Here is a 57,671-nt window from a genome sequence, read left to right on the forward strand (position 1 = left end):
GTAAATTCATACTTCTCTGCAAACCTCTTAACATCCTGATAATGAGCCCAACCTTTATCCATAAATTGGAACCTCTCATAATTGGTAAGATTACTAAATGATGTTCCTCCATTTGCAAAAATTTCACTTTGGCTCATTCCTTGAGTAAAATCACCATCATAAATGATAGCTTCTCCTTCCCAACCATATTCGTCAAAACCTCTAAAAGTACCATCAGAACCATAAATAGGATTTTCTTCTGTACTTCCACCATCTGGGTCAATAAGTCTAATTGGATTATTTCCCATTCCTAAATAAGGACTAGCAAATTCATGTTTAGGATCCGTAGTCAACCACCTACCAATTCTACTATCCCAAAGCCTTAATTGAAACGCCTCCTTCCCGGTCTCAGAGTCTTTTTCCTGCCCTTGAAAACTGTATCTGTACGAACTTAACACATTTTTAGAAGCAGTTTTGTCATTTTTACTATGAACTACTTTTAAAAAAATTGAGTTTTTATATGTAAGCTGTTTGCATCCCATTTGAACTTACAATATATAAACTTCTAATGAATTCCACGCTCCAAAAATCCAGTATTTTCGTATCTCAAAAACCTCTGTATTTTCTCCGCTTCCTTTTCCTCGATATTGTAACATAAAACGGGTTATAATACAGTCGCTTAAATCCTTACTTCGCCCAAACTGTAAGTTATAACCAGTTTTATGTTAAATACTCCCTTTCTCATTTCTTCCATCGCTTTTGCTTACTCGGACGAAGACTAACGCCTTTCAGTTGTTTCATTTTAAAACTTGTCGATTTTCCTCGCTCCAACATCCTCTAAATCGGCAAGTTTTAAAACGTTTTATTTTTGGTGGAAAAAGAGGTGGCTGATGCGTGGATTTTCCACCAAAAATAAAATGACTTGTTTTTCACACAGTTTGCGATAGCAAAAAATTAAATAGCATTCGTAGTGCGTGAGCGTTGGAAGTAGCGTAGGCATTGGCAGAAGTGGCTGCAAAAAGCGTGGGCGATGCTGGCTATTTTACATAATTTACATTATAACTACGGCTTTGGTTTTTCGAGCGTTGGCGGATGTTGGCAGTATTATAATGCCAATTATGTAACTTAGCTTGGGGTAATTTTTATGGCAGATTTTTTGTTTTTGAGCGTTGGCACAGCTTTTTGTGATTGTGAGGAACGAGCAACTTACAAAGTGCTGTTTGTGTGTTGGCTTACAAAAACTGTGACTTAAAAATTATTTTGGCGGTGGCGAGCGGAACAAAACAAAAAGCAGAGGATTTTGAGGAACGAAAAAACTGGATTTTGTTTTGTGGGGATTTTACTTTCTATCTTTTTTATAACCTATTTGAGTTCGTGGTTTTTCGTTTTCTTTCTTATCTGTTAATTCATCTAAATAATTAAAAACTAATTCAATATTCTTACTGTGATTTGTTAGCTTCTTTTTGATTTCTTCAATGTCAAGTTTTAAATTTAGATTGTCTATGATTGCTTCTCGCATTTCAATAAAAATCTCTATTATTTTAACACTCATTGTTGTTGCTCGTTCACTTCTTAAAACATTTGCAAGCATCATTACTCCGTGTTCTGTAAATACTTTTGGTAAAAATGACGAGAATTTTAAGTTTTTAAGGTGGTTGCAATTTGCAACCACCTCTTTTTTTTCTGCTTCTGTAAGTTCAAACATAAAGTTAGAAGGAAAACGATTTATATTTCTATTTACTTGCTGATTTAATCTTTTTGTAGTTACTCCATAAAGTTCTGCAATATCACTATCTATCATTACTTTATAATCTCTAATTAGTAATATTCTACTTGCTATTAATTCGTTTGGAACTAATGGTTTTCCGTTATTATTTTCGCTCATTTTATACTATAATTTCTGTTTGTAAAAATAGGTTTTTATTTGGAGGTCACAATTTGTGACCTCCAAAAGTGCGATACCTAAATCATAGGATGATATTTATCTATATCACTTTGTAAATCTTCTAATTTATTGACTAAATAAGTTTCTGTACTGCTTATATGTTTGTGTCCTGCCATATATTGAACTTGTCGTAAATTGTATATTCCCAACCAATGTGTTATTACTGAAGCACGTATTTGTCTAAAGTTTTGGAACTTTTTATTTTGCTTTCGTAATGTTTCTGCAAAACGTTTCCAGTTATCGTTTCCGAAGTTACTTTTTCCTTTGCTTATAAATAATTGATTACTTTCTTTATTGGATAGTTTTAAGAGTTCTAATCGTGTTTTTAGTTGGTATTCCATCAAGTCCATTATTTGATATGATTTTAATTCTAAACTTCTTTCTGCTCCTTTTTTATCGCCTTGTATATAGATTTTTCCTTCTCGTAATTGCAAACCTTTTAAAGTAAGTGTATCTATTTCTTTAGTGGTTAATCCTTGATAAATCAATAATCCTAATGCTACTTTATTTCGTTTTCGTGTGAGTAAATGTACTTGCCACCAATTTCTATTATTTCGCTTGTCATCTTCATTTGGGACTTGATAATCATTGTACAACTTTTCTAATGCTATTAGTGTAAATATATCGTGTAATTTCTTGGTGTGTGTTCCTCTTAATTTTATATGTTTTGCAGGATTGTTAATGCGTTTATTGTGTAATATTTGCCAATTAAAATAATGTTTTAGAGCAATTAAATTATGACTTCTTGTAGCATTACATAATCCTTTCTTTTGTAAATAATATAAGTATGCTGTGAGTTCTTTTGTAGTTGTATTTTCTACTTCTGTATTGTCTTTATCTAACCAACTTATAAAATTTAATACTTTGGTATTGTAGCGTTTAATAGTGGTACTGCTTAATTCTTTACTTTCTAAAAATTGTTTAAAGCTGTTCATTGTTTTGGTCTATTAAGTGCGTGTAAATCTGTGTACTTTCTAAACTACTATGTCCTAAAAAGCGACTGATTTTATTTAATGGCATTCCTGCTTGCAATAAATGAGTAGCAATACTATGGCGTAAATTATGAAGCGTTAAATGTTTGTTCTGTAATTCTATATTATCTACTTGTAATTGCAGTAATTTTAATCGTGTATATAAAGTTCCTCCAGTCATTGGTTTTGAAGTAACACCAATAAACAAACGACTTTCTTTTTTGCTTTTTGCCAATATTGGTCTGTAATCATAAATGTATTCTTCTAATATTTTTGCACTCTGTTTACTAAATGGTACAAAACGTTCTTTGTAGTTTTTACCTTTTCTAACGTGTAAAATACGTCTGTCTAAATTGATGTCATTTAGCTCCAAATGAGTTCCTTCATTTCTTCGTAATCCACAACCATAAAAAACGGTTAAAATGGCTCTATCTCTTGCTTGTAATATTTCTTGTCGTTGGTTCTCGGTATCTCTATAGGTTACTTTATAAAGTAGTTGTATATCTTCTTTTGATAGTACGGTGATGTCTTTGGTATTGAGTTTTAATAAAGGTATTCCAAGATTCGGAACATTACGAACGCCTTTATGATGTAAGTACTCTAAAAACTTTTCGATAGCCTGTAAATGCTTGTTGATGTAATTATTACTTAATCCGCCACCACGTCTTAAATTGCTTCTGTTATAGATGTAATTGTAATAGTTTTTAATATGTTGATGTTGTAAATTATGGATATGATTTATTCTGTTGTTTTCCAAGAAGTGTAAAAATTCTCTAACGATATTCGGCATATTGTAAACACTCATTGGGTTGTAACCTAAAATATCCAACCATTCTTTAAAACCGATTTCTAAATGTTGGTAACTGCTATTTTTTAAGATTAAATTTTTCATCCCTTATGTCCATTTTTTAGATTTCTTGCGATTTAGATTTAACTGATTGATTTTGTGTGTGATATTTCGCAAAAAAGACACTTGCGAGTTATTTGCGACTTGCGTTTTATTTCTTCTTTATTTTCTGTAAAGCCTTGTCTAATACGGTTTCTATATCTTTTTGTAGCTTATCGTAATCTTTAGTTATTAGCAATTCAAACGTATAACTTCTTGTCTTTTTATTAGTATTTCGCTTGATGTAACCTAACAGTTGTAATTGCTTATTGTAATTCCGTAATGTACTTTCTTTGATACGTAATTGTGTTCTTATTTCTAATCCTGTAAAGTCAGAGCCTGACACGCCTTTTTTTCTTTTTCTTTCTTTTAAATACGTTTTTAGCAACTCTAAATAGTTTCTCGTTGCTCCATTGAGTTCATCACTCTTTCGTAATAAGGTTTCTTTTAAAAGTTGGTTGGCTATTTCAATATCTTGTATAGTTACTTCTATATATTCTTCGCCTGTTTCTGTATCGTATTTCTTTTCTCTTTGTAGTTGATAATAATAGGTTACAGCTTCTATAAATTGTAAATAATGTGAGTTCGTTCTACGGGGTTTAAATACAGATTGTGGTAGTTTTAAATGCTCTGCAAACGGATTAATAATTCTAATGGGTTTTAAAAAGCGTTGTACATTTTGTAAAAATTCTTGTATTTCTCTTTGTTTGTGTGTATCTATTTTTCCAGCAGATACTCGACGTTGGTATTCCATTATGAGTTCGTCTTGTGCTTTACTTTCGTCCAAGTAGAGTAGGAAGCTCCTGTTTGCATTGTCCTCATAAATTTGCTCCTTTGTGGTGCATCCTGCTACACAAACAGGACCTTCAACAATTAAATGTATGGTTTTGGTTTTTCCGTTGCTGTCTTTTCTAACTATGGTTTTTACAATTCGCTTTTTAGTTTGTAGTTCTCGTAACGGATAAAGCGCATTTAATAATCCGTCTAAATCTTCAATAACAATGACTTTGTATTTTAAATCTGTTTTACCAAAATAATAAAAGGCATTATCACTTAAAGTGGTAATGTTTATAATATCTTCTTGTGGTATGCACTCACTTATTTTTTCTTGTAAATGGGTTTTTCCCGTTCCCGAAGCTCCAAAACTTATAACGTGTAAAGGTTGTTCTTGCTTACGTTTTGTCATTATTAAATACATTATTTGACGATTTACCACTTCGCCAATAACTCCAGATTGTTCTATTAGCTTGTCTGTATTTTCTAATAGGTTTGGGTCGAGTAAAAAATCTTTTACTGTTTTTTCCTCTTTTGTTGTAAGCTGTTTTACTTTGGGTTTTAAATTCTCTGTTTGTTCTTTTATCTTTTCAAGTCTGTATTTTTCCAGTTCTTCTGTAAGCTCTGATAATGAAGCTGCTATTATTGACGTGCCTATTTCTAACTTTTCTGCAATCCTTCTTATAAATTTCTCTAATTGTGTATCGTTGTATAAATCTAAATTATGTCTTACTGGTGGTCTGCTACTTTCTTGTAACTGTACTTTTATGGTTACTCGCATTCTGTCTAATCCCTCTAACTTTATACCTCCTAAAATTGTGAGTTGTAAAATATCATTCTCGTAAATTAATTGGTCTGGGTTGTCTGCGTTAAAGTTTGTAGCCATTGTTAATAATTTTATTTTCTGAATGATTATTCACAAAACTATATAATTATTCAGACACAAACAAGAACTAAACCATTTGTTTCTGATGTTTACTTCATATATATTTGTCCTTTATAGCTTTTACACCCTGTAAAACTGAACAATAATGGACTTTGGAAGTAAAATAACATTAGTACGTAAACAAAAAAAACTATCTCAAAGTGAGTTGGGTAAACTTGCTAATGTGTCTGGTGATATTGTAGGTAAGTACGAGCGTAACGAAATGAAGCCATCTATTGATACTGCACATAGATTAGCTAATGCTCTTAATGTTACGTTAGATTATTTGGTGGGCGATAGCGATACCGTTCTTTTTGATAAAGATATTACCAAACGCATGGAAGCTATTATTAATATGGAAAGTGAAGATAAAAAAGCACTCTTTAAAATTCTTGATGCTTATATTAGAGATACTAATGCTAAAAAAACTTATTCATAAAAAAAGAGCCGATTAAGGCTCTTTTAAATCTTTTATAAAAATATCTAATTCTTTACTTTCATACAAATCAATACATTTCGCTATTGTTAAATTAGCATTGACTTTACTTTTATATTTTGCTTTAGCTTTTTTCAAATATTCATCAATAAAATCAATTGCTTTTTCATAGTGTTCTATATCATAATTTCCCATTTGAACATACATTCCTGCACTTCCTTCTGCTCTCAAAAGGGAATCTTTAATAGGAACACCTTTATACATACATTGACATAGAACATATTTTTTAAAATTGCTTTTTTCTACATCAACAATTTTAATCTTATCTTGAGCCTTACAACTTAAGAGAACAAAACATAAAATAATAAATAATAAATGCTTCATAAGTTTATTTAGTTATCCATAATTTTCCAACACCATTTGATAAGTAAAAACTAGGCGAATAGTTTCCACCCAATCTATTACTACCATCCCATAAAGTTCCGTGTCCAGTAGCATCACTCCAAGTTCCTCTCGTGTCATAAATAATAACACCTGTATGTCCTTTAAAATGATTAGGGTCTGAACTAATAATACTAGGAGGACCGTATGTAGCTGTTAAATGTTTTTCTAAAGCCACAACCCTAAATATATACCAAGCTGTCTTACCTTCACTTGAAGATGTCTGTCCTTGAATATAAGGTATGCTTGCGCCTGATTTATTAAGTGTATGGCTCACTCTACAAGCACACGTATTGGAAAAATTCCAGCATCAATATTTTGCTCTACACGACCACCAACCATATCTCCAAATTGGTCATTTGTAATTCCCCCTCCAGGATAATCACTACCGTATTTAGGATAATTACTTTCTAAATCAGAAAAAGAAGGTAGAGTATTTGGTCTATTAATTGCAGTAGCTCCGTATTTATTAATGAATTGGTCATATTTCCCTATAACTGCACTAGAAGCCTGTAAACTAAGTATATTATTCCAATCACTTAAATCTGTAACTTTTACTAATTGGTCTTTACCATCATCCACGTGTACGCGAGTAGTATTCCCTTTGCTGTCAGTATATTCGTAATCTGTAAAGAATTTTCCGCCATCAGGGTCAACTCCATTAATTGGGTTATTACCCATTCCCAAATAAGGGGAACTATATTGTCCTGCTGGGTCAGTAGTTAGCCAACGACCTATACGACTATCCCACAGTCGTAACTCAAACGCTTCCTTCCCAGTTTCAGGGTCTTTTTCTTGTCCTTGATACGCATATCTATACGGTTCTCCATTTACAATTTGTCTATTCGGCATTGGCATACCAAAGGTATAATAACGGTAAATAACGCATTTTTTGAGAAAAGATACATATTCACTTTTTTGGCGCAAATGATGGAGAAGGGTTTAATGCATCTTTACTTATATCATGTGAACAAAATATCTAAACAAGTCATTTTTATGAGAAATTTTATAAAAAACGAGTAAAAATAGTTTAAAGATTATTTTCTTTTTCATAGATAAGAGAGCTGCTCTGTTATGGAGTGGCTCTCTATTTATATGCTAGTCGGGTTTTGGTATCACGTAATAAGTAGTCTATGAGCAAGTAGGTACTCTGGTTTTTAAATCTAATTTTTTACAATTTCATTTTGAGGTGCTAATCTTAGGGAGTTCAACACATTTAAAGCTTCATTTATATACATATCTTTTGTTAGGTTTTTATGCCATCGCTCTCTTTTTAGTTTTAAATCCTCATTACTGGACAGTAGCACTAATTCATATTTAGGAGAGTTAAAAGTCAAATTTGAACTAAATTCAAAAACAGCATCAAACTTTTTTGTGTCTGCTTCTTTAACAGTTACATCTTTTACATAATCTCTATAATTTAAAGAATAGCTGGTATCATCTTGTTCTTGCTTTAACCATTTGGCGTATTCGTTTATTAATTTAAAATTGATACTGCTCGCAATCCTTTCTTTACTTTCATTTACAACATCTGAAAAATTGTCGTAAGAATTCGTTTTTACATAACTGGCTTGTGGTACTTTGTCCCAAGGCAGTGCTCCTTCCATATCACGTTCTCCAAACTTCATATAACTGTAACGGCTTGGCATGGCAATGTCCGGATAAACACCTTCTACCTGTGTAGATCCCCCATTTATCCTGTAAAATTTTTGAATGGTCATTTTTAAAAAGCCAATGTCTTTTTTGTAGCTTGGATAAAATTGATTCATGGGAATTACCTGCTGTACAGTTCCTTTACCAAAGGTTTGGTTCCCTCCCAAAATAACGGCTCTGTTATAGTCCTGCATGGCGGCAGCTAAGATTTCCGATGCGGAAGCAGAAAGTTCATTTACTAAAATGACCAGTTTTCCGTCCCATTGTATTTTTGGATTTCTATCACTCCTGATAATTGGTTTTTCACCGCGGTATTTCACTTGAACAATGGGTCCTTTATTGATAAACAGTCCGGCGATCTCTACGGCCGTTTTTAGCGAACCACCGCCGTTATTCCTTAAATCGATGATAAGGCCATCTACATTTTCTGCTTTTAACCTTTCAATTTCTTTTTCCATGTCTTTGGCAGAATCTCTTGTAGTAATATCGGAAAAATCAATATAGAATTTCGGGAGGTCTATCACCCCATATTTTTTACCATTTTTTGTTACAACAGAAGATTTTACAAACGTTTCTTCCAGTTCTACAACATCTCTAATAATAGAAATTACCTTAGTAGAACCATCCAGCTTTTTTTTAACCGTTAACCTTACTTCCGTGCCTTTAGGGCCTTTTATAAATTTAATAGCATCGTCTAAACGCATTCCTACAATATCCAAGGGCTCTTTTTCTGCCTGCGCAACTTTCAGAATAATATCTCCGGGTTCTAAATCCCCTTGTTTCCACGCCGGCCCTCCGGAAACCAGTTCAACAATATGTGTGTAGATTCCTTTTTTTTGCAAGCGGGCACCAATCCCCTCCAGTTTTCCGGATATATTCTGGTCAAAACGATCTTTAATTCTCGGACTCATATAAGTAGTATGAGGATCAAAACCGCCAACAATACTATTTAAAAAAGTAGAAAACCAATCACTGTGTTCTAATTCTTCAATTCTTTGATAAAGTTCATCCATATTTTTTAGTACTTCGGCTCTGACCTCTTCTTCCAAAGTCTTAAATGATGCTTTTTTATAGTTGTTGTCCTTTTGGTATTTTTCTTCTTGTAATTTTTCTTTTTCCTGAATTTTACTTATGACCTGTAATTTTAACTGCTTTCTCCAATAGTCAATTAATTGGTTTTCATTTTCAGCATAAGGGAGTTGTTTAAAATCAACATTAATGGTCTCTTTCTTCTTATAGTTAAAAGGTGCGCCCAGAAGCTTCCCATAGTATTGTTTTGCAGATCTTACTTTTTCAATGAAACGATCATACACAAGGTGATAGAACGATAAATCAACATTTATGATTTGATTGTCTATTCGATACTTATACTTAGAGAATTTTCTAATATCTGCCTGTGTAAAATATCTTTTTGAAGGGTCTAATCCGTCAATAAAACTGTGAAAAACCAGCTCGGAAAAATCATCATCTAAATCCTTTTCTACAAAATGCCCACGTGTTAACATATTTTTTAATACATAGATAATGATCTTATCTTTTTCGGGATCACTAAGAGTAGTTGCATGACCGCTTATTACCACTGATAAGAAGAGTAGTAGAAAAAAGATACTGAGTTTTGTTTTCATAAGTGTCTTACTGATTTTAATGATTACATGTTAGGCCTTGCTAATATACTAAAATGATGCCAGGTTTTTTGAGAATCTGTCTTACTTCTTTTTATAAATACCTCTAAACAACTCCTTGACGATATTACCATCCGTACCAATATGTGTCCATATCTGATGCACAGAGCCATCTTTCTTTTTTGACCATGTTATTTGATGGTAATAAGTACCGTTTTTATTTTTTACAGGATCACTTTTTAAAACCATTTTCCCGTCGATAAAAACACCTTTGAGACGTAAAGAATAGCCCGAATTGTCTACCCATATTTGATTCCAGGTTTTGTCCGGCCTGTTATAGTAATTATAGCTGGTACCTTTGCTTGCACTTGTTTTGGACTCCCAGTTCTCTTGAAGAAGGCAATTATTTTGGAGTTTTACAACCCTGTTGGTACCAATTAATTTATCATCGGTATTATATACATTCCAGGAACCTGCCCAGAAGTTAAATTGAGCATATACCTCCGCATCACATGGGTTTTTGGTACTCTTCTGTGAAACTCCGTATAGCGAAAACAAAAAACATACATATAATGAAAATATTTTTAATAGTTTCATAGTAGGATTGATTAACCGTACAATGTTAACTAAAAAACCTTATAGATAATCTTTATAAAATGTTAAAATGATTTTAGTTTATTTGGCTTATTTTTGTGCTAAATAGTATGTAATAATGAGTAAAAAACCTTTGATTTTGGTTACTAATGACGACGGGATTACAGCTCCGGGGATTCGCTCTTTAATAAGAATTATGAATACTATCGGGGATGTGGTGGTAGTTGCACCTGATAATCCGCAAAGCGGTATGGGGCATGCAATTACAGTAGATAATGTATTACATTGCAATCCGATTACAATAGATGACGGGCCTCAAATAGAATATAGTTGTTCCGGTACTCCTGCAGACTGTGTAAAAATGGCAGTCAATGAAATTTTAAACAGAAAACCGGATTTGTGTGTTTCGGGAATCAATCACGGTTCTAATTCTTCAATTAGTGTCATTTATTCAGGTACTATGAGTGCTGCAGTAGAAGCAGGTATTGAAGGGGTTCCGGCAATTGGTTTTTCGTTATTAGATTTTAAATGGCACGCAGATTTTAAAGCATCTTCCGAGTTTATAAAAAAAATAACAAAAAAGGCTTTGGAGCATGGAATACCGGAAGCTACGGTTTTAAATGTGAACATCCCCAAATTAAAAAAGAAAGAGATTAAAGGGATAAAAATATGCCGACAGGCTAACGGATATTGGAAAGAAGATTTTGACAAGCGTACGAGTCCTTTCGGAAAAGAATATTACTGGTTATCAGGAGAATTTGTCAATAAGGATAAAGGAGAAGATACGGATATATGGGCTTTGGATAACGGATATATATCTGTTGTTCCGGTTCAGTTTGATTTAACGGCACACCATATGATTCAAAAATTAAACTCATGGGATTTATAAAAAAAGAAATAGGCATCGGATTTTTGGTTTCTTTGTTTTCTACGGCTTGCGGTATCTTTTTATATTTACAATATTTCTCTAAATACGGTTTTGAAGCTACATTAAATATGATTGAAGAGGGAAACCTGTATGGGCAGGTATTAGCTTTAGCTGCTTTGCCTAATATATTTGTGTTTTTTGTTTTTTTAAAAAAGAAACAAGACTACAGGGCCAGGGGAGTTCTGATAGCTTCTATTGTAACAGTTTTAACCACTTTTATTTTAAAGTTATTTTAACACGGGAGAATAAAGTTAACACAAATGGTGATGTGCTAAAAATAAAAGCACCACCTGACAATTTCAGGCTCATGAAATACTATATTATAGCTGGTGAGGCTTCCGGAGATTTACATGGTTCGAACCTGATAAAGGCACTGTATAAAAAGGATAAAAATGCCATCATCAGGTGTTGGGGTGGTGATTTAATGGGGGCTACCGGTGCAACTTTAGTAAAGCATTATAAGGAACTTGCTTTTATGGGGTTTTTGGAAGTACTGCTGAATATTTTTACCATTTTTAGAAATATTTCCTTTTGCAAAAAAGACATCATCGAGTTTAATCCCGATGTCATTATTTTTATAGATTATTCCGGGTTCAATTTACGCATTGCAAAATGGGCCAAAGCACAAAACTTCAGAACAAATTATTATATATCCCCGCAAGTTTGGGCATCCAGAGCCGGTAGGGTTCGGAGTATCCAAAGAGATATAAATGCCATGTATGTAATTCTCCCTTTTGAAAAAGAATTTTATCAAAAATACGGGTACCATGTACATTTTGTAGGACACCCGTTAGTAGATGCCGTAACAAACAGGAAGCAGGTAGATGAACAGCTATTTAGAAAAAAATATCAATTATCCGATAAGCCTGTTATTGCATTATTACCCGGTAGTAGAAAACAGGAAATTACTAAAATGCTTTCAGTAATGCTTTCCGTAACAGACATTTTTCAAGATTACGAATTTGTAATTGCAGGAGCACCAAGTCAGCCTTTTTCTTTTTATAAGAATATCATTGGAGATAAAAAGATGTCTTTTGTAAAAGATAAAACACACGATTTGTTAAGTATATCCAGTGCTGCATTAGTAACTTCAGGAACCGCAACTTTGGAGACGGCATTGTTCAAAGTTCCTCAAGTGGTTTGTTATAAAGGAAATGCATTATCATACCAAATAGCTAAGAGAATTATTACGTTAAAATTTATTTCTCTAGTCAATTTAATTATGGACAAAAAAGTGGTAAAAGAATTAATTCAGTATGATTTTACCCGGGAAAATCTTATAAGAGAGCTCTCCCTAATTTTAGATAAAAAACATCAGGAGAAGCTGTTTTTAGATTACTTTGAACTGGAGAAGAGGCTGGGCGGTACCGGAGCTTCCGAAAAAGTTGCCGAACTTATTGTAAAAAATACCTCATAGTAGCTGTTTTAAGTTTGAAAGTTCCAAGTTTGAAAGTTTTGGCAGGTTTTAGATTAGGGTTATAAATTTTCCTTATAACACTATAAATAAAATTTATTATTAAGATCTTTGCAGCATTGATTTGTCGAAAAGTTAGTATTAAAGCTCTCAAAGTTAAAATATAAGTTTTTACACTTTCAAACTTTACAACTTTTAAACTCTTCAACTGTCTTTTTTTAAGAAAATAAAAGTTAAAATAATACAACATAAGTATTTTATAGTATATTTACATGGTTATGAAAAAATTGCTAGACTATTTGCCATTCCATTTCACATTATTCCTCATGTTGGGAATTTTGACTCAGTTTTACTTTAAAGTATGGTCGTTTGGTTTTTACGGGATTATCTATACTGCTCTCATGCTTTTATCTATTTTAGTTATTTTAAAAAAATCAACCTTCTATTTTTTAAGTGCCCGGGCTTTGTTTTTTTATACAGGAATAGTAGCTGTTTATATTCAGGATAATACCAATTACGATTCTCATTATTTAAACCATTTTAAGGAAAAATCGACCGTCATATTAGCAGTAAAAAAAATGGTAACGTCCGGCCATTTTACTAATACATACGAAGCATCTGTTACTCAGGTTGATACTGTAAAAACAAGGGGTGCTATTCTGTTAAACATTCAAAAAGATAGTACAAATAAACGCTTAAAAACAGGTGATTGCATTTTTGTAAAACCAATTATCAAAGAATTAATTCCTCCTTTAAATCCATATCAGTTTCACTATAAATCGTATTTAAAAAAACGAGGAATGACACATCAAATTTTTCTTGAAAAGGATGCATATACCTTGTTAAAAGAAAAACGATTTTCTTTAGAGAAGTTTGCTTCCGAAATAAGAAGTGCCATTCAAAGATCATTAGAGAGCTACCATTTTCAAGAAGATGAACTGGCCGTTATAAATGCCTTGCTATTAGGGCAAAGACAATATATTTCCAAAGAATTAATGGATGATTATTCTCATGCCGGAGCTATTCATATTTTGGCTGTTTCAGGATTACATGTGGGCATTTTATTATGGATGCTATCTTTTGTTTTAAAGCCTTTGGAGCGAATTAAAAACGGAAAAACTATAAAAACGATTTTTCTTATTATACTGCTTTGGGCATTTGCGCTCATCGCAGGACTTTCTGCATCTGTGGTAAGGGCCGTAACGATGTTTACCTTTGTTGCTGCTGCATTGACAATGAACAGGACACGTCATATTCTGTATGCTATCATAGCCTCGCTGTTTTTCTTACTGTTGATAAAACCCTTGTTTTTATTTGATGTGGGATTTCAGCTAAGCTATCTGGCAGTTTTTGGAATTGTTTGGATACAACCTAAAATCTATCGGATTTGGAAACCAAAATACAAGCTCATTGATACCTTTTGGCAATTATGCACTGTATCCATAGGAGCGCAATTCGGGATTTTACCACTTACATTGTATTATTTTCACCAGTTTCCCGGGTTATTTATGATAACGAACCTGGTTGTTATTCCGTTTTTAGGAGGAGTCCTGATTACAGGTATGCTACTGATAATATTAGCAATATCAGGAGCTTTATCGGAGTTTTTAGCAACACTTTACGGTGCTGTCATTTCACTGATGAATGACTTTATCCGTTTTATATCGGAACAAGAAACTTTTTTAATTACGGATATTTCCTTTTCGGGGTTTTTAATGATTATTGCCTATATGGTGCTTATACGTATCGGGGTTTTGTTTTCGAAACATAATTATAAAAACCTGATCGTTTTGCTATGGTTCGTATGTATATTTCAGGGAGTTCTTATTTTTGAAAAATACTCGAGAGAAAGCAAAAAGGAGTTTATTGTTTTTCATAAAAGTAAAAATACGATTCTTGGAATAAGACAGGCAGGTTCTTTAAAGGTCTATCATTCCGGAAATTTAGAAGCAACATATAAAATTATAGCGCCCTATAAGGTAGGAGAAGGAGTTTCATTAGCCTATAGCGATACAATTCCAAACTTTTTTCAGGTAGAGAAACCCATACTTATTATTGATACTTTAGGGATATATCAGTTTAAAAGTAGTAAAAATGCCATTGTTATATTAAGACAGTCCACACGTATTCATCTTGAAAGGTTAATTAAAGTACTCAAACCGGAATACATCATCGCAGATGGGTCAAATTATAAAAGTATGGTTTTAAAGTGGGAAGAAACCTGTCTAAAAAATCATATTCCGTTTTGGTATACTGGCCGGGACGGAGCTTATATTATAAAAGAAGATAAGCAATAGGCAGAAAATGAATGTATTCAAGACCCATTACGATTTTTAACTGTTTTATTTTATAGGAAAGAAAGTTTCTAAAAAAATAATTACTCATATTTTATAAAAACGGGTTGAATTTCCTATTTTAACTCATAAAAATACCAATCCCTGAAAACAGTGAAATTTTGAAATCACTGTTTTCAGGGATTGACACGTGTTTTTCTATATCATAGGTTTGTTCTATTCAAAATTCAGTTGTTATGAGCATTCTTTACTACCCCTCATAAAAATTGCAATTAGCTTGAATACAAAAACAAATTTTCAATGTTAAACATCAAATCATGAAAATGAAAAAAACTTCATTCATCAAAATTGGGGTCTTGGTCTTTGGCCTATCTTTGCTCTTATGGAACTGTATATGAGAAGACTTTATGAACCCTCAAAACACCGTTACTTCTAACCAACTCAAGTATTCCTTAACCAAAATATCCTATCAGGAACTACTTGCAGACAAGGAAATAAAATCCTCTTTACCTCTGATTGAAAGACGATTTTCTAAGCACTCGCTACAAAGCATCTACAGCAGAAGTGCTACTGAGGTGGTAGAAGGTCTTACCATCTTTACTGATGAGATTAACAGAATTGTCATAGACGATGTCATCACCTGGACATTCCGGACACAGAGCCATTTTTTGGAAACTTCTGACTTTGAAAACTTTTTGGTAAAAAAACACAACGGTGTGTTTACCTATTTTTTGGTTTCCTATGAGTTCACTGACCTTACCGATTCCGAAACATTGTATGAAAAAGCTACTTCGTATGTGATTTCCGAAGAATACCTAAGCCTGGAAGGCCTCAACCTGTCTTCCAGAGATGCTTTTGATTGGGTTTTTCCGAATGACGGTGGTGGTACGGGTAGCGGTCCTTGTGACGGTATTTTGGTATATGAACAGTGTGATAGGGGAGGTAATGCAGACGGACACTGGCCGGTTTTGCAAAACGACGGAGTTACCTACTGTAGCGGTAGTCCGCTGTTGTATATAGATTTTTCACATTGTGAGAACTACGGTGTTCCGGACCCTCCTGTGGGAGACCCATTGGGAGGAGGTGACGGTTCCAATGGAGATCAGCTTATTGGAGGTGGCGGAGGAAACTCCGGTGGTGATGGAGATACGACGCTTACGGCTCCTGTGGGTATCATGCACAGTGAAATGCCATGTGATCCCAGACCGGAAGGAGATTTGAATGGGGATTGCCAAATTGACTATTATGAAACTTGTCTGCTAAACGGGTATAGTGATGAAGTTTGTAATTGTGTACAAGAAGGTGGAACTATGGAAGCATGTAACACAGACTGTGCACAACTAAAACGCCTTATCGAACACACCCTTGATAAAAACCAGACTCAATCAGTTAAGAATGGTTAGCGGTAATTTTGAAAAAGGGTTGAGAATTAATAAAAACCCAAACACAGGGGCTTATGTGCCAAGTTTAATTCCGGGAGACAACAATGGTACTAATCATATTAACATAGTGGTACATCCTTATACTGCCGCCATTGCACACACCCACTCAAACGATGTTGCCTATAAAATGTTTTCTGCACCTGATATCCTTAAAATGGCGCAAATTGTAAACAGGGTGCAGAGTAATGCTAATAGTACCGTATTGCCTCTGGAAATAACTCATATTTTGGTGGTTGATAATAATGATACTGATAAAACTTATGCCATACGTTTTGACGATATGCAAAGTATACAAATTTTGCAGGATATTATCAGCAATAAGAAAAAACAACAACGATTTAATAAAAAATTAAAAAATGCTTATGAAAGTGATTATAGCTATCAGACCTATACGGATGAAACCGATATTTTTAAGCAGCAACGACATTTATTCAAGCATTTGGAAAAATATAATTTGAATATTTCGTTGTATGAAGCCAATTTCAACGATTTGGGTCTTGTAGATCATTGGCAAAAAATAAATAAAGAAACACTGGAACAAGAACCCTGTAATTAAAAAAACCATAACAAAATGAAACATATAATAACAATAATAGCACTAATAAGTTTATTTTCTTGTAAAGCACAATCTGTAATTGTACCGATAGGAAGCGGAGAAGATTTTCAAAAAAACCCGAATTATTATGTAAAAGATGTTAATAATGAATTTGGCAAATTTGAAGGAATATGGAAATACCAAAATGGCAATACCTCAATTATATTTAAACTAAAAAAAGAGGAACATTATCAAGTTTCTGAAACTTCTAATTATTTAGATTTATTAGTAGGTGAATATCAATACATTGAAAATGGAGTTGAAAAAGTAAACACTTTAGCTGATTTTGACAATCCAAGCATTTCAGGTTACAATCATAAAATAAGTGGTCGTGTTTTTACACATAATATTCCTAATATATGTATTGACAATAGTCACAGTTCTGAAATAAAAATTGAGTTGATGATTGAAAGTCCCGGTGATCACCTAATAGAAGGGCGGGTTATTTTACGTTATGTCAATGAAAATGGTACTGAAAAACTGGAGGTTTGCATCTATGATTATTCCATATTGCAGACAATGAAAATGATAGAATTGACATACCGGATGGTAATTATGAGTTTATAAAGCAATAAAACAAAAGTTCTTTTCCATTTATCTTTTTTTGTACAAACTAAAAAAGAGATAGTACATAGGAGAAATAAAATGTACCGTTATGATGATAGATGCTAAAAAAGATATGATGTATTTGTTAGTTATTATATACTACTTTTAAAATTTTTAACAAAATCATCCCATTTTTGGGTTTTGTATTTCTCTTGTCCGAAATAATTGATGATTTGCTCCATGGTTTTAGTATCCAAATATCCGGGAATACGATCCAGCAACTTTTCGTCTTTATCCATAAAAACGGTGGTAGGATAGCTCAACTTGCCATTTAGAAGACTCGCAGCCAGCTCATGAAATTTAGACCTCCTTTCTTGTCGATATTTAAAAGTATATTCTTTGTAAACAATATCTTTTTTTCCTTCGCCGTCTAACTTAACCGCATAAAAATACTTGTTTATATAATCTACAACTACCTTATTTTTATATGTGGTTTTATCCATTTTCTTACACCAACCACACCAATCTGTGTAGATATCGAGTAAAATGAATCTTTTTTCTTTCTTATTTAACTCAATGGCTTTCTCAAAAGAAACCCAGTTTACTTCCTGGGCAGTTACCGATACCGCAAAAAGGCTTATAATAAGTACAATACTATATTTTCTCATAAGATGTAAGTCGATCGTTTGGATACAAATTTACAAAAATAAAGTATCTTCCGTATTTTGGTCCTATTGTTAACGAACACCATGCATGAGTTTTTTGATTACTGGTTGCATGGCAACAGAAAAAACCGCAAGAAAAGCAGCAACTATCGTCAATAACCAAAAGAAATAACTGATCCCGTTTTCATTAGCAATTTTGTCTATATTTTCTCCAAAAATACCAGCTAACTTCATCCCAATTGCAATCGCCAAATAATATACTCCAAACATAAAAGCAATCATACGGCCGGGTACTAATTTACTCACATAAGAAAGACCAACAGGCGAAATACAGAGTTCTCCCATAGTATGGAACAGATATACTAAAATTAACCATATCATACTTACGGACGCTGTTTTTGCACCGGGAGCAATTCCTGTTGCTCCAAATGCAACACATGCCATACCCAATGCTAATAAAAACATTCCTATTGCAAATTTCACATTGGCTGTCGGGTTATATTTACTCTCCCAAGCCTTAGAGAACAAAGGAGCAAGAGTAATGATAAATAATGAATTCAATACTCCGAACCAAGAAGCCGGAACTTCGGTTAAAGGTTCTGTTTTCTTTTCTAAAAGAAGAAAATCCAATGTACTGTCAGATAAGGTTAAAAAACCGGCAGCGTACCATTCTTTGATTAACATCCACAAGGTAATTAACCAAATTAAAATAAAACTTATTGATAAAATAATATTAGCTAAGCCATAAGTTTTAAAAGTTTTCCTGAACAATAAAAATAACACCCAATTAATAATAATTAATGGAATGAGTGATACTAATGTGTTCACTATTAGGAAAGTTAAGCTGGCATTGCCCGTTAGAATTCTGTTCGTATAATCTTTAGCAAAAATGGTTAAAGTACCGGGAGACTGTTCAAATACGGCCCAAAAGAAAATAGTCAAAAATGAGAAGAAGGTAACAGCTATCATTTTATCTCTGGTAATCTTTGAATAGTTAATAAGCCTGTATACCAACAAAAAGATAAAAATTGAGAGTGCTACTAATATCATTACAGTATTTCCGTCTATTTTCAGGAAATTGAAATCAAATAAATTAAAAGTGCCTTCTGAAATTTTGGAAGCAGGGGCATTAATCAACCAAAGTAATGCTATGGTGGTGGAAATAGCAATTAAAACAAGTTGCCAGATGCCAAACGGATTTCGTTTGTCCGTATCTTCTTGAGTTTCTTTTAATTTTGACTCTTGAGTAGGTTTTAAACCAACATCTCCGAAAATGTTTTGCGAAAACCAGAATTGTAATAGCCCAAACAACATAAAAATTCCGGCTAAACCGAAGCCGATACTCCAGCCAACTTTTTCTCCTAAATAACCACATAAAAGAATCCCGAGAAAGGCACCGGCATTGACACCCATATAAAAAATAGTATAAGCCCCATCTTTTTTTTCAGGTTTTTCTTTATACGTTTCTGAAATGACTGACGTCATATTGGGTTTAAAAAAACCACTACCAAATACTAATAATGTTAGACCGGAATAGATAAAAAAAGGCGTTTCAACTGCCATACATGCATGCCCCAAAGCCATGAGCAAGGAGCCAATTACTACTGCAATCGGTAACCTATAATTTTATCAGCAAAATAACCTCCAAGTATGGTTGATAGGTAAACCAAACCGGTATAAGTGCCAAATAAAGCCAGAGCATATTCTCTTGGCCATCCCCAACCTTCATCAAATAGAGAGGCAGTTAAAAATAAAATCAACAAAGCCCGCATTCCATAGTAGGAAAAACGTTCCCACATTTCCGTAAAGAACAATACAAACAATCCGGCAGGATGTCCTAATACTTTATCTTTGAACAGGTGATCTAATTTTGATGCGGTCATGATAAATGAATTTAATTACATTGTTCTTTCATTATCTTCTGCTCCGTGAGTGAGGCGTTTTAACGGTTTTAGTAATGCAATAACTAATAATCCGAAAATTACAGTGAAAATAGTTATCCCTGCAAAAATAGTATATGCACCATAATCTGATGCGGATTCTCCTAATAAACCGGCTACTTTATTTCCTAAACCTGTGGAAGCAAAATACAATCCCATCATCAAAGATGCATACCTGACAGGTGCTAATTTTGTTACAAAAGATAGTGATACCGGAGATGATGAAAGTTCTCCAATTGTGTGAAAAAAATATGCCAGAACCAACCAGTACATAGCAGAAGATCCATTCGCTTGGTGATCTTGTACGGCAAAAACCATAAATACAAAACCTAAGCCCATAATTATGGTTCCCGTAGCCATTTTAAATAAAGAGGATGCTTCTTTATTTTTAAGCTTTCGCTTAGCCCAATAATTTGCCACTGCAACAGCAAATAATATGATAAACCCTGCATTTAAAGATTGAAACCAAATCGTTGGAACTTCCCAACCAAACAATATCCTATCCGTATAATCATTTGCATATAAATTCATTAAACCTCCTGCTTGCTCAAAAGCTCCCCAAAAAACAATTACTAGTAAAAAAGATAATAATACTACTAGAAATCTATCTTTTTCAATTTGAGAACGTAAGTTTTTATAAATCATCATCAACATACCCACTACCAGCGATAGGAATATGAATAAAGCAGCATAACCCCAATGATCTATTTCCGATAGAACAAAGCCCCCATAATATATAGATAATATGATGAGAATAATCACAATAATTAAATGCTTAGTCGACCTAAGTAAATCTCTAAATATTTGAGATATGGATACTTGATCTTTTTTCTCATCTTCAGAAGTCTTATTCCCTACATGAGCTAAGTATTTTTGCCCCCATAAATAAACAACAAGCCCCAGTAACATTCCAATTCCTGCCAGCCCAAAACCTGCATGCCATCCCCACTTGGCAACAACCAAACCAACTATTGTGGTAGCTAGTAAAGAACCCGTATTGATTCCAATATAGAAGATACTAAAACCTTTATCTCTTCTGATATCATCTTTCTTATATAGGCCTCCTACCATAGTTGATATATTTGGTTTCAGCATTCCTACCCCCAGAATTACTAAAATTAGCCCTGAATAAAATGCCCAAAGTTCTTCAATAGCCAACACACTATGACCTAGTACTAAAATAATAGCTCCAACAAGGACTGATTTTTTTTGTCCCAGAATTTTATCAGCAATTAATCCTCCGGGAATAGACATCAAATAAACCAACATAGTATACCATCCATATAGCTTAAGAGCTTCTGAGTCGGTCCAACCCAACCCCGGGCCTTTGGAATCAGTTAATTCTGCTGCCATATAAAGCGATAATAAACCACGCATCCCATAGTACGAGAAACGCTCCCACATTTCTGTAAAGAACAAAACGTACAAACCTATTGGATGTCCAAATAGTTCTTTTTGTTTAATAGCTGTATCATTCATTTTTTAAATATTTATCCTTTAATTTTTATATGCTTGTTTTGATTGTTATTCAGGTGTTCCTGAATAAAAGAAGTCATTTTTTTATACAAATGCAAACGTGTATTTTCCCCTTTACGGATTCCATGCGCTCTGTCCGGATAAATAGCTTGGTCAAAGGGTTTTCCTGCTTCAATTAAGGCATTTACCATTCTCATAGTATTTTGCACATGTACATTATCATCGCCTGTACCATGTACGATCAAATAGTTTCCTTCTAATTTATCCGCATAATTGATAGGAGAATTATCATCGTATCCGCTTGGGTTTTCCTGCGGGGTTTGCATATATCTTTCCGTATAAACCGTATCGTAAAACCTCCATGAGGTAACAGGTGCTACAGCAATGGCCGTAGAGAATATGTCGCTTCCTTTTAGAATACAATTTGTGCTCATAAAGCCTCCGTAGCTCCAACCCCAGATACCGATATTATGCCTGTCTATATAACTGCGTTCCGCTAATCTTTTAGCAGCGGCTATCTGATCTGCTACTTCTAATTTCCCCAGTTCTTTTTGGGTGATTTTTTTAAAATCTCTCCCTTTCAATCCTGTTCCGCGTCCGTCAACACAAGCAATAATAATGCCTTTTTGTGCCAACATGTTGTGCCAGTAATCATTCGTTCCGTTCCACCTGTTTGCTACTTGCTGCGACCCCGGACCGGAGTATTGAAACATCAGTAGCGGATATTTCTTATTTTCGTCAAAATCTACAGGTTTTAGCATCCACATATTCAGATCATTTCCGTTGACACGAATGGTAGAAAACTCTTTGGTATTCATTTTATAAGCCGCCAAATCTTCTTTTAATTTTGCATTGTCTTTAACTACCTTTAGCATTTCTCCGTCTCTCGTATATAAGCTGTAAATCGGCGGAACTTCAGCAGTGGAATGTGTATTGATAAAATAATTTAGGTTTTTGCTAAAAGAGGCGCTGTTATTCCCTGTTTCATTGCTTAGCAATTTTTTGTTTTTACCATCCAGGCCAATACTGTATACACCACGATTGATGGACCCGTTTTCAACAGATTGATAGTAAATTGTTCTCTTACTTTCATTACAACCATAATAACGGGTTACTTCCCAATTTCCTTTAGTAATTTGGTTGATCAGTTTTCCATTTTTATCATAATAGTAAATATGATTAAAACCGTCTTTTTCACTTGTCCAGATGAAACTGTCATCATGTAAAAAAGTAAGATCGTCTTTTACATCAACATAAGCCGGATCTTTTTCATTTAATATTAAAGAAACAGACCTGTTGAGTGCATTTACTTTATATAATTTTAAATCATTTTGATGACGGTTTAATATGGTAACTATCAGGCTATTCGGGTTATTAGACCATTGAATTCTGGGAATATACTCATAGGCACCCAGAGAAACTTTTTTGGTTGTATTTGTGTTTACATTACAGATATGCAGCGAGACTTTTGCATTTTTTTCTCCGGCCTTAGGGTATTTGAAAACTTGTTGAGAGGGGTAAAGGCTATTTCCTACAATATCCATGGAAAATTCGGGAACCTGTGTTTCATCAAAGCGTAAGAATGCAATATGCTTACCATCACTACTCCATTCATAAGCCCTAACAAAAGCAAATTCTTCTTCGTATACCCAGTCTGTGGTTGCATTAATAATATGGTTTGCTTTCCCATCATGAGTTATCTTTTGAGTATCGCCTTTTTCTAAATTTTTGATATACAGGTTATTATTTTTAGCATAAGCAACACTTTTACTATCGGGAGAAAATGTAGGTTCTTGAATTTCTGTTCCTATGAGCGACCATTTTTTTGAAGCAATATCATACGTATAATAGGTGCCTTTAAAAGATCTTCTATATACTTTTTTAAAATCGGTACCTAAAATGAGCTTCGTTTCGTCATTGTTAAAGCTATAAGAGCTGAAAGCAGTCAGTTCTTTTAAATCTCTGCTATCTACAATAGTGGCTACTTTTTCCAGTGTTTTATAACTGTATTTGTCTACTGAAGTAGATCCGGTTTCTTTATTGTTGTTTAGCAGCGAATAAAAATCACCATTCATAGAATTTAAGGCATTCATTCTATCTGCGGAGAATGTTCCGTTCCAAATTTTTTCCAAAGTAATTTCCTGAGTACCTGTTGTTTGTTTATTTGTTATGTCATTGGATTTATCGCAATTGAAAAAAAGAATACTGACGATTACTAAAATGAATATTTTCTTCATTCTCCTTTTGGAATTTAATAATAGAATGCCAAGTTTACGTAAAAATCGGCAAAAAACCATTTAATTTATTATAAATGTTTAATCCGTTGCCCGATTTTGGAGTATTCATTTATCTTTGTTTAGGATTGAAAAATAACAAGGTCAATGTCTAAAAAAATTTCGGGATTTTCCAAGTTGTCTAAAGAGGAAAAGATACAGTGGTTGGCGGAAACTTATTTTAAAACTAAAGATGAAACGGTAGCCATACTTAAAAAGTACTGGAATGAAGACAAAAAATTACAGCAGTTACACGATGACTTTACGGAAAACACCCTTTCCAATTTTTATTTGCCTTTTGGCGTAGCACCTAATTTTATCATTAATAAAAAACCATATGTAATTCCAATGGTTATTGAAGAAAGTTCTGTAGTAGCTGCAGCTTCTTTAGTAGCTAAATTTTGGAGTGAAAGAGGTGGTTTTAAAGCAAGGGTTATTGCTACTACCAAAATCGGGCAGATACATTTTATGTATGCCGGTGATGAAAAAGACCTGCTTATCTATTTTAATACTGTCAAGAACGATTTATTAGCATCAACATCCTCTATTAATAAAAATATGGTAAAGCGAGGAGGAGGAATTACGGGAATTGAGTTAAAGAACCAAACACATAAGTTAGCGAACTATTACCAGTTGCAGGTATCTTTTGAAACAAAAGATTCTATGGGTGCAAATTTTATCAATTCCTGTTTGGAAGCCATAGCAAAGAAGTTTGCAAAAGAAGGGATTGAAATTGTAATGAGCATTTTATCTAATTATGTTCCCGAATGCTTGGTAAGATCGGAAGTTAGTTGTGCTATTGAAGATTTGGGAGGCAAAGACCCGCAAAAGTTTGCAGAAAAATTTTACCAAGCAGTTCAAATTGCAGAGGTGGAGCCTTATAGAGCCGTAACTCATAATAAAGGGATCATGAATGGTATTGATGCGGTAATAGTAGCCACCGGAAATGACTTTAGAGCTGTGGAGGCAGGGGTACATGCTTATGCTTCCAAATCCGGGCAATATCGGAGTTTATCTCACTGCCAAATTGAAAACGGAATATTCAGATTTTGGATAGAAATCCCCCTGGCATTAGGAACGGTAGGAGGTCTGACTTCTTTACACCCATTAGCAAAACTATCTTTAGAGATGTTACAACAACCTTCTGCCAAGGAACTAATGATGATTGTTGCCTCTGCCGGTTTGGCTCAAAATTATGCAGCTTTAAGAGCATTGACAACCAACGGAATTCAATACGGACATATGAAAATGCACATGTTGAATATTTTAAATCAATTAAACGTGAGTGAGTCCGATAAAAAAGAAATTGCATCTTATTTTAAAGGAAAAACAATATCCCATTCAGCAGTTATGGAAAAATATGAAGAGTTAAAAATGAATAAATAATACATTTAACAAGTGTTTTTAGTTTAACTGTTTATATTTGTCGCACGTAATTAAGAAAGAAAAGGGATTAAAATAGCATCTATTGACTATTATTTTTTATTTGACAGTTTTTTGCCTGTAAAAATAATACGACAACGGTTTCATTTTTGAGAAACTTTTTATTTTTTACAATATTATTAGCATTTTCAAGTTTATGAGTTTGTTGTTAAAGTCAATAAGACATCAAACTGTAAGATTGAAAAATAATATATTTGGAACCATAAAAAACGTCATAACTTTTATGAAGTTATTTTTACGATTAGAAATCATCATAGTGTTGCTTTTAACTTTTACGGTAAATGGTCAGCAGACACTTCCTATATATTCGGATTATTTATCAGACAATGTTTTTTTGGTTCATCCTTCGGCGGCAGGTATTGGGAATACGGGTAAATTGAGGTTTACCGTAAGACAACAATGGGCAGGAATTAGAGATGCTCCAAGCTTACAAACCATGAGTTTTCATAATAAATTTGGTAGGAAAGCTGCTTTAGGAATAGTCGCTTTTAATGATAGAAACGGTTTTCATTCTCAAAAAGGCATACAGGGAACATATGCGTATCACCTGGAGTTAGACAGGGGATATTACTTTAATCAGTTATCTTTTGGAATTGCATTTACAGGGGTACAGAACCAAAGAGATCAGTCTACATTTGCCGGAGACCCTACAGTGGCGCAGCTAATTGAAAGTTCAAGTTATTTTAATGCGGATTTTAGTGTAGCATATCATTATAGCGGTTTTTCGTCCTATTTTACAGTGAAAAATTTATTATTATCTGCAAAAAGTAATTTAAATAACAGCCTTGAACCGTTGGATCTGAGAAATTATATTTTCAGTTTCGGATATTATTTTAATAATGAAAATAGCTTTGTACAATTAGAACCTTCTATTATGGTACAGCTTAGAGAAAGCACCGGAGAAAGAACTGCTGATTTTAATATTAAAGCATATAAAACCTATGAAGATACGCAACTATGGGTAGTCTTGTCTTACAGAAAAAGTTTTGATGCGAATCCGATAGAAAATTTGCAATATATTACACCCATTATAGGTATTAATCATAGAAAATTAATGTTCTCTTATACTTATACAAAGCAACTAAATGATATTGTTCTTACAAATGCCGGTTTTCATCAATTTTCCTTAGGAATCAATTTATTTACCAGAAGACAAAGAGCAACAGCCTGTCCTAATATAAATGCTGCGTTCTGATTTTTTTAAAAAAAGGTTTCTTCCATATCACAATCCATCTCATGTTCTAAAATGATGTTTCTGAGAACATCGCTATTTTTATTTATAAGGACTTGAACTTGATTTTTTGCTTTTTTAGCTGTCGATACGTTTAATAAATTGTGTTTCAAAAGGATATTTTTTGTTTGTTTGGCAACTGCCTCTCCTGCATCAATAATATGTATGCCATGGGTTACTATTTTTCTTATTTGAGGAATTAAATAACTATAATGGGTACATCCCAAAACAATACAATCTGCATTTTTTTGAATAAGATTGCCTACATAATTGCGCAAGAGTTGCGTCATTTTTTCAGATTGTATTTCCCCTTTCTCTATTAATTCCACCAAACCTTCTCCGATTTGCTCCACCATACTAATCTTTTTGTTGATAGTACTTGAAGTTTGGGCAAATAATGTGCTATTTAAAGTCCCTTTTGTAGCTAAAATACCAACCACATTGGTAGTGGTTTTTAAAGCCGCAGGTTTAATTGCGGGTTCTATACCAATAAACGGAACGTTATATTCTTTTCTCAAGGTTTCTATAGCATTTGTGGTTGCGGTGTTGCAGGCAACTACTATCATCTTACAGTCCTTATTTAAAAGATACTCCGTATTTTTTTTACTAAGTTGTATGATTTCTTCTTTTGACTTTTCACCATAAGGAGCATTGGCACTATCGGAAAGATATATGGTATGCTCATTAGGCATTGCTAAAGTAATTTCTTTTAAGATGGAAATTCCTCCAATTCCCGAATCAAAAATACCAATAGGCTGTCTATGCGTAGGACTCATTTTTAACAAAAATAAAAAAACCTACTTATAAGGTAAGTAGGCTCTGCTAATAAAGATGAAAGCTTTTTATTATTTCTTAGGTGCCGGTAATTCCACGAGTCCTAATTTTGTTTTAACAAGGGGAAATAAGTCTTCTCCTTTATCAAAAGCAATTAAAATACCTTTGGAAGAATCAATGACATAGGTAATTCCTTTAGCATCTGCAATTTCCTGAATTGCTTTACGAGCTTTTTCTACGATTGGAGCTAGCCCGTCATTCATCTTTTGTTGTATATCATTTTGAGCCATTTGGTTGGATTGACTCAATCTTTTTTGATCTTCCTGAATTTCAAGTGCTCTTTTTTCATTAATGGCATCTGTCTGCGCCTTTGACTCTGCAGTATATTTGGTATACTTATCTTGTAGTTTCTTTTCCATTCCCTGCAATTCGTCTTTCCAAGTTTTTTCAATCTTCTCTAAATCTTTGTTTAAAACTTGCATTTCCGGCATACTTGCTACTACTTTGCTAAAATCTATATGGGCTATTTTCTGTGCACTGGCAACACTACCCATACCTAATATAAAAACTGCAATTAATAGTAAATTCTTTAAATTTTTCATTCTTTCTTTAATTTGTAATTAATTATTTATTCTAATTTTTATTCTTTTTTGCTTTTTTTATCGAATCATTTTTTCGTTTAATTGCTTCTTTTTTTTCTCTTAATAATTTTCTTTTACGCTCTCTTTCTAGTAGCTTCGCTTTTCTGGTTTCTTCAATTTTCTTGTTTCTAGCTTCTCTGTCCGCTTGTTTTTTTGCAGCTAACGCCTCTTTTTTAGCTTGATTTTGTTTTTGTTTTTCAGTGAGTTCTTTTTTAGCAGGCGCTGCTTTCTTCTTTTTTAAATTATCTGCTTTTCTATTTCTATTAATTGTGTTTAAAATGAGGTCGCTAATATCGTATTTTTTATTGGAATATAGCATAATTAAGTCACTGGATTTATCAAGGACAAAATCGTATTTTTTTCTCGCAGAAATGCTCTGAATAGCATTGTAAACCTGATCTTGTATGGGTTTTACCAATTGTTTTCTCAATAAGAACATATCTCCTTTAGGACCAAAATACAAAGATTCCAATCTTCTTAATTCTTCTTGTTTTAATGTAATCTCCTCCTCTTTTTCCAAAATAAGGTCTTTGGTTAAAATGGCTTTTTCATCGGCAATATCTGTTTTTAAAACTTCTATATGTCTTGCTAATTTGTCTAGTTTTGCCCTCCATTGTTTTACTTTAGCATCTAACGTATTTTGAGCTTCCAGATATTCGGGAACATTTTCTAAAATATACTCCATGTCTATGTAAGCAATTCTCTGAGGTTTCTGAGCAGACAGAAGTACTGAATTAAAGCCAATAAAGAGTAATAAAACTGTTTTTCTCATGTTACATAAAATTTAGAAAAAACCATGCCAAATAAATATAGAGACCCATATACCGTTTTTTTAAAATTGCCTGCCAATAATAAAATGAGTTTGCCATCCTGATTTGGTTGTTGTTCCGGGTAGAGGATCAAAACCATGAGCAAAATCAATACCTAACAAACCAAATGCCGGCATAAAAATTCTAATACCTATTCCTGCAGATCGTTTAACATCAAACGGATTAAAATTGCTAAAATTGTCATAAGAATTTCCTGCTTCTAAAAAACCAAGAGTATAAATGGAAGCAGCAGGCTTATCTGTTATAGAATATCGTAATTCTAACTGATACTTATTGTATATGGTACCTCCTTCTATGGATGATAAGCGGTTATTATCATATCCTCTGAGACCGATGGTTTCTCTTCCGTCTAATTGAAATTGAGCAATTCCGTCTCCGCCGACAAAATATCTTTCAAAAGGAGAATGGCCTAATCTGCTATTATAAAAACCCAAATACCCTAACTCGGTATTGGTATATAAAACCAGTTTTTTTGCCAGTTGTGTATACCATTTTCCTTTATACGAAAGTTTATAATATTCTAACCATTTGTATCTTTCTGCCGCACTTATATTATCATAATCTTTATTATTGACTAACGAATAAGGGAACGTAAGTTTTGCTCCTAAAGTAAATGTAGAACCCCTTGTTGGAAAGATCAAACTTGGGCCTGCACTATTTCTGGTCAAAGAAATACTGTATGACAAATTATTTAAATTTCCATTGTTCAGAATATCGGTACCTACCCTAAACCCATAATTATTTAATGAAAAGCTTTGATAACTAACCGTCTGAGAAAGTGTAAAAAAATCATCCGGCCACTGCAATCTTTTGGCTACACCAACGGATAGTCCTAAAATTCCCAAACTTCTGCTTCTATCTACATCAAATGTTCTCGGGTTTAACTGAAATTGATTAGAAGAATAAATAGATATACTTAATGATTGAGGTCTTTTTCCTCCAAACCAGGGCTCTGTAAATGAAAGGCTATAGGTGTTAAAAGTCCTACTCGCTTGGAGCCTTAAAGCTAAACTTTGGCCATCTCCGGAAGGTAGCGGTTTATAAGCTTCTTTGTTAAATATGTTTCTTATGGAGAAATTATTAAAAGACAGGCCTAATGTGCCGATAAAAGATCCTCCGCCATACCCCCCTTGTAATTCGATTTGGCTACCTCCTTTTTCTACTACGGAAAACTCAATATCTGCAGTTTTATTTTGGTAATCCGGCTTTACATCAGGAGTTACATTCGTATCAAAAAAACCTAACTGGCCTAGCTCTCGAATAGATCGAATGATTTCACTTCTTCTAAACAAATCTCCGGGTTTTACTCTAAGCTCTCTAAAAATTACATGATCATTTGTTTTATCGTTACCAACAACAGTTACTTTTTTAATAGTGGCTTGTTCATCCTCTCTTATTCTGATTTCAATAGTAATAGAGTCGTTTTTTACTTTGGTTTCTACGGCATTTACACTTGAAAATAAGAAACCTTCATCTTGATATTGTGTTTGAATATCTACCGAAGTAGGCGTTCCGTCACCGGATATTCTTTCTTTTAATACGGAACCGTTATAAATATCTCCTTTTTGAATTTTTAAAATGGTATTTAATTGTTCGTCAGTATAATACTTATTACCAACATAAATAATGTCTCCAAACCTGTATTGCCTTCCTTCTTCCAATTCAATTTCCAGGTTAATGGTATTGTCATCATTCCATGTAAGTTTATCACTTAAGATTCTGGCATCTCTATAGCCCAATCTACTATATTTATCCAGGATGCTTTCCAGATCTTCCTGGTATTTTTCTTCAATATATTTTGATCTTTTCCAGAACCTGCCGGGGAAACGACGGCGCGTATTCTTCATAACACCTTGAAGTTTAGAGGCTGATAAGGCTTTATTACCTTTAAAGTCGATATTTTTAATTTTAATCCGCTTACCCCTATCAATAAAGACAGACATATTTACCGTATTGATGTCTGATGAATCACGTTTTGTATTGATGGATACTTTGGTTTTTAAAAATCCTTTATCAGCAAATTTTTTACGTATAAAGTTTTTAGAGGTAACAATTAAATTATCTGTCACCATCGCTCCGGTTTTAAGGTCGGTTTCCGTAGCTAAGGTTTTAATTTTAGATTTTCTTAGCCCGGAAAAAGTAATTTTATTAAGCTGTGGCAGCTCTCTAACATCAAACTGGAGATAAACAGTATTTCCGTCTATTTTTGCCAGATAGACATCTACATTACTAAACTGTTTACTTTCGTATAATTTTTTTACGGCACTGGTAAGCTTATCTCCAGGTAGTTTAATTACTTGGCCTTCTCTTAACCCCGTAAAGACTTTCACTGTTGGTTCGCTAAATTTTTGAAGTCCGGTTACAGAGAAACCTCCAAGTATATATTCTTTTCCTTTTTCGAAAGAAACCTTTCCTATATCTGTAGCACCTGCAGGAATAGAATCTTTAACACTTTGAGCTTTTATACTTAGATTCGTAGCTAAAATAATAAGTAATATAATAAATAAACTATTTTTCAAGTACCGAAATTTGCTCGCTTGTTTTTCCAAATCGTCTTTCTCTGTTCTGATATTCCATGATTGCGTCGTAAAAATCTTCTTTTCTAAAATCCGGCCAAAATATATCTGTAAAATACAATTCGGCGTAAGCCATTTGCCATAAAAGGTAATTACTGATCCTTTTTTCGCCACCGGTTCTAATCATTAAATCAACGTCGGGCAAATTAAATGTATATAAATGACTATTAATAACTTTTTCGTCAATTTCTTCAATACTAATTTCTTTATTAACAACTTTTTGGGATATGTTTTTAATTGTATTAACAATTTCCTCTCGGGATCCGTAACTCAAAGCAAAAACCAATTTAATTTTTGTATAGCTTTGTGTCTCATCAATTACATGAGTTAAAATATTCAACGCCTTTTTAGGAAGTAATTGTAAGTTTCCGATCGCATTTACCTGAATATTTTTTTTATGAAATTCGGGCAATTCTTTTTTTAGGTTAGAGATTAATAAGTTCATTAATGCATCTACCTCTAACTTAGGTCTATTCCAATTTTCCGTTGAAAAAGCATACAGGGTAAGTACTTCCACACCAATTCCAAACGCAGCGTCTACAGTATTTCTAACTGCAGTTATCGCATTTCTATGTCCAAAAACACGATTCATTCCTTTACTTTTCGCCCAACGACCATTGCCGTCCATAATAGCGGCTACATGCTTAGGTACTTTTTGTAAATTAATGAGTAGTTTTTTATCCATATAATTATTTGCGATTCGAATAACAAGGTGATCTGCCAAATGTATACATTAATGAAATACCGGTAAACATATACCAGTCGTTTCCGCTTCCGCCATAATTTAACTGGGGAAATTCCGATGTAGAATAATCCAAACCATCCGTAAAAGTATATCTGACTTGTGTTTCAATTGAATAAGCTAATTTACCATAAATTTTAGATTTAAAACCAAATCCAACGGGTAGTGCTACGGATGTATTTCTGGCAAATGTGTAATTATTAAGGCTTTGAACAGATTTGACCGCTTGATAATCAAGAGCAGCAATTCCTGCAACTATATAAGGAGTAAATGTTTTATCCCCAGAAGATAAATCGTACTCAAAAAAGTTAAACTCTATGCCTAAAGCAAATTCATTAATTGTATTTTTAAAGTTTAGACCTCGAATTTGACGTATTCTATTTTCTGCATTTGCATCATCCCCTTTAATAGGAATATAAGTATAGGTTCCTCTAAAAGCAATTCTTGGATTTAAATTCCATTTGTATATGATACCGAAACCGGCATTTTTTGGTTTTAAATAATTGGTGCTTCCAATATCTCCAATATAATTGGAGACACCTGCAAACACCCCAATTTCGTTTATTTGAGAGAAGCTATTTATTGAAAAACAGATATATAGTAAAATGATCGAATATTTTTTCATTCTAAAAAACGGGTGCAAATATAGTTATTTCAACTTGCTTTACTAAGTTATTGAAGCCCCTTTTTTGAATAACTAATAATTCTATTAATTATTGCAAAGAAAGCTCACTGATTAGATTGATTCCTGGTATCTTCTCCCCATAATAATTTAGACCGCAGTGTTTTTAAAAACGATTGATTTTCCGGAATGATTGTTTTAATGGTAAAGGGTGCTTTTTTTAGAAAAAGTCTGGTTTTTTTAGATAAGGCAGTAACTCTTGAGTCCAGTGAAATTAAATATTCTTTTTCTCTGGTATTGATTTCCATTTCTATTTCGGTGTCATCCGGTATTACCATGGGTCTGGCATTTAAATTGTGCGGAGCTATTGGAGTGATAACTAAATTTTTGGAATTGGGAGAGATGACAGGCCCTTGACAACTTAAAGAATATCCTGTTGACCCTGTGGGAGTTGCAATAATCAGGCCATCGGCCCAGTAGTTTGTCAAATACTCATTATTTAAAAATGTTTTTACACCAATCATAGAGGTCGTATTTTTCCTGGCAATGGCAATTTCATTTAAAGCAAAGTTAAGATCTGATATATTTTTATTTTCGGGTTGAGTTAATACGCTCAATAAAGCTCTTTCTTGAACAGCATATTTTTTTCTAACTAATAAGTCAATCGCATTTTCTATCTCATCTTTTTTCACAGTAGCCAGAAAACCAAGCCTTCCGGTATTAATTCCTAATATGGGAATATCCAAATCTCTTATATATGTGGCAGCTCTAAGAATAGTACCGTCTCCTCCAATACTCAATAACAAGTCAAAAGAGTTATTTAAATCTGAAAACCCGGAAAAAAAAGGATATTTTTTCTCGATAATCTGACGTTTTTTTAAAAGGTGATATAGATTTTTTTCTAAAAAAAATACGATACTGTGTTTTTCTAAGGAAGTGATCAAAAGCTTAATTTCCTTTATCGCATTTACAGTGTATGATTGCCCATAGACAGCTATTTTTTTCATACTACATATCAAGGTATTTCTGAAGATAATCTGATCTGGTTTTTAAATCTCTCAAATAAGAATCATCTTTGTGTTTGGAAATAATATGGTAGTTATATCTCCTAAAAGTTTGGATAATCGTATTGATGTTCTCGGTAATTACTTTTATGGTTACTTCAAAAGCATCCGCTTTTTCAGACGAAATATAGATACCTAATACTTTGGCATTATTACTCTCCACAATTTGAGATGTCTCACATATTGAAAAATCTTTTTTCAATTTTTCTACCGTTATCAAAATTCCTTGTTGATATAAAAACGGACTGGCACTAAAAACATCTAAAACATCATTTAATTCGTAGTAGCCTAAATACTCCCTGGCATGATTTAAAACAGGGACGATGTTTGTGTTATTGTCAGAAAAAATTGTTATTAGTTCTAACAGGTTTGTGTCTTCGTTAGCATAAAAAAACAGGAGCATTTCTTTATAGTGATGAATGCTATTTTCTCTATTTTCTATAGCCCTGATATCACTTTCTGAAAAACATCCAAAAAATATGCTATTTTCAATTATCGGGATATGAGTAATCGGAATTTCATTACAAATACTTTGAGCACTTGCAATGGTATCAGCTAATGAGAGCTCTTTTATTTCTTTTAATATGTAGGCACTCATATTCATACACTACGAATATAGGCCAAAATGATGAAATACACTATTTTTGTTATTTAAATAAATTCCAATGACAAAGTTAAGTGTTAATATTAATAAAATTGCTAAATTAAGAAATTCCAGAGGCGGGAATATTCCAAATCTATTAACTGCTGCTGCTGCTATTCAAGAGTTTGGAGCAGACGGGATTACGATACATCCAAGGCCGGATGAGCGTCATATTCGTTATCAGGATGCTTATGACTTAAAACCAATAGTAAGTACCGAATATAACATAGAAGGAAATCCTATTACCGATTTTATGAATTTGGTTTTAGCGATTAAACCTACACAGGTCACCCTGGTTCCGGACGGAGTTGATGTACTGACCTCTAATGCCGGTTGGGATACAATTAACCATCGAACTTTTTTACGGGAAGTGATTTCGGAGCTTAAAAGTAACGGAATTCGAACGTCTGTTTTTATAGATCCCGATATTAAATTAATAGAAGGTGCTGCAAAAACAGGAACGGACAGGATAGAACTATATACTGAGCAATTTGCCGTTGAATTTAAAAAAGGAAATAAAGAAGCCATAAAACCCTATAAAAAAGCAGCACTATTTGCGCATGACTTAGGTTTGGGAATCAATGCAGGTCATGATTTAAACTTAGAGAATATTGGATTTTTTAAGCAGCATATTCCTAATCTTGCCGAAGTATCTATCGGACACGCTCTTATTTCGGAAAGCTTGTATCTGGGGTTGCAGAATGTGGTGAATATGTATTTACACAGGTTGAAAAGTTGAGAAGTTATTAGTAAAAAGAAGCTTTTATATTGTCAACATAATCCAGCTTTTCCCATGTAAATAGTTCCACTTCCAGAGTTTTACTCTCACCATTAGGTTGTTGAAATGTTTTGGAAATACTCTTATTAGTTCTTCCCATATGACCATATGCGGCTGTTTCGCTATAGATCGGGGCTCTTAATTTTAATCTTTGCTCAATTGCAGCGGGTGTCATATCAAAAATCCCGGAAATTTTAGCAGCAATTTCACCATCGTTTAAAGGTACTTTGGCAGTTCCATAGGTATCTACAAAGATTCCCATAGGTTCTGCTACACCGATAGCATAAGAAACCTGTACAAGCATTTCGTCAGCAATACCGGCAGCAACCATATTTTTTGCAATATGTCTGGTTGCATACGCAGCGCTTCTGTCTACTTTACTTGGATCTTTTCCTGAAAAAGCACCGCCGCCGTGCGCTCCTTTTCCGCCGTAGGTATCTACAATAATTTTACGTCCTGTTAAGCCGGTATCTCCGTGAGGGCCGCCAATTACAAACTTTCCGGTTGGGTTGATATGATACTTGATATCATCTGTAAACAACGCTTGAATTTTAGGAGTCAACTGTGCTTTTACTCTGGGAATTAAAATTTCCTTGATATCTTTTCTGATAGTCGCTAGCATGAGGTCATCATCACCAAAATCATCATGCTGTGTAGAAATCACAATGGCTTCAATTTTTTGAGGAATATTCGTATCGGAATACTCAATAGTTACCTGGCTTTTGGCATCGGGTCTTAGGTATTTGATTTCATTGTGCTCTCTCCGTAATTTTGCCAATTCTTTTAATATCAAATGCGACAAATCCAATGCCAAAGGCATATAATTCGCTGTTTCATGGGTGGCATATCCGAACATCATTCCCTGATCTCCAGCACCCTGCTCTTCTTTAACACCTTTGTCTACTCCGCGATTGATATCATTCGATTGCTCATGAATCGCCGAAAAAACGCCACAGGAATTTCCGTCGAACATATACTCACTTTTAGTATACCCGATGTTATTGATAACATCTCTGGCAATTTTCTGAACATCTAAGTATGTTTTTGATTTTACTTCACCTGCCAGAACAACCTGCCCTGTAGTGACCAGCGTTTCACATGCTACCTTAGCTTCGGTGTCAAAGGCTAAAAAATGATCAATTAATGCATCGGAAATTTGATCTGCAACTTTATCCGGATGACCTTCCGAAACACTCTCTGACGTAAACAAATAAGACATAATACTACTACTATTTTAATTCTGTTAAAAAGAAGAAAACTCAGATTGCCCGGTAGCTAAAAGAAGTAATAACTTACTGTTTTAGCATTTTTAATATGTTGAATTCACTCAGTATCTCATTAACAAATAAAGCCCAACACAAGAGGTTGCAATCAGTCAAATATATCCTCTATGGAAATTGCAAATTTACATTTAAAATCTAAATGTAAATACAATTTCATCATTTATTTTTGAGTTATTGGTATTATATTAGTCTAGATTTAGCATTTGATTTAATAAAACACTTTCAAATTTCGAATAATGAAATTTTAGACCCTTAAAAAAATGATATCGTTAAAAATAACAAAAAAATGTCAGAAATATTTGGTTATTAAAATTTTCTGACTGAATATTTGTATTCATAAAGTTCAATGACTTATTGAAATGTTATCAAGAAAGGTGGAGGGATTAGACCCTGAGAAACCTTAGCAACCCTCTAGTAATAGAGAAGGTGCTAAATTCTACCCTATTGTTCTGCATTCCTTATATTAAATGTAAGATATGCCGGAACATAAGCGGATAGATAACCCGATAAAATCCTATTTTTTCGGAATCTTATTTTTCTTTTTAACATTTTTCTTAGTAAGTACGCATTCATTGCGAATTTGACTTTTGGTTTAATTTATTAACTCAAAAACTAGAAAAATGAGTACACAAAAATTTTCAACGAACGCCTTACATGCGGGGCACGATGTAAAAAAAACCGAAGGAACCAGGGCAGTTCCTATTTATCAAACGACATCGTATGTTTTTAATGATGCGGATCATGCGGCAGATTTATTTTCATTAAAAGAATTAGGATTTATCTACACGAGGCTTAACAACCCTACCAATGACATTTTGCAACAGCGCCTGGCTGCACTGGAAGGAGGCATAGGAGCCGTTGTGTTTGCATCAGGTACAGCGGCAATTTCTACAGGGCTGTTGACTCTGCTAAAAGCCGGGGATCATATTGTAGCTTCAGGCAGTTTGTATGGTGGTACCTATAACCTGTTAAATGTTACCCTACCCAGATTGGGTATTACAACTACATTTGTAGATGCATCTAATCCGGACAATTTTGCAGCAGCTCTGCAAGAAAATACAAGAGCATTTTTTGTAGAATCTTTAGGAAACCCAAAACTAGACGTACCGGACTTAGAAGCAATTGCCGAACAAGCAAAGTCAGCAAAAGTCCCCTTTATTGTAGACAATACGGTGGCAACACCCGCCTTATTAAATCCGATTGAACATGGAGCCAATATTGTCATTCATTCTTTAACAAAATACATTGGAGGCCAGGGGAATTCCTTGGGTGGAGTTATTATCGATGCAGGAACTTTTGATTGGTCTAACGGAAAATTTCCGGAATTTACGGAACCGTCTGCAGGGTATCACGGTTTGATATATCATGAAGCCTTAGAAGCATCATCCTATATATTTAAATTGATTTTGGAAGGATTAAGAGATTTTGGAGGTGCGCTGAGTCCGACAAACGCTTTCCAGATCATACAAGGACTGGAAACCCTGGAAGTGAGAATTCAAAAACACTCGGAAAATGCTCTGGAACTGGCAAAATGGTTAGAGCAACAAGACGAGGTGACTTGGGTAAATTACCCGGGATTAGAATCCAGTAAATATAAATCGTTGGCAGATAAATATTTACCTAAGGGGCAAAGCGGAATTATAACTTTTGGGGCAAAAGGAGGTTTTGAAGCAGCAAAAACCATTGCAAATAAAACAAAAGTGTTCTCTTTATTAGCCAATATCGGAGACACAAAATCATTAATCATTCACCCTTCCAGTACCACACATCAGCAGTTAGATGCCGAAGAAAAAGTATCGGCAGGTGTAACGGAAGACCTGATTCGGTTATCGGTAGGTTTAGAGGATATTGACGATTTAAAAGCAGATTTGAAAGCGGCATTTTCACAAATTCCAAAAGAAGTTTTATTCTAAGATTTTGTCAAAAAATCTCTTATATACCGATATCACAAAATTCACTACCCGAAGTGGTTTTCAGCTTTCAAACATTCGATTGAGCTACCAATTGTTTGGACAAAAACTGGGAACCGCTCCTGTGGTTCTGGTGAACCATGCTTTAACGGGAAATAGCAATGTTACAGGCAATAACGGCTGGTGGAAAGATGTCATTGGCAAAGAAAAAGCGATAGATACAAATACGTATACAATTCTTGCATTCAACATTCCGGGAAACGGATTTGATGGTTTACTGATTGATAACTACAAAGATTTTGTAACAAAAGATATTGCTCGCTTATTTTTAATGGCACTAAATCAATTGAAAATTCAGCATTTGTTCGCCATTATCGGAGGGTCGTTAGGAGGAGGTATTGCATGGGAAATGGCAGCTTTGAAAAGCGATATTGCACAACACATTATTCCTATTGCATCTGATTGGAAATCAACAGATTGGATTATTGCGAATTGTTTGATTCAGGAACAGTTTTTAGTAAATTCAAACACACCTGTACACGATGCAAGAATGCATGCCATGATGTTATACAGAACCCCTGAATCATACAAAGTCAGGTTTCAAAGATCTTTAAATGAAGGCTTAAAAATTTTCAATGTAGAAAGTTGGTTGCTACATCATGGAAAGAAGTTACAGGAACGATTTCAATTAGGTGCTTATAAAATGATGAACCAGTTGCTAAAAACCATTGCAGTTACAAATTCGGAAAATTGGGCAGAGAAATTAAATAAAATGGAATCGCAAATACATATGATAGCAGTAGATTCCGATTTGTTTTTTGCTGCAAAAGAGAACAGGGAAACCTATGAAGAATTATCAAAAACAACTTCAAAAGTTTCGTATCATGAAGTACAGTCGATTTACGGACACGATGCTTTCTTGATTGAATACGATCAGTTAGAAAAAATAATAAAACCTATTTTTAACCCAAAATAGGGCTAGTAGATACATACGGTAATGAGTAACATTTATCAGGAAATAAAAAAACGAATTTTGGTATTGGACGGAGCAATGGGAACCATGCTACAACAATATGATTTTTCGGAAGAGAATTTTAGAGGAGAACGGTTTAAAGATTTTCATTTGCCTTTACAGGGAAATAATGATCTGCTTTCTATTACGCAACCCACAGCAATTAAAGAGATACATCGTAAATATTTGGAAGCAGGTGCGGATATTGTAGAAACCAATACTTTTTCCTCAACTACCATAGGCATGGCAGACTATGCGTTGGAAAATATAGTGTACGAACTCAATTATCAATCTGCACAACTTGCTAAAGAAGCAGCCGAAGAATTTTCAAAAAAAACACCGGAGCAACCAAGATTTGTAGCGGGTTCTATCGGACCTACGAACAAAACGGCAAGTTTGTCGCCGAATGTAAATAGACCGGAATTTAGAGCAGTTACATTTGATGAATTGCGAATTGCCTATAAGCAACAGGTAGAAGCCTTGATAGACGGCGGAGTTGATATCTTACTGATAGAAACTATTTTTGATACACTCAATGCAAAAGCGGCATTATTTGCGATTGAAGAAGTGAAGGGTGAACGAAATATTGAGATCCCCGTGATGGTATCAGGAACCATTACGGATGCTTCGGGCAGAACGTTGTCCGGGCAAACCGTAGAAGCATTTTTGATTTCCATATCCCACATCCCTTTACTGAGTGTCGGATTTAACTGTGCGCTGGGAGCAGAGCAATTGCAGCCCTATTTGCAGCGGTTATCCGGACAAACTAATTTTTATACCTCGGCACATCCTAATGCGGGCTTGCCAAACGCTTTTGGAGAATATGACCAGACACCTGAAGAAATGAGTAGCTTCATAGAACATTATTTGAAAGAAGGACTGGTAAATATTATAGGAGGATGTTGTGGAACAAATCCGGAACACATAAAAACGATTGCAGCAGTTGCCGGAAAATATGAACCTAGGGGTTTGGTTATTGGTTGATAGTTGATAGTTATTAGTTGATGGTAGGTTAAAAATAAAGATTAAGTGTATGGATTATAAAGAATTAGATGTTTGGAAATATTCAAGGGAGTTGGTTAAATTGGTTTACTTGCTAACGAAGTCGCTTCCTAAAGAAGAATTGTATGGGCTAACAAATCAAATAAGAAGAAATGCTGTTTCTGTTCCTTCAAATATTGCAGAAGCCATTGGCTATCAACCCAATAAAGAAATCGCTCATTTTCTTTGTATAGCAAGAGGGTCTTTACATGAAATTCTTGAAAAACGAATTTCATGTAAAAAGTTACCAAACGGATTTATTAATTATTACAAAAAATGATGATTGATAAAAACTCTAACACCCAACATCCGCCAGTCGAAAATCAAAAGCACTTGCAATTATCAGGTCTGGAACCTTTGATTATTACTCCAGAAAGTAATTTTATCAATGTAGGAGAGCGTACCAATGTAACAGGCTCACGTAAATTTCTTCGGTTGATAAAAGAAGAAAAATACGACGAGGCATTAGCAATAGCTCGCCACCAAGTAGAAGGAGGCGCACAGATTTTAGATGTCAATATGGATGAAGGAATGTTAGACGGAGTACATGCCATGACTACTTTCTTAAATTTAGTTGCTTCCGAACCAGATATTGCCCGAATTCCGATTATGATTGACAGCTCTAAATGGGAAGTTATTGAAGCAGGATTACAAGTGGTACAAGGAAAATGTGTGGTAAACTCTATTAGCCTGAAAGAAGGAGAAAGCGAATTTATAAGGCAGGCAAGGCTACTAAAAAGATATGGGGCGGCAGTTATTGTAATGGCTTTTGATGAAACAGGGCAAGCCGATAATTACCAGAGACGAATAGAAATCTGCAAACGGGCATATGGCATTTTAGTAGAGAAAGTTCATTTTGCTCCGGAGGATATTATTTTTGATCCTAATATATTTCCTGTTGCCACAGGAATGGAAGAACATCAGAAAAATGCTTTGGATTTTTTTAATGCTACCAAATGGATTCGGCAAAACTTACCCTATGCCAGCGTTTCGGGCGGTGTAAGTAACGTGTCTTTTTCATTCAGAGGAAATAACGTAGTCAGGGAGGCGATGCACTCGGCATTTTTGTACCATGCCATTCAACACGGGATGAATATGGGAATTGTAAATCCGGCTATGTTGGAAGTTTACGATACTATTCCCAAAGAATTATTGGATCGGGTTGAAGATGTTTTATTAGATCGAAGAGATGATGCAACGGAACGATTATTAGATTTTGCCGAAACAGTAAAGGGGAATAAAAAAGAAGTTGAAAGTAAAGATTTGGAATGGAGAAATGATCCTTTGCAAGAAAGAATCACACATAGTTTGGTAAAAGGTATCGATGCATATATCACTACAGATGTTGAAGAAGCAAGACAAATCTCCGATAAACCCATAGCGGTCATTGAAAGTTACCTGATGACCGGAATGAATGTAGTGGGAGATCTCTTTGGAAACGGTAAAATGTTTTTGCCGCAGGTTGTAAAATCCGCACGGGTTATGAAAAAAGCAGTAGCATATTTACAGCCCTATATAGAAGTTGAAAAAGATGAAAAAGCCAAAAGTGCCGGTAAGATATTAATGGCTACTGTAAAAGGAGATGTACACGATATTGGAAAAAATATTGTGAGTGTTGTTCTAGGTTGTAATAATTACGAAATTATCGATTTAGGGGTGATGGTTCCGCCGGAAAAAATTATTGAAACCGCTAAAGCAGAACATGTGGATGTCATTGGTCTAAGCGGATTGATTACTCCATCGCTGGACGAAATGGTATACCTATCCAAAGAAATGGAAAGAAATCATTTTTCTGTCCCGCTGTTAATTGGAGGTGCAACGACCTCTAAAGCACATACGGCCGTAAAAATAGCACCTAACTATTCTAATGCTGTGGTACATGTAAATGATGCATCCAGAGCAGTAACCGTAGTTGGAAATTTACTACAGCAAGATCATGTTACATATAAAAACCGGATTCGGGAAGAATACAAGGTATTTCGCGAAAAATTTCTGAACCGAGCGCAGCAAAAAGAATATATCTCTTTGAAAGAAGCACGTAAACGCAAATTTCGAATCAATTGGGAAACCGCTGAAATTAAGATACCAAATCAACTGGGGATACAAGAAATTCAGGATTTTAATATTGCCCTGTTAATACCTTTTATAGATTGGACTCCTTTTTTTCGCTCCTGGAGCATTCATGGAAAATATCCGGAAATCTTAAAAGACGCTACTGTTGGAAAAGAAGCTACGGCATTGTTTAAAGATGCACAAGAGCTTTTGAAAAAAGTCATAGATAAAAAATTAGTAAAAGCAAAAGCCGTATTTGGGTTGTTTCCTGCAAATACGATTAATGACGATGATATTTTGGTTACTTCAACCGGTTTGGAAAACCGAGAGATGTCAAATGCTCATCACTCGCGGCGCAGGGTCAAATCAAGCAGAAAAGAAGTTACTTTCCTGACCCTTCGCCAGCAGTTGAAAAAACGGGAAGGGGTTCCGTCATACGCTTTGGCAGATTTTATTGCACCAAAAGCAACAGGTATCCGGGATTATATAGGGGCATTTTGCGTTTCCGCAGGCTTTGGAGTCCAGGAATTGGCAGCGCAATTTGAAGCAACTCATGACGATTACAATGCCATTATGATCAAAGCCTTGGCCGATCGTCTGGCAGAAGCTTTTGCAGAATACTTGCACAAAGAAGTAAGAACAAAACACTGGGGCTATGCTGCTAAGGAGGATGTATCTAACGAAGAGTTGATCAAAGAAAATTATCGAGGTACCCGGCCGGCTCCCGGATATCCTGCATGCCCGGATCATCTGGAAAAAAATACCATTTGGCAATTGCTGGACGTAGAGAAAAGAATTGGAGTACAGCTGACCGAAAGTCTGGCCATGTGGCCGGCTGCAAGTGTTTCCGGGTATTATTTTGGAAATAAAGAAGCTAAGTACTTTGGTTTAGGGAAAATTACCCGGGATCAGTTAAAGAACTATGCACAAAGAAGAAATATAGCTGTTGATGAAGCCGCCAAATGGTTAAACCCAAGTATTGTTGAATGATATGATAGTGTTTAAAAAATAGCAACTAACTAATATCCAATGAAAGTAACAGAACACATAAAAGAAGCAAGAGGCAGAACATTGTTTTCATTTGAAGTTTTACCTCCTTTAAAAGGCCAACACATTCAATCTACATTTGACAATATAGATTCGTTAATGGAGTTTAACCCTCCTTTTATAGATGTTACGTATCACAGAGAAGAGTATATATATAAAGAATTGGAAAATGGTTTACTAAAGAAACAGATTGTCAAGAAACGGCCGGGCACTGTTGGAATTTGCGCTGCCATTCAAAATAAATACGGGGTAGATGCAATTCCTCATATTCTATGCGGAGGCTTCACCAAAGAAGATACGGAAAATTTTTTAATTGATTTGGATTTCCTAAACATAGATAATGTAATGGCTTTGCCTTTAGATTAGCAAATAGAAATAATTACTTAAAATAAAAACATAATAGTTATGATGAAATTTCTTTTTTTGCTTCTTTTTTTCTTTGTTAATAACTCTTATTTTGTTGATAACCAAAAACACAAAAGAACGGAGTGAACTTTAGCGGCCAGCTAGCTTTTTAGAGCCATCCCCCGTATTAGTCTCCGTTCTTTTTAAAAGTTACTTAGAACCATATAGAATTTCAGTTTCTGCCCTTATTAAAGGTCTTAGTTTAAGTAACTATTATTAATATCTAATTACAAAATTATGAAAACAAATGAAATTATCGGAATCGATGTCAGTAAATTATTAATTGATGTTTGTATCTATTCTAAACAAATTGTTCAACAGTTTGAGAACAGTAAATCTGGATTTAAATTAATGCTAAAGTGGAGTTTTAAAAATTCGTCTTTCTCTAAAGAAGAAACCATGTTTGTATTTGAACATACAGGAATGTACTCTCATTTATTATCTGTGTCTTTAACTGAACAAAAATTATCTTTTTTCATAGCTTCTGGTTTAGAAATTAAAAGATCTATTGGTATTGCTCGTGGAAAGGATGACCAAATTGATGCCAAACGCATTGCTCTATATGGGTATCGATTAAAAGAAGAACTTAAACCCAGTAAGCTACCTAAAAGAAGTATATTACAACTAAAAAGTCTCTTATCTTTAAGGACAAAACTTAACAAACAAAGAGCTGGTTTTAAAGTTACTTTGAAAGAACAAAAAAGAATTTATAAAGCAAAAGAGTATAAAATAATCTTTGACGTTCAACAAAAAATGATTGCAGAACTAACCAAACAAATACACAAGATTAATACTCAAATGCAAGCTATTATTGACCAAAATATAATGTTAAAAGAAACCTATAAACTTGTTACTAGTGTTAAAGGTATAGGAATGCAAACTGCTATAATGATGATTGTGTTTACTGACAATTTTTCAAAATTTGAAAACTGGAGAAAGTTTGCCTCTTATTGTGGTGTTGCTCCTTTTCCTTACCAATCTGGAACTAGTATTAAAGGACGTACAAAAGTCTCTCATTTGGCTAATAAAAAATTGAAAGCAATTATTAATATGTGCGCTATTTCTGCTATACAACATAACCCAGAAATGAAATTATACTATCATAAAAGAATAAAACAAGGCAAAAGTAAAATGAGTACCGTTAACATTATTAGAAACAAATTAATAGCAAGAGTGTTTGCCGTTGTCAAACGACAAACACCCTATGTAGATACTTTTAAATTTGCTGCATAAATTAGTAAAAATAATATCTCAACTTTTACTTGTTTTTATCATAGAATACGGGGAGATGCCGTAAAAAGTGAAATTTATTTCAGGCCCGAAAAAGACGGACATCACTTTGCAGGTGAGTTAGTATCCCAGATTCAGGATATGAACAAAGGAAGCTATTTAGATGAGGATTTATTAAATACGTCAAAAACGAATTTTTGCATTGGTGTAGCAGCGTACCCCGAAAAACATGTAGAAGCACCGAGTTTGGATTCTGACATTCATTTTTTAAAAAAGAAAATTAAAAATGGAGCCGAATATATCGTTACACAGATGTTTTTTGACAATCAAAAATATTTCGATTTTGTAGCCAAATGTAGAAAGGAAGGAATTACGGCACCCATCATACCGGGATTGAAACCCATTACTACCAAAAAGCAGTTGAATTTAATTCCACATCGATTTCATGTGGATTTACCGGATGATCTCATAATGAGCATTGTAAAATGTAAAGATAATAAAGCCGTACGAGAGGTTGGAATTGAGTGGTGTATTGCTCAAAGTAAAGAACTGGTAAATAGAGGGGTGCCTATTTTACATTACTATTCAATGGGAAAATCAGCCAGCATTTATGAGGTGGCAGCTAATATATTTTAAAAAGAAAAAATAAATACATTTGTAACTTAGTGCAAGAGGGATTTCTTCCTGTTTAAAGTTTGAATTTGAATATAAAAGTAGTCATACCATCTCTTAAAAACAATGCTTCTTTGAGTACTATTATGATCGTACGTTGTATTTTTATTCGTCGTCCGTAAGGGTTGTTTCTGTTTTCAATCATCGTATTTAAATAACATTTTTAATTAAAGTCAAAATAATGGAAATCATTATTGCCGATACATCACACAGTATATATGCAGCTATTATATGTAAAACTATCGCAGATTCTGCCGATATAAGAGGTACGGGTATTGCTAAAAGAACTCCGGAATATATCATTACAAAAATGAATAACGGGAATGCTGTCATTGCACTGGACGGAGAAAAATTTGTTGGTTTTTGTTATATCGAAAAATGGGATCACGGCAAATTTATTGCCAATTCCGGGTTAGTAGTACATCCTGATTACAGGGGAAAAGGAGTTGCAAGATTAATTAAACAGAAAATTTTTGAACACTCCAAGGCAAAGTTCCCGGAAGCAAAAATTTTTGGTATCACTACCGGTTTAGCGGTCATGAAAATAAATAGTAAGTTGGGATATACACCGGTTACATTTTCCGAACTAACCAAAGATCAGTCATTTTGGAAAGGTTGTCAGACTTGTAAAAATTATGATGTACTTCAAAGAACATCTCAAAGTATGTGTTTGTGTACAGGGATGTTGTATGACCCGAAATCAAAAAGTAAGCGTAAACAAGTAAAAACAAAAGTGTTTGAAAGATTAAAAAGAATAAAGCAAAACACATTTCTAAAAAAGAATAAAAAGTAACTAAACCACTATGGACTGCAAGTCCATAGGTTTCTTAAAAGAATGAAATTCTTATTCCAAAATAATATTATCCATATCAGTATTCGAAGAATCTCGATGATGCTCAAGATATTCTTGTACCATCTCATCAGTAATGTTTCCTGTACTCCAAACGCCATAACCAATAGCCCAAAAATGTCTACCCCAATAACGTTTACTCAATTCTGGATATTCTGCTTGAAGTCGTCGAGATGTTCTTCCCTTCAAGCGTTTAACAATATCACTAATATTTTGAGACGGTCGGTATTCGATGTGAATATGTACGTGATCCTTGCTTATCACCCCTTTAAGAATTCGTACACCCTCAGAATCGCAAACTTGTTTAACCAAATCTCGGCAACGTTTCTGAATGTCACCTTTGAGAACATGATAACGATATTTTATAACCCAAACTATGTGCGCAGTAAGCCAAGATACAGTATGTCCAAGTCGCATTTGTTCTTTCACAATTCAAAGATACAAAAGTGTGTAGCAACTGAAAGTCTTGCACTGAAAGTGCATAGTTTCAACTAACGATTGAGACCAATGAAAAGAGTAGTTTTAGCATACAGCGGAGGCTTAGACACCTCTTATTGCGCGACTTATTTCTCGAAAGAGCTGGGGTATGAAGTACATGCCGTCAGTGTAAATACAGGTGGTTTTACTCAAACGGAAATCGATGAAATCAGGAAAAAAGCGTATGTAATGGGAGTACACTCCTACAAAAATATCCCGGCCATTGATACCTATTATCAAAAAGTAGTCAAACATTTGATTTACGGAAACGTTTTGAAAAATAATACCTACCCTTTATCCGTAAGTGCAGAAAGAATTGTACAAGCCATTGAAATTATTGAATATGCCAAAAACATTAAGGCAGATTGTATTGCTCATGGCAGTACCGGTGCAGGCAATGACCAGGTTAGGTTCGACTTGATTTTCCAGACATTGGCCCCGGAAATTGAAATTATGACGCCTATTAGAGATCGTAAATTGTCGAGGCAGGAAGAGGTAGCTTATTTAAAAAGCAAGGGTATTGATAGGGTATGGGAAGCATCCAAATATTCCGTAAATAAGGGGTTATGGGGAACAAGCATCGGAGGTTTCGAAACATTAACCTCTCATCAGCCGTTACCCGAAGAAGCCTTTCCGTGTCAGCTGCAAAAGAGAGGGACTGAAAAGGTAAAACTCACTTTTTATAAAGGAGAGTTAGTTGCTGTTAATAATGAAGAAAGAGCACCGCAAGAGGCCATTCGGTTACTCAATGAGTTGGCTTGTGTATATGCCATCGGAAGAGATATCCACGTGGGCGATACCATTGTAGGGATTAAAGGGAGAGTAGGTTTTGAAGCCGCTGCCGCAAAAATTATCATCAAAGCACACCATTTACTTGAGAAACACACACTCACAAAATGGCAGTTACAACATAAAGATTATTTGGCAAATTGGTATGGAACCCATTTACACGAAGGGTTGTTTTTAGATCCGATCATGAGAAATATAGAAGCTTTTTTAGAAAGTAGCCAACAACACGTTTCAGGAGATGTTCTGCTTACATTAAAACCATATCATTTTACTTTAGACGGAATTGTTTCTGAATACGATTTAATGAATGTTGATTTTGGAAAGTACGGAGAAGAAAACAGCGGTTGGACTGCCGAAGAAGCCAAAGGGTTTATCAAAATCTATGGAAATCAAAGCAAAATATATAAAAGTGTAGAAAAATGATACAAGCAGGAATTGTAGGCGGTGCAGGTTATACGGCCGGAGAATTGATGCGGATTTTAGTATTCCATGAGGAAGTGAATATTAATTTTGTGTATAGCACATCAAACGTAGGGAATCAGGCTAGTGATATTCACCGGGATCTGGTCGGAAATACCGACCTGATTTTTACAAATGACCTCAATACTGAGGTAGATGTATTATTTTTATGCTTAGGTCATGGAAACTCAAAGATATTTCTGAAAGATCACCTTTTTTTAACACATACAAAGATCATCGATTTGAGTACTGATTTTAGATTAAAAAAAGATGCTGTTTTCCAAGGAAAGGAATTCATATACGGGTTACCGGAACTACAAAAAGAAAAAATCAAACAGGTCGCTTATATTGCCAACCCGGGGTGCTTTGCAACAGCATTACAATTAGCTATCTTACCATTGGCAGCTAAAGGACTATTACAAAGCGAGGTGCATATAAACGCAGTTACCGGTGCTACAGGAGCCGGAATATCTTTGTCTAAGACTACTCATTTTACCTGGAGAGATAATAATTTTTCCTATTATAAACCATTTACGCATCAACATCTGGACGAAATATATCAATCCGTATATCAACTACAACAAAAATCCGGTGTAGCGCTTCATTTCATACCCAATAGAGGAAATTTTTCGAGAGGCATTTATGCTACTGCATATATAACATTTGAGGGGAGTTTGGAAGAAGCCGAAGCATTATACAAAACATATTATAAAGATGCTGCATTCACCTTTATTTCCGATTCGGCATTACACTTAAAACAAGTAGTCAATACCAACAAATGCCTCATTCATTTACACAAGCATCAGGATAAGTTATTAATTACGAGTTGTATTGATAATTTATTAAAAGGTGCTTCCGGACAGGCAGTACAAAACATGAATTTGATGTTTGGTTTTGAAGAAACAACAGGGTTACAACTAAAAGCAAATTATTTTTGAATTCGACTCCTTTCCATTTTATGAAGAACAGGCAGGCAAAATCGAAGTTATATACATAAAAAAATAAAGACCATGAAAATAGCCATTATAGGAGCAGGGAACTTAGGGTGTTCCATTGCAAAAGGGTTGATTACTACAAATGCGATTACGAGTTTGTATCTAACCAAACGAAATTTAGACCATATTCGAACGTTTGAAGGTTATAAAAATGTTGTCATAACTACTGATAACCGGAAAGCTGTAAAGAAATCGGATATACTCATATTTGCTGTACAACCGGCGCATTTGGAAGCTATTTTAAACGCTGTAAAACCGCTGTTGACTCAAAAACACGTTTTAATTTCCGCCATTACAGGTTTTTCGATAAGTAAAATAGAGGATATCGTTGGTCAAAACCAACATATTATCAGGGCCATGCCAAATACTGCGATTGCCGTTGGAAAATCCATGACCTGTATCTGTAGTAATGAAAAAGGAAAAAAAATGATCAAAGTTGCCGAAGCTATTTTTAACAGGTTAGGAACTTCCATTAGTATTCCGGAAGAGCAAATGCAGGCAGCAACAGTAGTCTGTGCAAGCGGAATTGCTTTTTGGATGCGATTGATAAGAGCCACAACACAGGCTGCCATTCAATTGGGTTTTGATGCCAAAGAGGCGCAAGAGTTGGCCATGCATACCAGTAACGGAGCTGCAAGCTTATTGATTGCAACCGGTAATCACCCGGAACAGGAAATAGATAAAGTAACCACGCCAAAAGGGTGTACTATAGAAGGGTTAAATGAAATGGAGCACAGAGGGTTGAGTTCCTCACTAATCCGGGGCATGGTAGCATCATTCAACAAGATTAACAGTATAAAGACAGATCAATTATGAGTTTATTTGATGTATACCCCTTATTTGATATTACTCCGGTAAAAGCAAAAGATGTTTTTATATACGATGAAAATGATGTCCGATATTTAGATTTATATGGAGGTCATGCTGTTGTTTCCATAGGACATTCACATCCGGAATATGTGAAAAATATGAGTGCCCAACTAAGTAAATTGGGTTTTTACAGCAATTCTGTTCAAAACCCGTTACAAGAAAAATTAGCTGATCAATTAGAAGTTATTTCCGGGTGTACGACATATCAGTTGTTTTTGTGTAATTCAGGAGCAGAGGCAAATGAAAATGCGCTAAAACTAGCTTCTTTTCACACCAGTAAAAAAAAGGTAATTGCTTTTAAAAATGGCTTTCACGGACGAACCTCTGCTGCCGCAGCTGTTACGGACAACGCTAAAATTATTGCACCGATAAATGCACAACAAGAAGTTGAACTGATTCCATTAGGAGATACAAAAACTCTTGAAAAGGCACTGCAAAAAAATGATGTCTGTGCCGTAATTATCGAATGTATCCAGGGCATTGGAGGACTGGATGAAAGTGATACGGAATTTTATAAAAGGGCAGCACATTTATGTCAAAAATACGAAGCCCTTTTTATTGCTGATGAAATACAATCGGGTTTTGGAAGAACAGGAGATTTTTTTGCTTTCCAAAAACATGATATAGCACCTGATATTATTTCCATGGCAAAAGGAATGGGAAACGGGTTTCCCGTAGGGGGAATTTTAATTCATCCAAAAATAAAAGCATCTTTTGGTTTGTTAGGGACTACTTTTGGAGGAAATCATTTGGCATGCACTGCTACATTATCGGTACTATCTGTCCTGGAAAAAGAGCATTTAATGCAGCATGTATATACTATTTCCGAATATTTTACAGATAAGGTAGCACAAATTACTCAGGTAAAAAAAGTAAAAGGAAGAGGGTTGATGTTGGGCCTTGAGTTTGATTTTGCGATTGCGGCATTAAGAAAATCACTGATTCGTTCACATCGTATTTTTACCGGAAATTCCAAAAATCCAAACCTTATCAGAATCCTTCCTCCTCTAACCGTTCAACAAGAACATTTTGATCGGTTTTTTGACGCACTTAAAACCGAACTGTCATGAAAAATTATACGGATATAAAGGATATAAAAAACCTTGACAAAACCATTCGGGAAGCAATTGAACTAAAAAAGAATCCTTTTCAGTATAAAGCATTAGGAGCACACAAAACACTAGTGATGTTGTTTTTTAATGCAAGCCTCAGAACCCGGTTGAGCACGGAAAAGGCAGCTAAGAACTTAGGAATGGAAGTAAGTATTCTAAATATCAAAGATACCTGGAATTTTGAATTTGAAGATGGGTCCGTCATGAATTTCAATACTTCGGAACATATCAAAGAAGCAGCGCAGGTTATTTCTCAATACGCAGATGTTATTGCTATAAGAGCTTTTTCCGAATTAAAAAATAAGGAGAAAGATACATCGGAATTTGTCATTCAAGGCTTTTTAAAATATGCTACAGTGCCCATTGTGAATATGGAGAGTGCACTATGCCACCCTTTACAAGCACTGGCAGATGTCATTACTATCAAAGAATTTAGCAAAAAAGAAAAGCCCAGGGTAGCCCTTTCCTGGGCACCACATCCAAAAGCCTTACCCCATGCGGTTGCTAATTCTTTTGTACAGATGATGCAACATTTACCGGTCGATTTTGCTATCACACATCCCAAAGGGTATGAATTGGATACTGAAATTACTAAAGAAACGCCAATCATTTATCATCAAAAAGAAGCATTAAAAAATGCCGACTTTGTCTATGTAAAAAACTGGAGTAATTATAATGAATATGGAAAAGTAACTTCGGAAGATTCCGATTGGATGATGAATTTGGAAAAATTAGGCCATGCAAAATTTATGCACTGTTTGCCTGTACGAAGAAATGTTGTTGCTACCGATGAGGTGTTGGACAGTAAAAATGCTATTGTTATTGAACAAGCCCATAACAGAACGTATGCAACTCAGATTATATTAAAAAAAATTTTAGAAAATGTCTAAGCAGGAAATCATAAAAATTATTAAAATAGGCGGAGCTATTATCAATGACTCGGAAGCTTTAAAGAGCTTTTTAATGGCATTTTCAAAAATAACCGGGCCAAAAGTATTGGTTCACGGAGGAGGAAAATCAGCAACCAAACTAGCAAATCAAATGAATATTCCGGTAACTATGGTTGATGGCAGGAGGGTTACAGATGCTGAAACACTGGAAATTATTACCATGACCTATGCCGGGAAGATCAATAAAAATATAGTAGCAATTCTCCAAAAAAATGCATGCAATGCCATGGGTTTTTCCGGAGCGGATGCAAATACGATTGTTGCCAAAAAAAGGCCGGTAAAAGAGGTTGATTTTGGTTTTGTAGGAGATGTAGTTGCCGTAAATACGGATATCATATCGATGTTATTCGACTATCATATCACCCCTGTTTTTTGCGCTATCTCTCACGATGAAAACGGACAATTGTTAAACACAAATGCAGATACCATTGCATCGGAACTGGCCATTGGATTGTCAAAAGATTTTCGTGTTGACTTGTATTACTGTTTTGAAAAAAACGGCGTATTAAGGGTGATGGAAGATGAAAATTCCATAATTTGTAATATCAATGCTGAATCCTATAAAGAATTAAAGAAAGAAAAAATTATTTCGGAAGGAATGCTACCTAAAATTGACAATTGTTTTTATGCATTGGAGCATGGAGTAAGTAAAGTTTGTATTGGAAATACCGGTATGCTTTTTAATCAAAATACAAAATACACAACGGTTACTTTATGAAAGATATAGAAAGATTAACAAGTAAAGCAATTAACCTGTTAAAAGAGTTAATAGCTATTCCGTCTTTTTCTTCCGAAGAAGATAAGACGGCACAAAAAATCGAAAACTGGTTCCGGGAAAACAACATCACATATCAAAGAACAAAACACAATGTTTGGGCTGTAAATAAATATTTTGATGATACAAAACCTACGCTCCTATTAAATTCGCATCACGATACCGTAAAACCAAACCGGGGATATACCAAAAATCCTTTCAAGGCTATTATAGAAAATAGGAGGCTATATGGTTTGGGGAGTAATGATGCGGGGGGTGTTTGGTTTCTTTACTGGCAACATTTACGTATTATTACGGAAAAAAAGATCTGAAATACAATCTGGTTATAGTGGCTTCTGCCGAAGAAGAAAGCAGTGGAGAAAACGGATTGAATAGCATACTATCCGTAATACCGGATATTGATGTGGCAATTATAGGCGAACCGACATTAATGCACCTGGCTATAGCAGAAAAAGGACTGGTTGTTTTTGATGCAAAAGTAAGAGGAACAGCAAGTCATGCCGCACATATCAATAATAATAATGCAATCTATAATACGATTCCCATATTGCAATGGTTCCAGGATTTTACATTTGAAAAAACATCAAAAATATTAGGAGATGTAAAAATGACCGTTACTCAAATAAATGGCGGGCAGCAGCATAATGCAATTCCTTCGGAGGTAGATTTGGTAATTGATGTTCGGGTGAATGACAAGTATACAAATCGCGAAATATATGATATTTTAGTAGAAAAATCTCCTTGTGATTATATAAAACCAAGAAGTTTACATCTCAATTCGTCTTTTATTTCAACAGATCACAATTTGGTAAAAGCAGGATTGGCTCTAGGGAGAAAAACCTACGGTTCACCTACCTTGTCAGATCAATCCGTACTTTCTTGCCCGTCTTTAAAACTGGGCCCCGGAGACAGTACAAGAAGCCACACTGCAGATGAATTTATTTATATGGAAGAGGTGAAAGAAGGCATACGGATATATATTGAATTATTGAGCCACGTAATCGTTTAAAAGAATAAAAATGAAACTTTGGGATAAAGGGTTTTCCATAGATGAAAAGATTGAAAAATTTACAGTAGGAAACGACAGAGAAATAGACCTGTACATAGCTAAATATGATGTGCTGGCTTCGATGGCACACGCAAAAATGTTAGAAAAAACAAGGATGCTCTCTAAAAAAGAGTTACGACAACTAACAGAAGGACTCAACGACTTGCTGGATCAGATACACAAAAATCAATTTGAAATAGAACCTCACTTTGAAGATGTGCATTCCAAAATTGAATTTGAGCTTATCAAAAAATACGGGGATGTTGGAAAGAAAATCCATACGGCAAGATCCAGAAATGACCAGGTATTAGTTGCACTACATTTGTTTTATAAAGAACAATTGACAGCAATAAAACACAAGGCACATACGCTGTTTGTTACCCTATTGGCATTAGCAGAAACCCATAAAGAAAAGATATTGCCCGGTTATACTCACTTGCAAGTTGCCATGCCGTCCTCTTTTGGACTCTGGTTCGCTTCCTATGCCGAATTATTAGCCGATGATAGTTATCTGTTGAATGCTGTTTTAAAAATAGTAGATCAAAACCCGTTAGGCTCTGCTGCCGGTTACGGAAGTTCGTTTCCTGTTGACAGGGAGTTTACGACGAAAGAATTGCAATTTTCGCAATTAAAATACAATGTGGTTGCTGCCCAATTGAGCAGGGGAAAATCAGAAAGGAGTATTGCCGGTTTTCTGGGCAGTTTGAGCAATACGCTGGCTCGTTTTGCCATGGATATTTGTTTGTATACCGGTCAGAACTTCGGTTTTATTTCTTTTCCGGATACATTGACAACAGGGAGTAGCATTATGCCGCATAAAAAAAATCCGGATGTCTTTGAATTGATTCGGGGAAAATGCAATCAGATACAGGCGTTACACACGGAAATGTTGTTGATAAGTAATAATTTACCCAGCGGGTATCACAGAGATTATCAGTTATTAAAAGAACACATTATTCAGGCATTTATGACTATGCATGAGATTTTGGAAGTTTTAAATTATGCAATACAACAAATACAAGTTCGTGAGATCGACCTGAATGATGATAAGTATGCATACCTCTTTACAGTGGACAGTATAAACGCTCTGGTAGAAAAAGGAGTTTCATTTAGAGATGCTTATAAAGAAATAGGAAATCAGGTAGCAGCAGGAACTTATACCCCAAAAGAAATAAAAAGGCACACCCACTTGGGAAGCATCCACAATTTGAGTTTAGATAAAATTCAACAAAAATTTGAATTATAGAAGAAAATATTGCTGTTGTTATATTGAGCTCGTTTACACTTTTATACCAATTTTTGATGTTTAATAGATTTTACCCATAGCTTTTAAATCATTATAATTTGTCATATTTTTTTGTGTCTTATTGCATGACATCTTCACTAGATTTCAGTCAACAAGTATTTAAAGTAAGGCAAAAGAAGGATCTTACTTTTCAAGAATTAAGTGATCGGTTTGATATTCCAATCCGAACACTTTTTCTGATTTGAAAAAATATGACTACTTTTAAACTAATTAATAAGAATGAAAAATTGTTATTTCAAAAATCGCAACTTTTCATATGCGTGAAACGTTGGCAAACATTTAAAAGAAAGAACTTTAAAGAAATAAACTAAAAAACCCGTTGTGCATTTTGATAAAATTCGTCAATTCGAGTAAATTTTTCTCATTTTCAATCGAAAAATTTGTATCGAGAATAGAATTTTTGCTCTAAATATGTTCTCGATACGATTTTTCGTAGCTCAAAATCACTCGAACTGACGTTTAAATTTACTTTTTAGTTCAAAATGCACAACGGGTTAAAAATTTGTAATTTTATCACTTTAGTAGGATCTTAAAGAGATGCCGGAAATTAGCAGATTTTATGGAATAATTATTAGAATGTTCTTCAACGATCGCAATCCGCCCCACACTTCCATGTAGAATATGGTCAATATAAATGTGTTGTTAATTTGAATGATGAGGTTGTGAACGGTTTTATGCCAAAAAGAGCTCTAAAGTTAATTTTTGACTGGTTGGATCTGCACAAAGAAGAATTGCTAGATAATTGGGATAGATGTCAAAATAACCTTAAACCAAATGCCATAGAACCATTAAAATAATTGGATTATGAAATTAATTTGGATTACAAATGCACAATATTTATCTGATTATAAAATTAATTTAACGTTTAATGATGGATTAAATGGAGTAGTTGATTTGAAAAATTCTATTAAAGGTGAAGTTTTTAAGCCTTTAAAGAACATTGATTATTTTAAGCAGTTTAAGAAAAATAGCTGGACAATTGAGTGGGATTGTGAAGTTGACTTTGCTCCTGAATTTTTATACCGGTTAACTGAAAGGACTAAAGGTTAAAAGCATATAAAACATGGATAGAAACTTATCAACCTTAGTAAAGAGAATAAAAAAGGTTAAAAACCTTGATTGAAAAATAATGAATCGCAGGGTATGGTAATTTCTGTAAAATGTGATTTAAGACATCCACATCACGATAATCCAGGAAGTCAGTCATTAGATTTTCAATTTAGAAAGAAACTTAAGAATGATTCGATAAAACTCTACGATGCATTAGAGAAACTAAAAGATAAGCATAATTGTGACGGGTTGTTCTATAACTGGGTTGATGAATTAGAAAATATTCAAATAAATTCAAACAGAATATTCTTGTTAGCAGGAATTGATGCAATATCTGATCATAAAGAGGAAATTGAGTTACTAAGAAGTAGAAAAGATGAAATAATATTGAAAGGGGTTTCCAGTTTATGTAAAGTTAGTAATGGCAAAAAAATTAAACATTTAGCTATACCAATAATTGGAACTGGTGCTGGAGGTGTCAATGAACACGAATCAATACATTCTATACTTAAAGGGATAAATAGCGCTGCATTTAAAAATCAGGCTCCTGAAACAATAACTCTCTTTTTCTGGCCAAAAGGAAATGATAAAAAAGAAAAGGATGCTTGGTATTCAAAAAGAGTAAGAATGATGCATTCTTTTATGAAAAGTGAAATCAAAAATGGAGAAAATGGTAAAGACTATAATATTTGGGCTTGTGATTATCCTATAAAATCATTTATACAAATATTAGTATTATTAATAGCTTGTCTGCATCAGTGGACTTATTTATAGTTACAGAGAAGGAGAAAACAACACATTAACTATGACAGTAATAATTGAAAACACTATTAAATGGATAATATTAACTACGGGAATATTTACACTTAAAACAGGTTCGTTTTCATTACCAAAACCTCTTAATTTTAATGCAATATTGATTCTCTTTATTGCTATAATTTTTGTATCCCTTTGGGAATGGTATAAACTAGGAGATATTCCAAAAAAGAAAAGCAGCTAACAATGGTAGCTGTAGCACAACTCTAATTTTTCAAAAATAATGCGCGTTATAAGCTATTTATAAAGAGGATCTATTCTTTAAGTTGTGCTTTTTAGCTAACATTAGAAGTGTTTAATACCAAGTAGTGTAGCGCAAAAAATTCATGTAGGCTCAAGGTCAAGAAAAATGTAAAATTTATATAGTAATCTTAAATGA

51 protein-coding genes, 4 pseudogenes and 1 riboswitch (1 of these 56 running past the window's edge) are annotated in these 57,671 nt (G+C 34.3%); of the genes and pseudogenes, 31 read left to right on the forward strand and 24 right to left on the reverse strand.

Annotated elements, in window-relative coordinates; translation table 11 throughout:
* The 5 genes from GKR88_10225 to GKR88_10245 all read right to left on the reverse strand — a co-directional run.
* Window positions 1-521, reverse strand: the 5' portion of a protein-coding gene (locus GKR88_10225; protein ID QMU64626.1) for a hypothetical protein. 373 nt of this gene lie to the left of the window's left edge; the window shows 521 of its 894 coding nt (coding positions 1-521); the start codon lies at window positions 519-521; the stop codon falls past the left edge of the window.
* Between the two features lie 797 nt (window positions 522-1,318).
* On the reverse strand, window positions 1,319-1,864 hold the full coding sequence (locus tag GKR88_10230; GenBank protein ID QMU64627.1) for an ORF6N domain-containing protein: 546 nt from the start codon (window positions 1,862-1,864) through the stop codon (window positions 1,319-1,321).
* Between the two features lie 77 nt (window positions 1,865-1,941).
* Window positions 1,942-2,859 carry a tyrosine-type recombinase/integrase gene (locus tag GKR88_10235; GenBank protein ID QMU64628.1) on the reverse strand — a complete coding sequence of 306 codons (918 nt, stop codon included), beginning with the start codon at window positions 2,857-2,859 and terminating at the stop codon, window positions 1,942-1,944.
* The gene (locus GKR88_10240) at window positions 2,846-3,787 is read right to left on the reverse strand and encodes a tyrosine-type recombinase/integrase (protein ID QMU64629.1); all 942 of its coding nucleotides are present in this window, start codon (window positions 3,785-3,787) and stop codon (window positions 2,846-2,848) included. Before GKR88_10240 ends, GKR88_10235 begins: the two co-directional genes overlap by 14 nt.
* A 106-nt stretch (window positions 3,788-3,893) precedes the next feature.
* Complete coding sequence (locus GKR88_10245) at window positions 3,894-5,441, reverse strand: hypothetical protein (protein QMU64630.1); 1,548 nt, start codon at window positions 5,439-5,441, stop codon at window positions 3,894-3,896.
* A 145-nt stretch (window positions 5,442-5,586) separates the two neighbouring features.
* Here GKR88_10245 and GKR88_10250 point away from each other — a divergent pair, with 145 nt between their 5' ends.
* On the forward strand, window positions 5,587-5,919 hold the full coding sequence (locus GKR88_10250; protein ID QMU64631.1) for a helix-turn-helix domain-containing protein: 333 nt from the start codon (window positions 5,587-5,589) through the stop codon (window positions 5,917-5,919).
* A 12-nt stretch (window positions 5,920-5,931) separates the two neighbouring features.
* On the opposite strand, the gene GKR88_10255 is transcribed toward GKR88_10250, so the two are convergent.
* From GKR88_10255 to GKR88_10275, 5 genes are all read right to left on the reverse strand, one after another.
* On the reverse strand, window positions 5,932-6,300 hold the full coding sequence (locus GKR88_10255) for a hypothetical protein (protein QMU64632.1): 369 nt from the start codon (window positions 6,298-6,300) through the stop codon (window positions 5,932-5,934).
* A 4-nt stretch (window positions 6,301-6,304) separates the two neighbouring features.
* A complete protein-coding gene (locus tag GKR88_10260) occupies window positions 6,305-6,634 on the reverse strand; it encodes a hypothetical protein (GenBank protein ID QMU64633.1) in 330 nt (109 codons plus the stop codon).
* Window positions 6,631-7,215, reverse strand: a complete 585-nt coding sequence (locus tag GKR88_10265; GenBank protein ID QMU64634.1) for a hypothetical protein — start codon at window positions 7,213-7,215, stop codon at window positions 6,631-6,633. The genes GKR88_10260 and GKR88_10265 overlap by 4 nt, the downstream gene beginning before the upstream one ends.
* Window positions 7,216-7,520: 305 nt before the next feature.
* Window positions 7,521-9,635, reverse strand: coding sequence for a tail-specific protease (locus GKR88_10270; protein QMU64635.1), 2,115 nt, complete (start codon window positions 9,633-9,635; stop codon window positions 7,521-7,523).
* Window positions 9,636-9,716: 81 nt separating this feature from the next.
* Window positions 9,717-10,229, reverse strand: a complete 513-nt coding sequence (locus GKR88_10275) for a hypothetical protein (protein ID QMU64636.1) — start codon at window positions 10,227-10,229, stop codon at window positions 9,717-9,719.
* Between the two features lie 115 nt (window positions 10,230-10,344).
* On the opposite strand from GKR88_10275, the gene surE reads away from it, so the two are divergent.
* The 7 genes from surE (at window position 10,345) to GKR88_10310 (ending at window position 17,466) form a co-directional block, all read left to right on the forward strand.
* A complete protein-coding gene (gene surE / locus GKR88_10280; GenBank protein QMU64637.1) occupies window positions 10,345-11,115 on the forward strand; it encodes a 5'/3'-nucleotidase SurE in 771 nt (256 codons plus the stop codon).
* Window positions 11,103-11,390, forward strand: coding sequence for a hypothetical protein (locus tag GKR88_10285; GenBank protein QMU64638.1), 288 nt, complete (start codon window positions 11,103-11,105; stop codon window positions 11,388-11,390). The genes surE and GKR88_10285 overlap by 13 nt, the downstream gene beginning before the upstream one ends.
* Before the next feature lie 71 nt (window positions 11,391-11,461).
* Complete coding sequence (gene lpxB, locus GKR88_10290; GenBank protein ID QMU64639.1) at window positions 11,462-12,571, forward strand: lipid-A-disaccharide synthase; 1,110 nt, start codon at window positions 11,462-11,464, stop codon at window positions 12,569-12,571.
* A 275-nt stretch (window positions 12,572-12,846) separates the two neighbouring features.
* Window positions 12,847-14,865, forward strand: coding sequence for a DUF4131 domain-containing protein (locus tag GKR88_10295; protein QMU64640.1), 2,019 nt, complete (start codon window positions 12,847-12,849; stop codon window positions 14,863-14,865).
* A 404-nt stretch (window positions 14,866-15,269) separates the two neighbouring features.
* Complete coding sequence (locus GKR88_10300) at window positions 15,270-16,265, forward strand: hypothetical protein (GenBank protein ID QMU64641.1); 996 nt, start codon at window positions 15,270-15,272, stop codon at window positions 16,263-16,265.
* Entirely contained in the window at window positions 16,228-16,860 is a 633-nt protein-coding gene (locus GKR88_10305; GenBank protein ID QMU64642.1) for a hypothetical protein, read from the forward strand. Before GKR88_10300 ends, GKR88_10305 begins: the two co-directional genes overlap by 38 nt.
* Before the next feature lie 15 nt (window positions 16,861-16,875).
* A complete protein-coding gene (locus GKR88_10310; protein ID QMU64643.1) occupies window positions 16,876-17,466 on the forward strand; it encodes a hypothetical protein in 591 nt (196 codons plus the stop codon).
* Window positions 17,467-17,597: 131 nt separating this feature from the next.
* Here the strand turns inward: GKR88_10310 and GKR88_10315 are convergent, their stop codons facing one another.
* From GKR88_10315 to GKR88_10330, 4 genes and pseudogenes are all read right to left on the reverse strand, one after another.
* Window positions 17,598-18,113, reverse strand: a complete 516-nt coding sequence (locus GKR88_10315; GenBank protein ID QMU64644.1) for a DUF255 domain-containing protein — start codon at window positions 18,111-18,113, stop codon at window positions 17,598-17,600.
* 69 nt (window positions 18,114-18,182) lie between these two features.
* Window positions 18,183-19,993, reverse strand: a pseudogene (locus GKR88_10320) (MFS transporter).
* Window positions 19,994-20,008: 15 nt separating this feature from the next.
* On the reverse strand, window positions 20,009-21,529 hold the full coding sequence (locus tag GKR88_10325) for an MFS transporter (protein ID QMU64645.1): 1,521 nt from the start codon (window positions 21,527-21,529) through the stop codon (window positions 20,009-20,011).
* A gap of 11 nt (window positions 21,530-21,540) precedes the next feature.
* Window positions 21,541-23,763: a prolyl oligopeptidase family serine peptidase gene (locus GKR88_10330; GenBank protein QMU64646.1), complete on the reverse strand. Its 2,223-nt coding sequence runs from the start codon at window positions 23,761-23,763 to the stop codon at window positions 21,541-21,543.
* A 144-nt stretch (window positions 23,764-23,907) separates the two neighbouring features.
* Between GKR88_10330 and GKR88_10335 the strand changes: the two genes are divergently transcribed.
* On the forward strand, window positions 23,908-25,185 hold the full coding sequence (locus tag GKR88_10335) for a hydroxymethylglutaryl-CoA reductase, degradative (GenBank protein ID QMU64647.1): 1,278 nt from the start codon (window positions 23,908-23,910) through the stop codon (window positions 25,183-25,185).
* Window positions 25,186-25,465: 280 nt separating this feature from the next.
* Window positions 25,466-26,437, forward strand: coding sequence for a type IX secretion system membrane protein PorP/SprF (locus GKR88_10340; protein QMU64648.1), 972 nt, complete (start codon window positions 25,466-25,468; stop codon window positions 26,435-26,437).
* A gap of 5 nt (window positions 26,438-26,442) precedes the next feature.
* On the opposite strand, the gene murI is transcribed toward GKR88_10340, so the two are convergent.
* The 8 genes from murI to GKR88_10380 form a co-directional block, all read right to left on the reverse strand.
* On the reverse strand, window positions 26,443-27,249 hold the full coding sequence (gene murI, locus GKR88_10345; protein ID QMU64649.1) for a glutamate racemase: 807 nt from the start codon (window positions 27,247-27,249) through the stop codon (window positions 26,443-26,445).
* A gap of 69 nt (window positions 27,250-27,318) precedes the next feature.
* Window positions 27,319-27,849, reverse strand: coding sequence for an OmpH family outer membrane protein (locus GKR88_10350; protein QMU64650.1), 531 nt, complete (start codon window positions 27,847-27,849; stop codon window positions 27,319-27,321).
* Window positions 27,850-27,880: 31 nt separating this feature from the next.
* Window positions 27,881-28,660, reverse strand: a complete 780-nt coding sequence (locus GKR88_10355) for an OmpH family outer membrane protein (GenBank protein QMU64651.1) — start codon at window positions 28,658-28,660, stop codon at window positions 27,881-27,883.
* 60 nt (window positions 28,661-28,720) lie between these two features.
* Window positions 28,721-31,267 (reverse strand): outer membrane protein assembly factor BamA, encoded by a 2,547-nt coding sequence (gene bamA, locus GKR88_10360; GenBank protein ID QMU64652.1) that lies wholly within the window; start codon window positions 31,265-31,267, stop codon window positions 28,721-28,723.
* Window positions 31,227-31,979: an isoprenyl transferase gene (locus GKR88_10365; GenBank protein QMU64653.1), complete on the reverse strand. Its 753-nt coding sequence runs from the start codon at window positions 31,977-31,979 to the stop codon at window positions 31,227-31,229. Before GKR88_10365 ends, bamA begins: the two co-directional genes overlap by 41 nt.
* Window positions 31,980-31,983: 4 nt before the next feature.
* Complete coding sequence (locus GKR88_10370) at window positions 31,984-32,661, reverse strand: hypothetical protein (protein ID QMU64654.1); 678 nt, start codon at window positions 32,659-32,661, stop codon at window positions 31,984-31,986.
* Between the two features lie 104 nt (window positions 32,662-32,765).
* A complete protein-coding gene (locus GKR88_10375) occupies window positions 32,766-33,677 on the reverse strand; it encodes an NAD kinase (protein ID QMU64655.1) in 912 nt (303 codons plus the stop codon).
* Window positions 33,667-34,326 (reverse strand): acetoin utilization protein acuB, encoded by a 660-nt coding sequence (locus GKR88_10380; protein ID QMU64656.1) that lies wholly within the window; start codon window positions 34,324-34,326, stop codon window positions 33,667-33,669. Before GKR88_10380 ends, GKR88_10375 begins: the two co-directional genes overlap by 11 nt.
* 61 nt (window positions 34,327-34,387) lie before the next feature.
* Here GKR88_10380 and GKR88_10385 point away from each other — a divergent pair, with 61 nt between their 5' ends.
* Window positions 34,388-35,104, forward strand: a complete 717-nt coding sequence (locus GKR88_10385; protein ID QMU64657.1) for a pyridoxine 5'-phosphate synthase — start codon at window positions 34,388-34,390, stop codon at window positions 35,102-35,104.
* Between the two features lie 7 nt (window positions 35,105-35,111).
* Here GKR88_10385 and GKR88_10390 read toward each other — a convergent pair whose 3' ends face one another.
* Window positions 35,112-36,362 carry a methionine adenosyltransferase gene (locus GKR88_10390; protein ID QMU64658.1) on the reverse strand — a complete coding sequence of 417 codons (1,251 nt, stop codon included), beginning with the start codon at window positions 36,360-36,362 and terminating at the stop codon, window positions 35,112-35,114.
* A 423-nt stretch (window positions 36,363-36,785) separates the two neighbouring features.
* A riboswitch (SAM riboswitch) is annotated at window positions 36,786-36,902 on the forward strand.
* A 144-nt stretch (window positions 36,903-37,046) separates the two neighbouring features.
* Between GKR88_10390 and GKR88_10395 the strand changes: the two genes are divergently transcribed.
* From GKR88_10395 to GKR88_10435, 9 genes and pseudogenes are all read left to right on the forward strand, one after another.
* Complete coding sequence (locus GKR88_10395) at window positions 37,047-38,339, forward strand: bifunctional O-acetylhomoserine aminocarboxypropyltransferase/cysteine synthase (GenBank protein QMU64659.1); 1,293 nt, start codon at window positions 37,047-37,049, stop codon at window positions 38,337-38,339.
* A 4-nt stretch (window positions 38,340-38,343) separates the two neighbouring features.
* Window positions 38,344-39,312 (forward strand): alpha/beta fold hydrolase, encoded by a 969-nt coding sequence (locus tag GKR88_10400; protein ID QMU64660.1) that lies wholly within the window; start codon window positions 38,344-38,346, stop codon window positions 39,310-39,312.
* Between the two features lie 21 nt (window positions 39,313-39,333).
* Window positions 39,334-40,332: a 5-methyltetrahydrofolate--homocysteine methyltransferase gene (locus GKR88_10405; GenBank protein ID QMU64661.1), complete on the forward strand. Its 999-nt coding sequence runs from the start codon at window positions 39,334-39,336 to the stop codon at window positions 40,330-40,332.
* A 49-nt stretch (window positions 40,333-40,381) separates the two neighbouring features.
* Entirely contained in the window at window positions 40,382-40,669 is a 288-nt protein-coding gene (locus GKR88_10410; GenBank protein QMU64662.1) for a four helix bundle protein, read from the forward strand.
* Window positions 40,669-43,431, forward strand: coding sequence for a methionine synthase (gene metH / locus GKR88_10415; protein ID QMU66691.1), 2,763 nt, complete (start codon window positions 40,669-40,671; stop codon window positions 43,429-43,431). Before GKR88_10410 ends, metH begins: the two co-directional genes overlap by 1 nt.
* Window positions 43,432-43,470: 39 nt before the next feature.
* Window positions 43,471-43,842: pseudogene (locus tag GKR88_10420) on the forward strand (methylenetetrahydrofolate reductase [NAD(P)H]).
* Between the two features lie 288 nt (window positions 43,843-44,130).
* Window positions 44,131-45,126, forward strand: coding sequence for a transposase (locus GKR88_10425; GenBank protein ID QMU64663.1), 996 nt, complete (start codon window positions 44,131-44,133; stop codon window positions 45,124-45,126).
* A complete protein-coding gene (locus GKR88_10430; protein QMU64664.1) occupies window positions 45,127-45,759 on the forward strand; it encodes a hypothetical protein in 633 nt (210 codons plus the stop codon).
* Between the two features lie 217 nt (window positions 45,760-45,976).
* A complete protein-coding gene (locus GKR88_10435; GenBank protein QMU64665.1) occupies window positions 45,977-46,588 on the forward strand; it encodes a GNAT family N-acetyltransferase in 612 nt (203 codons plus the stop codon).
* 51 nt (window positions 46,589-46,639) lie between these two features.
* Here the strand turns inward: GKR88_10435 and tnpA are convergent, their stop codons facing one another.
* Window positions 46,640-47,062 (reverse strand): IS200/IS605 family transposase, encoded by a 423-nt coding sequence (tnpA, locus tag GKR88_10440; GenBank protein QMU66692.1) that lies wholly within the window; start codon window positions 47,060-47,062, stop codon window positions 46,640-46,642.
* 90 nt (window positions 47,063-47,152) lie between these two features.
* Between tnpA and GKR88_10445 the strand changes: the two genes are divergently transcribed.
* The 11 genes and pseudogenes from GKR88_10445 to GKR88_10495 all read left to right on the forward strand — a co-directional run bounded on the left by GKR88_10445 (window position 47,153) and on the right by GKR88_10495 (window position 57,250).
* Window positions 47,153-48,334 (forward strand): argininosuccinate synthase, encoded by a 1,182-nt coding sequence (locus GKR88_10445; protein ID QMU64666.1) that lies wholly within the window; start codon window positions 47,153-47,155, stop codon window positions 48,332-48,334.
* Window positions 48,331-49,308, forward strand: a complete 978-nt coding sequence (locus tag GKR88_10450; GenBank protein ID QMU64667.1) for an N-acetyl-gamma-glutamyl-phosphate reductase — start codon at window positions 48,331-48,333, stop codon at window positions 49,306-49,308. The genes GKR88_10445 and GKR88_10450 overlap by 4 nt, the downstream gene beginning before the upstream one ends.
* 72 nt (window positions 49,309-49,380) lie before the next feature.
* On the forward strand, window positions 49,381-50,181 hold the full coding sequence (gene proC / locus GKR88_10455) for a pyrroline-5-carboxylate reductase (protein QMU64668.1): 801 nt from the start codon (window positions 49,381-49,383) through the stop codon (window positions 50,179-50,181).
* On the forward strand, window positions 50,178-51,305 hold the full coding sequence (locus tag GKR88_10460; GenBank protein ID QMU64669.1) for an aminotransferase class III-fold pyridoxal phosphate-dependent enzyme: 1,128 nt from the start codon (window positions 50,178-50,180) through the stop codon (window positions 51,303-51,305). Before proC ends, GKR88_10460 begins: the two co-directional genes overlap by 4 nt.
* Window positions 51,302-52,237 carry an acetylornithine carbamoyltransferase gene (locus GKR88_10465; GenBank protein ID QMU64670.1) on the forward strand — a complete coding sequence of 312 codons (936 nt, stop codon included), beginning with the start codon at window positions 51,302-51,304 and terminating at the stop codon, window positions 52,235-52,237. Before GKR88_10460 ends, GKR88_10465 begins: the two co-directional genes overlap by 4 nt.
* Complete coding sequence (gene argB, locus GKR88_10470) at window positions 52,230-53,015, forward strand: acetylglutamate kinase (protein ID QMU64671.1); 786 nt, start codon at window positions 52,230-52,232, stop codon at window positions 53,013-53,015. The genes GKR88_10465 and argB overlap by 8 nt, the downstream gene beginning before the upstream one ends.
* Window positions 53,012-54,081 (forward strand): annotated as a pseudogene (locus tag GKR88_10475) (M20/M25/M40 family metallo-hydrolase). The gene argB and the pseudogene GKR88_10475 overlap by 4 nt, the downstream one beginning before the upstream one ends.
* A gap of 10 nt (window positions 54,082-54,091) precedes the next feature.
* Complete coding sequence (gene argH, locus GKR88_10480) at window positions 54,092-55,366, forward strand: argininosuccinate lyase (GenBank protein QMU64672.1); 1,275 nt, start codon at window positions 54,092-54,094, stop codon at window positions 55,364-55,366.
* Between the two features lie 597 nt (window positions 55,367-55,963).
* A pseudogene (locus GKR88_10485) lies at window positions 55,964-56,223 on the forward strand (DUF4160 domain-containing protein).
* A gap of 7 nt (window positions 56,224-56,230) precedes the next feature.
* A complete protein-coding gene (locus tag GKR88_10490) occupies window positions 56,231-56,476 on the forward strand; it encodes a DUF2442 domain-containing protein (GenBank protein QMU64673.1) in 246 nt (81 codons plus the stop codon).
* 69 nt (window positions 56,477-56,545) lie between these two features.
* Window positions 56,546-57,250 (forward strand): hypothetical protein, encoded by a 705-nt coding sequence (locus tag GKR88_10495; protein ID QMU64674.1) that lies wholly within the window; start codon window positions 56,546-56,548, stop codon window positions 57,248-57,250.
* The last annotated feature ends 421 nt before the right edge of the window (window positions 57,251-57,671 follow it).

The organism is Flavobacteriaceae bacterium, from assembly GCA_014075215.1.
Taxonomy (GTDB): domain Bacteria; phylum Bacteroidota; class Bacteroidia; order Flavobacteriales; family Flavobacteriaceae; genus Polaribacter.

What these genes read in the sequence shown, in the direction of transcription:
- GKR88_10245 (QMU64630.1), bottom strand. Translation starts at nt 5,441, where the DNA reads ATGGCTACAAACTTTAACGCAGACAACCCAGACCAATTAATTTACGAG.
- GKR88_10265 (QMU64634.1), bottom strand. Translation starts at nt 7,215, where the DNA reads ATGCCAATGCCGAATAGACAAATTGTAAATGGAGAACCGTATAGATAT.
- GKR88_10390 (QMU64658.1), bottom strand. Translation starts at nt 36,362, where the DNA reads ATGTCTTATTTGTTTACGTCAGAGAGTGTTTCGGAAGGTCATCCGGAT.
- GKR88_10465 (QMU64670.1), top strand. Translation starts at nt 51,302, where the DNA reads ATGAAAAATTATACGGATATAAAGGATATAAAAAACCTTGACAAAACC.
- GKR88_10355 (QMU64651.1), bottom strand. Translation starts at nt 28,660, where the DNA reads ATGAGAAAAACAGTTTTATTACTCTTTATTGGCTTTAATTCAGTACTT.
- GKR88_10270 (QMU64635.1), bottom strand. Translation starts at nt 9,635, where the DNA reads ATGAAAACAAAACTCAGTATCTTTTTTCTACTACTCTTCTTATCAGTG.
- GKR88_10445 (QMU64666.1), top strand. Translation starts at nt 47,153, where the DNA reads ATGAAAAGAGTAGTTTTAGCATACAGCGGAGGCTTAGACACCTCTTAT.
- GKR88_10450 (QMU64667.1), top strand. Translation starts at nt 48,331, where the DNA reads ATGATACAAGCAGGAATTGTAGGCGGTGCAGGTTATACGGCCGGAGAA.
- GKR88_10350 (QMU64650.1), bottom strand. Translation starts at nt 27,849, where the DNA reads ATGAAAAATTTAAAGAATTTACTATTAATTGCAGTTTTTATATTAGGT.
- GKR88_10240 (QMU64629.1), bottom strand. Translation starts at nt 3,787, where the DNA reads ATGAAAAATTTAATCTTAAAAAATAGCAGTTACCAACATTTAGAAATC.
- GKR88_10425 (QMU64663.1), top strand. Translation starts at nt 44,131, where the DNA reads ATGAAAACAAATGAAATTATCGGAATCGATGTCAGTAAATTATTAATT.
- metH (QMU66691.1), top strand. Translation starts at nt 40,669, where the DNA reads ATGATTGATAAAAACTCTAACACCCAACATCCGCCAGTCGAAAATCAA.
- proC (QMU64668.1), top strand. Translation starts at nt 49,381, where the DNA reads ATGAAAATAGCCATTATAGGAGCAGGGAACTTAGGGTGTTCCATTGCA.
- GKR88_10395 (QMU64659.1), top strand. Translation starts at nt 37,047, where the DNA reads ATGAGTACACAAAAATTTTCAACGAACGCCTTACATGCGGGGCACGAT.
- GKR88_10405 (QMU64661.1), top strand. Translation starts at nt 39,334, where the DNA reads ATGAGTAACATTTATCAGGAAATAAAAAAACGAATTTTGGTATTGGAC.
- GKR88_10285 (QMU64638.1), top strand. Translation starts at nt 11,103, where the DNA reads ATGGGATTTATAAAAAAAGAAATAGGCATCGGATTTTTGGTTTCTTTG.
- GKR88_10275 (QMU64636.1), bottom strand. Translation starts at nt 10,229, where the DNA reads ATGAAACTATTAAAAATATTTTCATTATATGTATGTTTTTTGTTTTCG.
- argH (QMU64672.1), top strand. Translation starts at nt 54,092, where the DNA reads ATGAAACTTTGGGATAAAGGGTTTTCCATAGATGAAAAGATTGAAAAA.
- lpxB (QMU64639.1), top strand. Translation starts at nt 11,462, where the DNA reads ATGAAATACTATATTATAGCTGGTGAGGCTTCCGGAGATTTACATGGT.
- surE (QMU64637.1), top strand. Translation starts at nt 10,345, where the DNA reads ATGAGTAAAAAACCTTTGATTTTGGTTACTAATGACGACGGGATTACA.
- GKR88_10295 (QMU64640.1), top strand. Translation starts at nt 12,847, where the DNA reads ATGAAAAAATTGCTAGACTATTTGCCATTCCATTTCACATTATTCCTC.
- GKR88_10460 (QMU64669.1), top strand. Translation starts at nt 50,178, where the DNA reads ATGAGTTTATTTGATGTATACCCCTTATTTGATATTACTCCGGTAAAA.
- GKR88_10385 (QMU64657.1), top strand. Translation starts at nt 34,388, where the DNA reads ATGACAAAGTTAAGTGTTAATATTAATAAAATTGCTAAATTAAGAAAT.
- GKR88_10300 (QMU64641.1), top strand. Translation starts at nt 15,270, where the DNA reads ATGAACCCTCAAAACACCGTTACTTCTAACCAACTCAAGTATTCCTTA.
- GKR88_10235 (QMU64628.1), bottom strand. Translation starts at nt 2,859, where the DNA reads ATGAACAGCTTTAAACAATTTTTAGAAAGTAAAGAATTAAGCAGTACC.
- GKR88_10255 (QMU64632.1), bottom strand. Translation starts at nt 6,300, where the DNA reads ATGAAGCATTTATTATTTATTATTTTATGTTTTGTTCTCTTAAGTTGT.
- GKR88_10315 (QMU64644.1), bottom strand. Translation starts at nt 18,113, where the DNA reads ATGAGAAAATATAGTATTGTACTTATTATAAGCCTTTTTGCGGTATCG.
- tnpA (QMU66692.1), bottom strand. Translation starts at nt 47,062, where the DNA reads ATGCGACTTGGACATACTGTATCTTGGCTTACTGCGCACATAGTTTGG.
- murI (QMU64649.1), bottom strand. Translation starts at nt 27,249, where the DNA reads ATGAGTCCTACGCATAGACAGCCTATTGGTATTTTTGATTCGGGAATT.
- GKR88_10335 (QMU64647.1), top strand. Translation starts at nt 23,908, where the DNA reads ATGTCTAAAAAAATTTCGGGATTTTCCAAGTTGTCTAAAGAGGAAAAG.
- GKR88_10250 (QMU64631.1), top strand. Translation starts at nt 5,587, where the DNA reads ATGGACTTTGGAAGTAAAATAACATTAGTACGTAAACAAAAAAAACTA.
- GKR88_10380 (QMU64656.1), bottom strand. Translation starts at nt 34,326, where the DNA reads ATGAATATGAGTGCCTACATATTAAAAGAAATAAAAGAGCTCTCATTA.
- GKR88_10410 (QMU64662.1), top strand. Translation starts at nt 40,382, where the DNA reads ATGGATTATAAAGAATTAGATGTTTGGAAATATTCAAGGGAGTTGGTT.
- GKR88_10230 (QMU64627.1), bottom strand. Translation starts at nt 1,864, where the DNA reads ATGAGCGAAAATAATAACGGAAAACCATTAGTTCCAAACGAATTAATA.
- argB (QMU64671.1), top strand. Translation starts at nt 52,230, where the DNA reads ATGTCTAAGCAGGAAATCATAAAAATTATTAAAATAGGCGGAGCTATT.
- GKR88_10330 (QMU64646.1), bottom strand. Translation starts at nt 23,763, where the DNA reads ATGAAGAAAATATTCATTTTAGTAATCGTCAGTATTCTTTTTTTCAAT.
- GKR88_10435 (QMU64665.1), top strand. Translation starts at nt 45,977, where the DNA reads ATGGAAATCATTATTGCCGATACATCACACAGTATATATGCAGCTATT.
- GKR88_10490 (QMU64673.1), top strand. Translation starts at nt 56,231, where the DNA reads ATGAAATTAATTTGGATTACAAATGCACAATATTTATCTGATTATAAA.
- GKR88_10370 (QMU64654.1), bottom strand. Translation starts at nt 32,661, where the DNA reads ATGAAAAAATATTCGATCATTTTACTATATATCTGTTTTTCAATAAAT.
- GKR88_10325 (QMU64645.1), bottom strand. Translation starts at nt 21,529, where the DNA reads ATGAATGATACAGCTATTAAACAAAAAGAACTATTTGGACATCCAATA.
- GKR88_10340 (QMU64648.1), top strand. Translation starts at nt 25,466, where the DNA reads ATGAAGTTATTTTTACGATTAGAAATCATCATAGTGTTGCTTTTAACT.
- GKR88_10310 (QMU64643.1), top strand. Translation starts at nt 16,876, where the DNA reads ATGAAACATATAATAACAATAATAGCACTAATAAGTTTATTTTCTTGT.
- GKR88_10365 (QMU64653.1), bottom strand. Translation starts at nt 31,979, where the DNA reads ATGGATAAAAAACTACTCATTAATTTACAAAAAGTACCTAAGCATGTA.